The sequence below is a fragment of the Oceanisphaera sediminis genome, assembly GCF_039539745.1.
Classification (GTDB): Bacteria; Pseudomonadota; Gammaproteobacteria; order Enterobacterales; family Aeromonadaceae; genus Oceanimonas; species Oceanimonas sediminis.
This window is the reverse complement of sequence record NZ_BAABDS010000003.1, coordinates 1-57,671: the sequence shown is the minus strand read 5'-3', so window position 1 is coordinate 57,671 and position 57,671 is coordinate 1. Positions and strand designations below refer to the sequence as shown.

Annotated in this window: 47 protein-coding genes, 1 tRNA gene and 2 pseudogenes; 24 read left to right on the top strand and 26 right to left on the bottom strand. The window is 56.9% G+C overall.

The genetic code is table 11. From position 1 onward, the window contains the following. Positions 1–212: 212 nt before the first annotated feature. Complete coding sequence (locus tag ABD827_RS01345; RefSeq protein WP_344961646.1) at positions 213–1,271, bottom strand: AI-2E family transporter; 1,059 nt, start codon at positions 1,269–1,271, stop codon at positions 213–215. A 185-nt stretch (positions 1,272–1,456) separates the two neighbouring features. Beyond that, a complete protein-coding gene (locus tag ABD827_RS01340; protein ID WP_344961644.1) occupies positions 1,457–3,127 on the bottom strand; it encodes a methyl-accepting chemotaxis protein in 1,671 nt (556 codons plus the stop codon). Between the two features lie 194 nt (positions 3,128–3,321). On the opposite strand from ABD827_RS01340, the gene ABD827_RS01335 reads away from it, so the two are divergent. Then, positions 3,322–5,259, top strand: a complete 1,938-nt coding sequence (locus ABD827_RS01335) for an alkaline phosphatase D family protein (RefSeq protein WP_344961642.1) — start codon at positions 3,322–3,324, stop codon at positions 5,257–5,259. Positions 5,260–5,274: 15 nt separating this feature from the next. Here ABD827_RS01335 and ABD827_RS01330 read toward each other — a convergent pair whose 3' ends face one another. From ABD827_RS01330 to ABD827_RS01310, 5 genes are all read right to left on the bottom strand, one after another. Further along, positions 5,275–5,694 carry a VOC family protein gene (locus ABD827_RS01330; RefSeq protein WP_344961640.1) on the bottom strand — a complete coding sequence of 140 codons (420 nt, stop codon included), beginning with the start codon at positions 5,692–5,694 and terminating at the stop codon, positions 5,275–5,277. A 499-nt stretch (positions 5,695–6,193) separates the two neighbouring features. Continuing rightward, positions 6,194–7,759, bottom strand: coding sequence for a BCCT family transporter (locus tag ABD827_RS01325; protein ID WP_344961638.1), 1,566 nt, complete (start codon positions 7,757–7,759; stop codon positions 6,194–6,196). A gap of 29 nt (positions 7,760–7,788) precedes the next feature. Continuing rightward, positions 7,789–8,904 (bottom strand): mandelate racemase/muconate lactonizing enzyme family protein, encoded by a 1,116-nt coding sequence (locus ABD827_RS01320; protein WP_344961637.1) that lies wholly within the window; start codon positions 8,902–8,904, stop codon positions 7,789–7,791. 10 nt (positions 8,905–8,914) lie between these two features. Next, a complete protein-coding gene (locus tag ABD827_RS01315; RefSeq protein WP_344961635.1) occupies positions 8,915–10,093 on the bottom strand; it encodes a UxaA family hydrolase in 1,179 nt (392 codons plus the stop codon). Next, entirely contained in the window at positions 10,090–10,428 is a 339-nt protein-coding gene (locus ABD827_RS01310) for a UxaA family hydrolase (protein ID WP_344961634.1), read from the bottom strand. The genes ABD827_RS01315 and ABD827_RS01310 overlap by 4 nt, the downstream gene beginning before the upstream one ends. A 204-nt stretch (positions 10,429–10,632) precedes the next feature. Here ABD827_RS01310 and ABD827_RS01305 point away from each other — a divergent pair, with 204 nt between their 5' ends. The 3 genes from ABD827_RS01305 (at position 10,633) to aptA (ending at position 13,800) form a co-directional block, all read left to right on the top strand. Further along, the gene (locus tag ABD827_RS01305; RefSeq protein ID WP_344961633.1) at positions 10,633–11,352 is read left to right on the top strand and encodes a GntR family transcriptional regulator; all 720 of its coding nucleotides are present in this window, start codon (positions 10,633–10,635) and stop codon (positions 11,350–11,352) included. Between the two features lie 74 nt (positions 11,353–11,426). Continuing rightward, positions 11,427–12,245 (top strand): DUF2797 domain-containing protein, encoded by an 819-nt coding sequence (locus ABD827_RS01300; RefSeq protein ID WP_344961631.1) that lies wholly within the window; start codon positions 11,427–11,429, stop codon positions 12,243–12,245. A gap of 232 nt (positions 12,246–12,477) precedes the next feature. Continuing rightward, on the top strand, positions 12,478–13,800 hold the full coding sequence (gene aptA / locus ABD827_RS01295; protein WP_344961629.1) for an omega-aminotransferase AptA: 1,323 nt from the start codon (positions 12,478–12,480) through the stop codon (positions 13,798–13,800). Between the two features lie 185 nt (positions 13,801–13,985). Here aptA and lhgO read toward each other — a convergent pair whose 3' ends face one another. Together lhgO and glaH are read right to left on the bottom strand one after the other, a co-directional pair. Next, positions 13,986–15,197 carry an L-2-hydroxyglutarate oxidase gene (gene lhgO / locus ABD827_RS01290; protein ID WP_344961627.1) on the bottom strand — a complete coding sequence of 404 codons (1,212 nt, stop codon included), beginning with the start codon at positions 15,195–15,197 and terminating at the stop codon, positions 13,986–13,988. A 110-nt stretch (positions 15,198–15,307) separates the two neighbouring features. Then, positions 15,308–16,276 carry a glutarate dioxygenase GlaH gene (glaH, locus tag ABD827_RS01285; protein WP_344961625.1) on the bottom strand — a complete coding sequence of 323 codons (969 nt, stop codon included), beginning with the start codon at positions 16,274–16,276 and terminating at the stop codon, positions 15,308–15,310. A 162-nt stretch (positions 16,277–16,438) separates the two neighbouring features. On the opposite strand from glaH, the gene csiR reads away from it, so the two are divergent. Further along, complete coding sequence (gene csiR / locus ABD827_RS01280) at positions 16,439–17,128, top strand: DNA-binding transcriptional regulator CsiR (RefSeq protein WP_344961623.1); 690 nt, start codon at positions 16,439–16,441, stop codon at positions 17,126–17,128. Between the two features lie 1,042 nt (positions 17,129–18,170). Then, a complete protein-coding gene (locus tag ABD827_RS01275; RefSeq protein WP_344961622.1) occupies positions 18,171–19,862 on the top strand; it encodes a cytochrome c peroxidase in 1,692 nt (563 codons plus the stop codon). A 215-nt stretch (positions 19,863–20,077) separates the two neighbouring features. On the opposite strand, the gene ABD827_RS01270 is transcribed toward ABD827_RS01275, so the two are convergent. From ABD827_RS01270 to ABD827_RS01260, 3 genes are all read right to left on the bottom strand, one after another. Further along, a complete protein-coding gene (locus ABD827_RS01270) occupies positions 20,078–21,514 on the bottom strand; it encodes a carbon starvation CstA family protein (protein ID WP_344961620.1) in 1,437 nt (478 codons plus the stop codon). 143 nt (positions 21,515–21,657) lie between these two features. Further along, positions 21,658–22,368, bottom strand: a complete 711-nt coding sequence (gene btsR / locus ABD827_RS01265; protein WP_344961618.1) for a two-component system response regulator BtsR — start codon at positions 22,366–22,368, stop codon at positions 21,658–21,660. Continuing rightward, complete coding sequence (locus tag ABD827_RS01260; RefSeq protein ID WP_344961681.1) at positions 22,365–24,041, bottom strand: LytS/YhcK type 5TM receptor domain-containing protein; 1,677 nt, start codon at positions 24,039–24,041, stop codon at positions 22,365–22,367. The genes btsR and ABD827_RS01260 overlap by 4 nt, the downstream gene beginning before the upstream one ends. A 219-nt stretch (positions 24,042–24,260) precedes the next feature. On the opposite strand from ABD827_RS01260, the pseudogene ABD827_RS01255 reads away from it, so the two are divergent. Beyond that, positions 24,261–24,347: pseudogene (locus ABD827_RS01255) on the top strand (DUF2797 domain-containing protein); the annotation flags it as partial. A gap of 18 nt (positions 24,348–24,365) precedes the next feature. Here ABD827_RS01255 and ABD827_RS01250 read toward each other — a convergent pair. After that, positions 24,366–25,274 (bottom strand): LysR family transcriptional regulator, encoded by a 909-nt coding sequence (locus ABD827_RS01250; protein WP_344961616.1) that lies wholly within the window; start codon positions 25,272–25,274, stop codon positions 24,366–24,368. Positions 25,275–25,430: 156 nt separating this feature from the next. On the opposite strand from ABD827_RS01250, the gene cuyA reads away from it, so the two are divergent. After that, positions 25,431–26,441, top strand: a complete 1,011-nt coding sequence (gene cuyA / locus ABD827_RS01245) for a D-cysteate sulfo-lyase (protein WP_344961614.1) — start codon at positions 25,431–25,433, stop codon at positions 26,439–26,441. Here cuyA and ABD827_RS01240 read toward each other — a convergent pair. Next, positions 26,428–26,796, bottom strand: a complete 369-nt coding sequence (locus ABD827_RS01240; protein ID WP_344961612.1) for a hypothetical protein — start codon at positions 26,794–26,796, stop codon at positions 26,428–26,430. The two genes, cuyA and ABD827_RS01240, sit on opposite strands and share 14 nt — an antisense overlap. A gap of 46 nt (positions 26,797–26,842) precedes the next feature. Between ABD827_RS01240 and ABD827_RS01235 the strand changes: the two genes are divergently transcribed. The 4 genes from ABD827_RS01235 (at position 26,843) to ABD827_RS01220 (ending at position 31,097) form a co-directional block, all read left to right on the top strand. Then, the gene (locus ABD827_RS01235) at positions 26,843–28,105 is read left to right on the top strand and encodes a dicarboxylate/amino acid:cation symporter (protein WP_344961610.1); all 1,263 of its coding nucleotides are present in this window, start codon (positions 26,843–26,845) and stop codon (positions 28,103–28,105) included. 673 nt (positions 28,106–28,778) lie between these two features. Continuing rightward, positions 28,779–30,221 carry a tyrosine-type recombinase/integrase gene (locus tag ABD827_RS01230; protein ID WP_344961608.1) on the top strand — a complete coding sequence of 481 codons (1,443 nt, stop codon included), beginning with the start codon at positions 28,779–28,781 and terminating at the stop codon, positions 30,219–30,221. A gap of 168 nt (positions 30,222–30,389) precedes the next feature. Continuing rightward, positions 30,390–30,635: a helix-turn-helix domain-containing protein gene (locus ABD827_RS01225; RefSeq protein ID WP_344961606.1), complete on the top strand. Its 246-nt coding sequence runs from the start codon at positions 30,390–30,392 to the stop codon at positions 30,633–30,635. 12 nt (positions 30,636–30,647) lie between these two features. Then, the gene (locus tag ABD827_RS01220) at positions 30,648–31,097 is read left to right on the top strand and encodes a hypothetical protein (protein WP_344961604.1); all 450 of its coding nucleotides are present in this window, start codon (positions 30,648–30,650) and stop codon (positions 31,095–31,097) included. Between the two features lie 98 nt (positions 31,098–31,195). Here the strand turns inward: ABD827_RS01220 and ABD827_RS01215 are convergent, their stop codons facing one another. Next, complete coding sequence (locus ABD827_RS01215) at positions 31,196–31,369, bottom strand: hypothetical protein (protein WP_344961602.1); 174 nt, start codon at positions 31,367–31,369, stop codon at positions 31,196–31,198. 136 nt (positions 31,370–31,505) lie between these two features. On the opposite strand from ABD827_RS01215, the gene ABD827_RS01210 reads away from it, so the two are divergent. The 7 genes from ABD827_RS01210 to ABD827_RS01180 all read left to right on the top strand — a co-directional run bounded on the left by ABD827_RS01210 (position 31,506) and on the right by ABD827_RS01180 (position 37,322). Continuing rightward, positions 31,506–31,682, top strand: coding sequence for a hypothetical protein (locus ABD827_RS01210; RefSeq protein ID WP_344961600.1), 177 nt, complete (start codon positions 31,506–31,508; stop codon positions 31,680–31,682). Further along, on the top strand, positions 31,679–31,996 hold the full coding sequence (locus ABD827_RS01205) for a hypothetical protein (RefSeq protein ID WP_344961598.1): 318 nt from the start codon (positions 31,679–31,681) through the stop codon (positions 31,994–31,996). The genes ABD827_RS01210 and ABD827_RS01205 overlap by 4 nt, the downstream gene beginning before the upstream one ends. Continuing rightward, positions 31,993–32,310, top strand: a complete 318-nt coding sequence (locus tag ABD827_RS01200) for a hypothetical protein (RefSeq protein WP_344961596.1) — start codon at positions 31,993–31,995, stop codon at positions 32,308–32,310. Before ABD827_RS01205 ends, ABD827_RS01200 begins: the two co-directional genes overlap by 4 nt. Continuing rightward, complete coding sequence (locus tag ABD827_RS01195) at positions 32,307–32,732, top strand: hypothetical protein (protein WP_344961594.1); 426 nt, start codon at positions 32,307–32,309, stop codon at positions 32,730–32,732. The genes ABD827_RS01200 and ABD827_RS01195 overlap by 4 nt, the downstream gene beginning before the upstream one ends. Beyond that, the gene (locus ABD827_RS01190; protein WP_344961593.1) at positions 32,729–34,549 is read left to right on the top strand and encodes a DNA primase family protein; all 1,821 of its coding nucleotides are present in this window, start codon (positions 32,729–32,731) and stop codon (positions 34,547–34,549) included. The genes ABD827_RS01195 and ABD827_RS01190 overlap by 4 nt, the downstream gene beginning before the upstream one ends. A gap of 626 nt (positions 34,550–35,175) precedes the next feature. Further along, entirely contained in the window at positions 35,176–35,379 is a 204-nt protein-coding gene (locus ABD827_RS01185) for a hypothetical protein (protein WP_344961591.1), read from the top strand. A gap of 11 nt (positions 35,380–35,390) precedes the next feature. After that, complete coding sequence (locus ABD827_RS01180; RefSeq protein WP_344961589.1) at positions 35,391–37,322, top strand: ClpP-like prohead protease/major capsid protein fusion protein; 1,932 nt, start codon at positions 35,391–35,393, stop codon at positions 37,320–37,322. 1,383 nt (positions 37,323–38,705) lie between these two features. Here the strand turns inward: ABD827_RS01180 and ABD827_RS01175 are convergent. From ABD827_RS01175 to rpsU, 5 genes and pseudogenes are all read right to left on the bottom strand, one after another. After that, a tRNA-Ile gene (locus ABD827_RS01175) sits at positions 38,706–38,782 on the bottom strand. Between the two features lie 153 nt (positions 38,783–38,935). After that, positions 38,936–40,783 (bottom strand): annotated as a pseudogene (gene rpoD / locus ABD827_RS01170) (RNA polymerase sigma factor RpoD); the annotation flags it as partial. A gap of 226 nt (positions 40,784–41,009) precedes the next feature. Continuing rightward, on the bottom strand, positions 41,010–42,788 hold the full coding sequence (gene dnaG / locus ABD827_RS01165; RefSeq protein ID WP_344961679.1) for a DNA primase: 1,779 nt from the start codon (positions 42,786–42,788) through the stop codon (positions 41,010–41,012). A 79-nt stretch (positions 42,789–42,867) separates the two neighbouring features. Next, positions 42,868–43,311, bottom strand: a complete 444-nt coding sequence (locus ABD827_RS01160) for a GatB/YqeY domain-containing protein (RefSeq protein ID WP_204795213.1) — start codon at positions 43,309–43,311, stop codon at positions 42,868–42,870. A 15-nt stretch (positions 43,312–43,326) separates the two neighbouring features. Further along, positions 43,327–43,542, bottom strand: coding sequence for a 30S ribosomal protein S21 (rpsU, locus tag ABD827_RS01155; protein ID WP_014293599.1), 216 nt, complete (start codon positions 43,540–43,542; stop codon positions 43,327–43,329). 179 nt (positions 43,543–43,721) lie between these two features. Between rpsU and tsaD the strand changes: the two genes are divergently transcribed. Beyond that, positions 43,722–44,738 carry a tRNA (adenosine(37)-N6)-threonylcarbamoyltransferase complex transferase subunit TsaD gene (gene tsaD / locus ABD827_RS01150; protein ID WP_344961585.1) on the top strand — a complete coding sequence of 339 codons (1,017 nt, stop codon included), beginning with the start codon at positions 43,722–43,724 and terminating at the stop codon, positions 44,736–44,738. A 71-nt stretch (positions 44,739–44,809) separates the two neighbouring features. Here the strand turns inward: tsaD and plsY are convergent, their stop codons facing one another. Next, the gene (gene plsY, locus ABD827_RS01145) at positions 44,810–45,418 is read right to left on the bottom strand and encodes a glycerol-3-phosphate 1-O-acyltransferase PlsY (protein WP_344961583.1); all 609 of its coding nucleotides are present in this window, start codon (positions 45,416–45,418) and stop codon (positions 44,810–44,812) included. A gap of 119 nt (positions 45,419–45,537) precedes the next feature. Between plsY and folB the strand changes: the two genes are divergently transcribed. Then, positions 45,538–45,906 carry a dihydroneopterin aldolase gene (folB, locus tag ABD827_RS01140; protein WP_344961582.1) on the top strand — a complete coding sequence of 123 codons (369 nt, stop codon included), beginning with the start codon at positions 45,538–45,540 and terminating at the stop codon, positions 45,904–45,906. A 65-nt stretch (positions 45,907–45,971) separates the two neighbouring features. Then, on the top strand, positions 45,972–46,775 hold the full coding sequence (locus ABD827_RS01135) for an undecaprenyl-diphosphate phosphatase (protein WP_344961580.1): 804 nt from the start codon (positions 45,972–45,974) through the stop codon (positions 46,773–46,775). On the opposite strand, the gene ABD827_RS01130 is transcribed toward ABD827_RS01135, so the two are convergent. Next, positions 46,772–48,001 carry a multifunctional CCA addition/repair protein gene (locus ABD827_RS01130; protein WP_344961677.1) on the bottom strand — a complete coding sequence of 410 codons (1,230 nt, stop codon included), beginning with the start codon at positions 47,999–48,001 and terminating at the stop codon, positions 46,772–46,774. The two genes, ABD827_RS01135 and ABD827_RS01130, sit on opposite strands and share 4 nt — an antisense overlap. A gap of 106 nt (positions 48,002–48,107) precedes the next feature. Next, positions 48,108–51,275 (bottom strand): bifunctional proline dehydrogenase/L-glutamate gamma-semialdehyde dehydrogenase PutA, encoded by a 3,168-nt coding sequence (putA, locus tag ABD827_RS01125; RefSeq protein ID WP_344961578.1) that lies wholly within the window; start codon positions 51,273–51,275, stop codon positions 48,108–48,110. A 440-nt stretch (positions 51,276–51,715) separates the two neighbouring features. Here putA and ABD827_RS01120 point away from each other — a divergent pair, with 440 nt between their 5' ends. After that, positions 51,716–52,681 carry a hypothetical protein gene (locus tag ABD827_RS01120; protein WP_344961576.1) on the top strand — a complete coding sequence of 322 codons (966 nt, stop codon included), beginning with the start codon at positions 51,716–51,718 and terminating at the stop codon, positions 52,679–52,681. 513 nt (positions 52,682–53,194) lie between these two features. On the opposite strand, the gene ABD827_RS01115 is transcribed toward ABD827_RS01120, so the two are convergent. The 3 genes from ABD827_RS01115 to ABD827_RS01105 all read right to left on the bottom strand — a co-directional run bounded on the left by ABD827_RS01115 (position 53,195) and on the right by ABD827_RS01105 (position 55,890). Further along, positions 53,195–53,812 (bottom strand): TIGR04211 family SH3 domain-containing protein, encoded by a 618-nt coding sequence (locus tag ABD827_RS01115; protein ID WP_344961574.1) that lies wholly within the window; start codon positions 53,810–53,812, stop codon positions 53,195–53,197. A 110-nt stretch (positions 53,813–53,922) separates the two neighbouring features. After that, positions 53,923–55,188, bottom strand: coding sequence for an inorganic phosphate transporter (locus ABD827_RS01110; protein ID WP_344961572.1), 1,266 nt, complete (start codon positions 55,186–55,188; stop codon positions 53,923–53,925). Between the two features lie 21 nt (positions 55,189–55,209). Further along, positions 55,210–55,890: a TIGR00153 family protein gene (locus tag ABD827_RS01105; RefSeq protein WP_298719584.1), complete on the bottom strand. Its 681-nt coding sequence runs from the start codon at positions 55,888–55,890 to the stop codon at positions 55,210–55,212. A gap of 168 nt (positions 55,891–56,058) precedes the next feature. Here ABD827_RS01105 and ABD827_RS01100 point away from each other — a divergent pair, with 168 nt between their 5' ends. Further along, positions 56,059–57,570, top strand: coding sequence for a CYTH and CHAD domain-containing protein (locus ABD827_RS01100; protein WP_344961569.1), 1,512 nt, complete (start codon positions 56,059–56,061; stop codon positions 57,568–57,570). Positions 57,571–57,671: the final 101 nt, after the last annotated feature.

Here is a 57,671-nt window from a genome sequence, read left to right as displayed (position 1 = left end):
AGAGTGGTCGGTGTGCACCGCTGACAGGCCACTCCGCTGCCGACGGGAGGGCAAAGGGTGTCTGCTCAACCGACCATCCGCGCCAGGGATGGCGCGGTTTGAGCCCCCAGGGAGGGGTTTACGGCGTGTCGGCTGAGCAGTGCGCTTTGCCTGATGGCCTCATTAAGTTCAACAAAAACTTGTGACTATGAGACAGCCTCACACCTCACAGCTCACGACTTGTACGGATCCTCGCCGTTGAATTCCTGGGTGAAAATGTCCCAGACCACCAGAAACAGTGCCGCGACCAGCGGGCCTATCACAAAGCCATTGATGCCCATCAGACTCAGCCCGCCGAGAGTGGAAAACAGCACCAGATAATCGGGCAGCTTGGTGTCACGGCCGACCAGCAAGGGGCGCAGTACATTATCGGCCAGGCCAATCACCAGGGCGCCAAAGCCGACCAGCACCGAGCCGGCAATCCAGTCGCCGCTGGCATAGAGGTATAACGCCACCGGCAGCCATACCAGACCGGCTCCCACCGCCGGAATCAACGACAGAAAGGCCATCACCACCCCCCACAGCAGCGGGCCGGGAATGGACAGCGCCCAGAAGATAAAGCCCCCCAGGGCGCCCTGTACCATGGCGACCAGAATGTTGCCCTTGACCGTGGCCCGGGTAACTTCGGAGAACTTGCTGAACAAGCGGCGTTCACGGGCATCACCCAGCGGCAGCGCCTTGACCAGTACCTCGATAAGATGGTGGCCATCGCGCAGCAGAAAGAAGCTCAGGTAGAGCATCAGCGCCACGTTCATCAGGAAGGTGAAGGTACTCTGACCGGCACCAAGCGCCTTCTCTGCCATCAGTTTACTGGTGGCGACGGCACCTTCGGACAGCTTCTGGCGAATGCTGTCGACATCGATACCCAGCCGTTCGAACAGCTCGGGCACCAGCGGAAAGGCGTGGCGCATCTGCTCCAGCCAGCCGGCCGGGTTTATCTCGCCGGTGTCGATGCGCTGATACAATGCCAGTCCTTCCTGAATGAAAGAGGTGGCGATCAGCAGTACTGGCAGCACCACTATGACCATACAGATCAGCAGGGTCAGCAGGGCGGCGCGATTGGGCTTGTGACCAATCAGGCGCAGAATGCGCTCCTGCAGCGGAGAGAAGATGACGCCGATGGCGCAGGCCCAGAAAATGGCGCCCCAGAAGGGCTTGAGCACCAGCCCGAACAGCAGGCTGACCAGCAGCAGCATAAACAGAAAAGAGCGTTGTTCGAGTTTTTCACGCATGGGTAGGTGATTCCTGATAAGACACTGAGCCCATGGTAAAGAAGGGCGGGAGTCTAAGCTACCTATTCATCTGCAAGTCATTCGCAAGTGAGTGGCGCCTCTATAAACGCGTTGCGCCAGTCGGGACTTTCATCCTGACTGGCGCACGTTAACGTTACTCTCCTGTTTGCCGAGTGAGCGGCAGATCAGCTGGTGCGATAGCGACCCACCAGTTGCTGCAGGCTGTTGGCCAGCTCGCCAACCTGGCGGCTGGTCTGGCTGGCGGCGCGGGAGCCGGCGTTGGTCTGCTCGGCAATGGCCACAATCTGATGCACGTTGACGTTGATGCTTTCCGACACCTGGGTCTGTTCTTCGGCGGCGCTGGCAATCTGCTCGTTCATGCAGTTGATGGTGTTGACCGCGGTGCCGATATCGACCAGCGCATCGTCGATGCGACGGGCCTCGGTCACCGTGTGGCTGCTGCGATCACGAATGCTTTCGATAGCCTGTACCGCTTCCTTGGAACCCTGTTGCAACCGATTGATCATGTTGTGAATCTCTTCGGTGCTGCTCTGGGTGCGTCCGGCCAGGGTGCGCACCTCGTCGGCCACCACCGCGAAGCCACGGCCCTGCTCGCCGGCCCGGGCCGCCTCGATGGCGGCGTTGAGTGCCAGCAGATTGGTCTGTTCGGCAATGCCGCGGATCACGTCGAGTACCGAGCCAATCTGCTCCGACTCCAGCCCCAGTCGTTGAATGATCTCCACGCCGCTGGCTACCTGGCTTTCCAGCCCGTCGATGACGGTGATGGCGCCCTGCAGCAGCTGCTGGGCTCCCGAGACCTGATGTTCTGCCTGGCGGGCCGCATCGGCGGCCTGGGCGGCACTGGCCGCGACTTCCTGCGCGGTGGCCGACATCTGGTTCATGGCGGTGGCCAGTTGATCACTTTCGTGATGCTGGCGGCTGATGCCGGTTTCGGTTTCGTCCATAAAGCGCTGCAGCTCGGCACTGGCTTCCTGCAGGGTATCGGCCGACTGGCGGGTGCTTTGCACCAGGGTGCTGATCTGGCCGGCAAAGTGGTTGAACGAGCGGGCCAGCACGCCCAGCTCATGGCCATGACCGGTATCGAGCCGGCGGGTCAGATCGCCTTCACCCCGGGCAATGTCTTCCATGGTGGACACCGCCTGACGGATGGGGGCGTGAATGCTGCGCGCCATCACCAGACCGGCGGCGGCAATCAGCGCCAGCAGCAGGGCGGCAGACAGGGCGGAGTTAATCAGGCCCTGACGTACCGACGCGGAGAGTTCCTGCTCCAGCCCGGCCACGGTGGCCTGCAGATCATCGATGTAGAAGCCGGTGCCCAGCAGCCAGTCGCTACCCGGAATCGGGGTAATGTTGGCCAGTTTGGGTGCGCCCTCGGTCGAATCCGGTCTCGGCCAGCGGTATTCGACGTAGCCGCCGCCCTGGCGACCCAGGGCTACGTATTCCTGCACCAGATGGCGTCCGTCCGGGCTGGTGGAGTTGAGATAGTTGTTACCTTCCCGCGCCGGATTATCGGCACTGACTACCTGTACCCCGTCGCCGTTGTAAACAAAGAAGTAGCCGCTGCCGTCATCGAAGCGCAGCCGGCGCAGCTGGGCCTTGGCGGCGTCGATCCTGCCTTGTTGCAGCAGGGGACTAATGCCACTTACCGCCAGTTCCATGTAATTGGCCAGCTGTTGCTTGCGGGCATCGAACAAAGAGCGATGCAGGCTTTCACCGCTCAACTCCTTGAGCCGCAGCGACTGGTTTACATTCACCCAGGTGCTGACGGCGGCGAGTAGCGTCAGGGGCAGCAGTGCCAGCAGCAGTATTTTTTGCCTGATGGAAAGTCGGTTCATCCTTGATCTCACTGTGTTATCAGTTGTTCACAATCTTGTATCATTTTGCCTTCCATTTGTCATTGAAACTAGTATCGCAAGCTGCAATTTAAGACAATAAAGTGCGCCATTTCGAGCGATGCCAGCGGCAGCGTCGGGCGCAGCGTGGGCGGCTTGTCTTTTCAAGCGATGACCGGCCCCGTTATGATGCGGACATGACTTTATTCATCGAGCACCACATGCGTTCAACCATTCTCGCCGGTCCCATGCTGCGCCGGACCAGTTGCGAACGGCTGGTATTCTGGCTGGCCAGCCGAACCCCACTGCAATTTCGCTTGTTGCTGCCGGAGCGCAGCCCACTGGTATTCAGCGGAGACCGGCAGCGGGAAGTGCAGGTAGGAGAGCGCTGCTTTATTCAGTTACTGGATCTCGAACTCGATACACCGCTGCCGGCCGATACCCTGGTGGCCTACGATCTGCAGTGGCGTGCGTCGGAGCAGGATGAGTGGCACGGCATGGCCGACTGGGCGCCGGATCTGTGCTACCCGGGCGAGCCGCTGCCGCAGTTGGTGATCCGCAGCCGACTGGAAGAAATATTGCACGGCTCCTGTCGCAAGCCTCATCACGCCGCAGACGACGGGCTGGTGGCAGCCGATAGCTGGCTGCAACAATGTCACCAGCAGCCGCTCAAGCGCCCGGCGGTCTTGATGCTGAGCGGCGATCAGATTTATGCGGACGATGTGGCCGGCCCCGTGCTGACCGCCATTCATCAGTTGATTGAAGAGCTGGGCCTGTATCCGGAAACCCTGGAGGGCGCCCTGGTTGCCAATAGTGAAGAGCTGTTTGCCAGCCCGCTCAACTACTACCGCCGCAGCGAACTGCTGCCCAGTAATCAAGGCAACCGGACGCTGCAGCAGCGTTTCTTCGAAGGGGCGCGCAAGCCCATCTTTACCACCAGCAGTGCCGACAACCACCTGATTACCCTGGCCGAGGTACTGGCCATGTATCTGCTGGTCTGGTCGCCGGAGCCCTGGCGTGGGCTGTCGGACTATCAGCCGGAGCTGAGCCCGGAGCGACAGCATCAATACCAGACCGAGCGCACGCGACTGGCGGCCTTCGTTGAAGGGCTACCCGCGGTACGGCGGCTGCTGGCACATCTGCCGACCCTGATGATCTTCGATGATCATGATGTCACCGACGACTGGAATCTGACCGCCGCCTGGGAAGAAAGCGCCTATGGTCATCCTTTCTCGCGCCGAATCATCGGCAATGCGTTGGTGGGCTATTCGATCTGTCAGGGCTGGGGTAACGATCCGGACGCCTTCAAGGGAGAGCCGCTGGCGTTGCTCGACGCCTGGAGTAGAAAGCCGGAAGCACAGCAGCAGGATCGACTGATCGATCACCTGCTGAAATTCGAACGCTGGCACTATCACCTGCCGACCAGCCCCAAGCTGCTGGTGCTGGATACCCGCACCCGCCGCTGGCGTGCCGAGTCCAATTTCGATCGCCCTTCGGGGCTGATGGACTGGGAAGCATTGACCGAGCTGCAGGGGGAGTTGCTGCACCATGACGCCGTGGTGATCGTGTCACCGACCCCGGTGTTCGGGGTCAAGCTTATCGAGGTGATCCAGAAGATCTTCACCTGGTTCGGCAAGCCGTTGCTGGTGGATGCGGAAAACTGGATGGCTCACAAGGGCACCGCCAACGTGATCCTCAACATCTTCCGTCATGCCCGCACCCCGGCCAATTACGTGATCCTGTCGGGAGACGTGCATTACTCCTTCATGTACGACATCAAGTTGCGGCATCGGGGCGGGGAGCCGCATATCTGGCAAATCACCAGCAGCGGCATCAAGAACGAGTTTCCGGCCCGGCTGCTGGATGTACTGGACCGACTCAACCGCTGGCTCTATTCTCCCCGCTCGCCGCTGAATTGGTTTACCCGCCGGCGGCGGCTGGAGATTACCCCGCATCCGCCGGTATCGGCGTCAAAAGGCGAGCGATTGCTGAACCGTTCCGGCATTGGCTATGTGCGCTTCAACGACGCCGGCGAGCCGGTATTGGTGCAGCAGATCACCAATGAGGGCGCGGTGGATTTTGTCGCCGACAAGGCGGCCGAACCGGCAGCGGCCCTGAATCGGGAAGGACGCTGAGCGTTCGGCAGGCGCTTACTCTTCGGGCAGCCCTAATGGCTGGCCATGGCTGAATTCCACGTAGTTACCGTTGTGATCCTTCACGCCGCAGTAATAGCCTACCGGCCAGGGCTCGTCTCTGGGTGGCCAGATCAGGCACCCGGCGGCGTCGGCCCGGCGGGCAATCTCGTCCACCGCCGCCCGACTGGGCAGGGCGAAGCCGAAATGGCGGTAATCGTGCTCGGACAGTTGCAGATCCTCACCGCCGTTCATCAACACGAAGATGAATTCCCGCTCGCGGCCGGGCTCGGCGAGCCAGACGATGGTTTGCGGTGGCTTGTCGCGTCTGTGAGTCTCGACCATGCCGCAGAAGTCGCGGTAGAAATGGATGCAGGCCTCTATGTCCTGCACATGCAGGGCGATGTGGGTGAGGCGGGGGTAGTGAATGTGCGCCATGGGCTGTGCTCCTCGAGTTGATCTCATACCAAAGGGATTAAATAACTGATCTATTTGGTTGCTCTGCAAAGATCGGACAAAGGCCCCGCTCCGCCGACACGCCGTGAATACCTCCATGTAGGCTCCGCCGCGCCATCCTTGGCGCGGAGGGTCGGCGGAGCAGATCCCTTTATCCTCTCTGATGCCAAGGAGTTGCCTGTTAGCGTCGCCTACAGGCAACTCGGTGCTCGAGAAGAGGCAACAGAGATCGACTGCCACGACCATGAAATGCCATGGACGGCATTTCCTGAGCCCTCAGGGATGAGTTTATGGCGTGTCGTGGGAGGCGGCTGCGTTGCCTCTGAGCTCGGGTTTAAAAAATGATCAGATCTTTATTCAAATTGGTATCTCTCGGTGCTGAGTATGGTGGCGAGCCGGGTGTTGTGCCACGGCGGTTCAACATGAAAAAGGGCAGAAGCTTGCGCTTCTGCCCTTTCACATCAGGTGTTCAGCCACGGCCTCAGTCGGCCGGTACCGATATCACGGCTGCTTGCTCCACCGTTTGCTCTTGTTGCTCACTTACGGTTTCCTGGCCATTTATCCAGCGGAAGAAACCGTACAGCATGATGAAGATCACCACCATCAGCGGCAGCGAGGTGACGATGGCCAGTGTTTGCACCGTGCTGAGCGGTGCGTCGATAAACATCATGGCCAGGGGGACTGCGGCCAGGATCAGACACCAGAACAGACGCAACGAGGTGGGCGGGTTGGCATTTTCATCCAGCTGGTTTGCCGCCGTTGCCGCCAGGGTAAAGGAGGCGGAATCGAGCGTGGTGGCCAGAAACAGGACAGACATCACCGCAAACATCACAATAAACAGCGAGCTGAACGGCAATGTCTTCATGACCGCCACCACGGTGGCGGAGCCGCCGGCGGTGTTGAGTGACTCGGTCAGGTTGATCAGTTCATTGAGGTGCGCGCTCATGCTGAAGCTGCCCAGCACACCAAAGAAGATGAAACAGCCGGCACTGCCACCCAGCACCATGCTGGCGATCACTTCTCTCAGGGTACGACCGGCAGACACCTTGGTGACAAACAGCGCCATAAAGGGCACATAGGTCATCCAGTACGCCCAGTAGAATACGGTCCAGGAGGTCGGGAAGGAGCCGCCTTCTACCGGATCGGTCCACAGACTCATGCGAATAAAGTTCTGCAGCATCAGGCCATAACCATTGACCGTTTGATCGATGATAAAGGTGGTGGGGCCAATCAGCAGAATCGACACCACAAACAGGATGGCCAGCTTGGTGTTCATGTCGCTCAGCTTGGCCATGCCCTTTTCGATACCGACATAGGAGCTGATGGTAAACAGGGCGGTGATAAACAGCATCAGCCCCACGTTCATGGCGAAACTGCTTTCGGTGCCCAGCAGAGAGGCGATGCCCTCGGTCACCATGGGGACGCTCAGACCCAGGGTAATACCCATGGCCCCGACGCAACTGAAGATAAAGATGGTATCTATGGTTCTACCCACGGCCGCATTATAGAAACGGCCCATGATGCTTTCGCACACCGCGCTCAGTTTGAGCTTGGGATTCTTGCGAACATGGAAGGAGTAGGCCACGGGCAGCGAGGCGAGACAGTACAGCGACCAGGCCGAAATACCCCAGTGGAACATGTTGTAACCGGTGGCCCACTCGGCCGCCTGAGACGAGTAGGGCTCGATACCGTAAGGGGGATCCATGTAATAGTAGCCCCATTCCAGAAAGGCCCAGTACACGGTGGCCGAGCCCAGTCCGGCACAGATCATCATCGACAGATAGGTGAAAAAACCGTACTGGGGCTTGCTGTCACCCAGGCGAATGGCGCCATGCTTGCTAAGGGCAATCCAGGCCAGAACAATCACGCTGAAAAAGCCGAACAGCAGATAAAGCGAGCCGAAGTGGTCGGTAATCATGCTGAACAACTGCTTGGCAATGGCATTGCCCTGTTCGGGATAGATCGACAGCCCGGCCACGATAAAAAGAATCGTGGAGAGGCTGATCAGCATCAAGGGCTTATCTATGTTTCTCTTTTCGTGTTTCATAACTAATGATTCCATCCATATTGACATGTTTATGCTTTGTAACGCTCGATGATGTCTTCATTGAGCTCTACCCCTAAGCCCGGTTGATTCGGAACAGGGACATAACCGTTTTCAAACGGCAAACCATTCGCCACCAAAGCGGTGGACAGGGGGCTTTGACTCTGTGAGTACTCCATCAGGGTGCCGTGTTCACTGGCCGCGAGAAAATGCACCGATGCGGCCAGCAGAATGCCGGTGCTGAAGCCGTGAGGCACCAGCTGAACGCCGTGCATCTGGGCCAGGTCATAGATCTTTTTCATCTCGGTGATGCCACCGCAGCGGGTGATATCCGGTTGAACGATGTCTACCCGGGAATGCTCGAGAAAGTGTTTGAACTCGTAACGGGTGGTCAGCGACTCGCCGCCGGCGATTTTGGCCCGTACCTTGCCGGCCAGCTTGCTGTAACCGGCCAGATCATCGGCCAGTACCGGTTCTTCTATCCAGTTGAGATTGAAGGGCTCCAGTCTCTCGGCCATGTAGGCGGAATGTCCTGCGGTGCGCCACTTCGAGGCCAGGTCGATCTGCACCTCGATATGCTCGCCGACGGCTTCGCGCACCTGCTTCACTATCTGATAATCCGTTTCCGGATCATCGCCAAACACGCCACCGCCGAACTTGATGCTGGTAAAACCCTGCTGCACCAGACGGGCGGCAATGGCGCGGTTTTCTTCCGGCCGAGGTGCGGGAATGAAGGTGCCGTATGCCTTGATACGGTCGCGATACTTGCCACCGAGCAGGGTATGCAGGGGCACGCCATAAAACTGGCCGGCGATGTCCCACAGGGCAATATCGATGGCGCTGATGGCATGAATACCGGCGCCGCGGCGTCCGAAGTAGTTCGATGCCCAGTACATCTTGTTCCACAGCCGCTCTATTTCCAGCGGGCTTTCACCGATCAGCAGTGACTTGAGGCCGTGGCAATACAGATTGGACTGGGGCGTTTCGATACAGGCTCTGACCACCTCGGGCGAGCTGTCGGCTTCGCCGATGCCGATCAGGCCGGTGTCGGTATGCACGCGGACGATGACCGCATCTTCACCCCACTCGCATTCCTGATCCGGCGCGGGCACCCGCAGGCAGATCACTTCAATATCGGTAATTTTCATGAGTTTCTCTTTATACCGGTTGAGAATGGATCAGCGTTTCCAGGCGCTGGTCTTTCTGATACAGCGAGCAAAAGGCAAAACCGACCTCTTCGATGGCGGTCTGCTCCCCCTGAATCACCTGATTCAGGCAGCTCAGCACCTCGGTGGCCGCCTGCTCGACACTCTGGGTGGCAGACATGATGCCGCTGACATCCACGTCGATATCTTCGGTGATCAGTGACGCATTGCCGCTGACGCGAATGACCGGCACTATCGGGTTGTTAAAGCCGGCGCCGCCGGTGGTCCACAGGATCACCTGGGCGCCCAGCGCGGCAAAGTGCATGCCGGCCGCGCCACACAGATGGGTGGTTTCGGAAAGGTACATGCCCGGTGCGCCCGGTTTTTCGATGCCGGTGGGCGTGATTTGCAGTACATCCTGAATCGGGCGGGTACCGGTCTTGTGCAGTGCGCCCAGGGCCTTTTCTTCCAGCGTGGTCAGGCCGCCGACGCTGTTGCCGATGCTCATGGTTTCTACATCGGTACCCGGCACATGCCAGCGGCGCTCTTCCTCGAAGATCAGGCGTTCTATCTTGTCGGCCACGGTGTCGCTGACCGCGCGCCGACGCAGTATGTCTTCGCAGCCGATAAGCTCGATAAGCTCGCCGGCCACACAGCTGGCGCCCATGTCCACCAGGGTGTCGACCGCCTTGCCCACGGCGGGGTTGGAGGCAATGCCGGAGCTGGTGTCCGAGCCGCCACATTTCACCCCGACCAGCAGCTCGCTGATCGATACGGGTTCAACCGGTACTTCCTTTGCCAGCGCCACCAGCTCCCGGGCCAGGGCGATTCCCTGGCGAATGGTTTGCCGGGTGCCGTTGCTCTTGATCACCGGCAGACTGCGAGCCGGCTTGCCGGCCTGTTCTACCGGTGTGGTCAGAATGCTCGGGTCTATGCTGCCGCAGCCCATGTTGAGCACCAGCACGCCCGCCACATTGGGGTTGAGTGCGGCGCCGATCATCACGTTGACCAGCTCCTCATTACCGCCATACATGCAGGTGTAGTGGTTGGTGACGATGACGCACTCGCTCACGGTCTGACGAATGGCCTGAGCGATGCCCTCGGCACACTCGTCGATAACCAGAATCAGTATGTGGTTGCGAATGCCTACTTGCCCGTTCGGGCGTCGATATCCCCGGAATGTTTGCATCATGGGGTCTCTATCCGCATCTGTTGGATAATTTGTTCGATAATGTTTTGCGGAATATCGACCCGGCTGCTGCGTACATTCTGAACATGCACCAGGTCGCCGACCGGGATGGGTTTCACGGCGATGCCGACCGAATACTCCGCTTTCTGAATGGCCTGCTGTGGCGCGATGGCCGTGAGCGCTATCTTGTTGCCAAAGGGAATGGCCTGCAGCGCCTTGAATTGACCAACAGACTGATTTTTATCATCAATTACCTCCACTACCTGATGCTTGTCGGCATCACTCAGCAGTGTGGCAACATTGTCCTGCTGGGCCAAGCGAATGGCTTTGACTGTCATCTTCACCTCTCCCTGCTATTGATTGTCCTACAATCGGCGGAGGGGATTGTAGGACAATCAATAAGCGAGGAACACCGAAAATTTCACCTGTTCTGGTCGGAGTTGTTTGATTGTCGAACAGTCTGCCGGTGTATTTGGGGCGCTTTTGTGGCCGCAGATGCGTTACAATGCGATGGCATGACTCACCGTAGCGGTTGATAAATAATGAAAAAAATCATCAAAAGTAGCCTGGAAGAGCAAGCCGCCGGGTACCTGCGCGAGCTGATCCTGAGCGGACATTACCGCATGGGAGAAAAACTGGTGGAAAGTGCGCTGGCCAGGGAGCTGGAACTGTCCCGCAGTACCGTGCGCATGGCCCTCAACAACCTGGCGCATGAGGGCATAGTGGTGCAAAAACCCTATGTCGGATGGCAGGTGATCGAGCTGGACGAGCACGATTTATGGGAGATCTTTCACCTCAGGGTCGCCCTGGAAACCCGCTCCGCCTGGCTGGCGGCCGAGCGCCTTACCGATGAGGGACGGCGGCGACTGCAGGGCATGATGGACGCGTTTCTGCAAAAGGCGGCCGAGCCGAATGTCAGCAGTCAGGAAATGAGCAAACAGGAGCTGAACCTGCACAGCCTGATTGTGGAGCTGAGTGGCAACGGCCGACTGTATAGCATCTACCAGAACGTGGCTAACCAGATGCTGATTTACTTCAACATCGACTTGGTCAGCTATCAGCCGCAGGAGATTGCCAGCAGCCATCAGCCGCTGGTGGATGCCATTTGTGCCGGGGATGCCGAGCTGGCCGTCAGGCTGGCGGGAGAAAATATCACCACCTTCACCGAGATCGGCGCCCGGTTCAAGGCGCATGCCCTGTCGGGCCACAAGGCCGACACGGTTGACCAATCCATGCCTGAATTGACCGAAGAAGGGAAGTGAATGCCTGCCGGCAGGACACTCTGCCGGGTGGCTGATAGAATGAGCGGCTTACTCAACAGCAACGACAAGGCAGCATGAGCAACCTTACCGGAACCCTGATCAAGATGCCGGGGCAACTGGCTTCTCCCGTGACCTACCAGCTGGCGCTGGGCGAACATCGCGTCGATCTCAACCCCCTGCTGGGGCAGGTGCTGACCCTGACTCACACCGGCAACATCTACTGCAATGCCTGCGGCCGCAAAACCAGCAAGAGTTATTCCCAGGGGCACTGCTTTCCCTGCATGAAGAAGCTGGCCCGCTGCGACATGTGCGTGATGAAGCCGGAGACCTGCCACTATTTTGAAGGCACCTGCCGCGAGCCCGAATGGGGCGACAGTCACTGCATGGTGGAGCATATCGTCTATCTGGCAAACACCTCGGGCCTGAAGGTGGGCATTACCCGCCATAGCCAGGTGCCGACCCGCTGGATTGATCAGGGCGCAACCCAGGCGCTGCCCATTCTGCGGGTGGCGACCCGTCAGCTCTCCGGTCTGGTGGAAGTGGCGCTGGCCGAAATGGTGGCAGACAAGACCAACTGGCGCGCCATGCTCAAGGGCGGCGAAGCCGATATGGATCTTAAAGCCGAAGCTGCGCGGTTACTGCCGGAAATTCAGGACAAGATCGGCGATCTGCTGCTGAAATATGGTGAAGACGCGGTAACCGTGCTTAACGAAGAGATAGTGGAGCTGAGCTATCCGGTGCTGGAATACCCGACCAAAATCGCCAGCCACAACTTCGACAAGAACCCGGTGGTCTCGGGCACCCTGCTCGGCATCAAGGGCCAGTATCTGATGCTAGACACCGGGGTGATTAACCTGCGCAAATTCACCGGCTACGAAGTCACGCTGGGCTGAGGCTTGCCGGTCAGCGGCAATCCTTGGTCGGGTAATTTAAAATCTGACAGCAAAAAGCCGGTCTCGCTGACCGGCTTTTTTATTGCGCGACCGCAGCTGGCCCGGCTTCATGTTGAATATGGTCAAACTAAGCATTTAAGCACCGTTATTTTTCAAACATTTCATCTTGTTCACACTGTTCCGACTATTAGCTCACACCACATTTGTATCGAGAGTTTGAGGGAGTGCCAAGATGAATACCAATGAATTAGCCGCACACTGGATGCCGTTTACCCCCAACAAGGGCTTCAAAGCCAAGCCGCGCATGCTTACCGGCGCCAAGGGAATGTACTGGACCACGGACGATCAGCGTCAGGTGCTGGATATGACCGCCGGCCTCTGGTGCTGTAACGCCGGTCATGGCCACCCGCATATTGCCGAAGCCATCGCCCGTCAGGCCAGAACGCTGGACTATGCCCCCTGTTTCGGCTTTGGCCATCCATTGTCATTTGAATTATCGGAGCGGCTGGCACAGCTGGCACCGGGTAACCTCAACAAGGTTTTTTATACCAACTCCGGCTCCGAGTCGGTAGAAACCGCCCTGAAAATGGCGCTCGCCTACCATCATGCGCAGGGTAATGGCGGCAAGCAGCTGTTTATCGGCCGGGAACGCGGCTACCACGGCGTTAATTTCGGCGGTATCTCGGTGGGTGGACTGACCAATAACCATAAGGCCTTTGGCCAGTGGATCCCCAATGATCACCTGACGCATACCCAGGATCTGGAGCTCAACGCCTTCTCCCGCGGTTTGCCGCTGCACGGTGGTATCGACAAGGCCAATGAGCTGGAAAAGCTGATCAAACTTCACGATGCCAGCCGCATTGCCGCCGTGATCATCGAGCCCATTACCGGTGCCGGCGGCGTGCTGCCACCCCCGGTCGGCTATCTGAAACGCATTCGTGAAATCTGCGATCAGCACGGCATTCTGCTGATTTTCGACGAGGTGATCTGCGGTTTTGGTCGCACCGGCGATGTCTTTGCCAGCCAGACCTTTGACGTGGTACCCGACATCATGACCACCGCCAAGGGCCTGACCAATGGCGCCGCCCCCATGGGTGCGGTACTGGCCGGGGATCATATCTACGATGCGGTAGTCGAGCACGGCGGTCACGGGGTTGAATTCTTCCACGGCTATACCTATTCCGCCCATCCGCTGGCCTGTGCCGCCGCCATGGCAACCCTGGATGTGTACGAGCAGGAATCGCTGTTCCACCGTGGCGCCGCCGACGGCGATATTGCCCGTTATTTCGAGCAGGGCCTGCATAGCCTGAAAGGGCTGCCGGGAGTGGTGGATATTCGTAACTACTCGCTGATTGCGGCGGTCGAGTTTGAACCTCTGGCCGGCAAGCCCGGTGCCAGCGGCGGCATGATCCAGACCGCCGCCTGGGAGCAGGGCATGATGCTGCGCTCGCTGGGCGATGCCATCGCCATGTCGCCGCCGCTGATCATCGATAAACCGCATGTTGATCAGGCGATTGGCATTCTCGAATCCAGCATTCGGCAGCATCTGGGCTAACTCTGTTGCATGATGAAAAAAGGACTGCATGTGCAGTCCTTTTTTATGGCTGGAAATCTGAATGGATGTAAGGTGCAGTCAGTCAGGTTTCGCCGGTGGGAAGCAAAGGCTCAATATTTGGGGAGCTATCGATAGTAAAAAGGCAGACCCGTGAGTCTGCCTTTTTACGTTATGGCTTAATCGAGTCAGGCGACGGCGGTGCCTTCTTCGACCTGGGCCTTCACCTTGTCGACGATGTAGCCGCCGATGGGAATGGCAGAGGTGGCCGCCGGTGACGGGGCGTTGCAGACGTTGATGGTGCGTTTGGTGTTCACGAACAGGAAGTCGTCCACCAGGTTGCCGTCTTTCGACACCGCCTGGGCGCGAATGCCGGCCGGGTAGGGAGTAAGATCGCCGGCCTCCAGGCGGGGGCAGTATTTGCGCACCAGCTCCAGATAGCCGCTCTTGTTGAGGGAGTTCTTCATCTCGATCAGGCCCGGTTTGAGGTTCTTCATCAACACCTTGAGAATGCCGGGATAGGTAAACATCTCCAGGGTGTCGCGCAGGGAGATATCGCGCTTGTTATAGCCTTCTCGCTTGAACGCCAGCACCGCGTTGGGGCCTACGGTGACGGTGCCGTCGATCATCCGGGTCAGGTGCACGCCAAGGAAGGGCATGTTCGGATCCGGAATCGGATAGATCAGGTGGTTCACTATCTGATTGTGTTCGGGCTTGAGCAGGTAGTATTCGCCGCGGAAGGGGCAAATCTTGAACTCGGGCTCTATACCCAGCATGCGCACCACCCGGTCTGCCATCAGGCCGGAGCAGGACACCAGATACCGACCCTGAAATTCGCCCAGCGCGGTTTGCACCACCACCTGACTGCTTTCTTCCACCAGCCCGGTGACCTCGGCGTGATAACGAATTTCGCCACCCAGACGCTCGAACTCCCGGCCCATGGCCGCGGTCACCTGCTTGTAGTTGACGATGCCACTGGAGGGTACAAAGATGCCGCCCACGCCGGTGATATTGGGTTCCCGTTCTTTCAGCTGGTCGGCATTCAGCCAGTAGCGCTCCAGACCATTGGCCTCGCTGCGATCCCACAGCGTCTTCATCCGTTCCATTTCAAGCTCGCTGGTGGCCACCAGCAGCTTGCCGCATTCGTCGAAGGGAATGTCATGCTCACGACAGAACGCCTTGGTGGCGAGATTGCCTTCCAGGCAGAATCTGGCCTTTAGGCTGCCGGGGGTGTAGTAGACCCCGGCATGAATGACGCCGCTGTTATGACCGGTTTGATGCTGAGCCGGGCCGGACTCTTTTTCCAGCAGCAGTATCTTGTGGTCGGGATAGGCTTTTTTGAGCTGCCAGGCGGTGGACATGCCGACGATGCCGCCACCGATAATAATGAAGTCAAACACTGTAGGTTCACCTGTGAGAGAGAGGCAAAAGCCGGAGACCAGCCCCGGCGTGATGTTAGCTTGTTGTTATTATTCAAAGTGCCGCGTCTGGCGGCACCTTGTCAAAGTCTTTAGCCCTGATTTGGCTGCTTCAGGGTCTTGGCGTGAGTGAAGTAGCCGCGCTGGCGCATCAGCTCGCGACGCAGGCCATCATGGGCAATGAACTTGTCGCGACCGTGCAGCCAGAAATGGTTGTTGATCAGCAGGAAGGATCCGGCAGGAACCGGCACCGACAGCTGCTGTTTACTGGTTTCCAGCGCCTCGGACAAGTCAGCCAGCCACACGCCTTCGTCAAAGTTTTTCGGCTGCACGAACTGATCGATATACGACATGATGGGTTGGCCGCTGCGATCGGTATCGAACACAGCATGATACACGTCCTTGGTGGTGTTCTTGCTGGGCGGCGCGGCCCAGCGCATCACCCGGCGAGCCATGGGATCGGCATAGAAGCGGTTCAGGTGTTCCCAGTCGTCCAGGTGCAGCAACAGTGAATTGCCGCCTTCCATGTTCTGCTCGTCGATCTTCAGCATCAGCACATAGTCGGTGTCCTGCTCGACGTAGGTGCCGTCATTGTGCAGTTCCATCACTCGATGCGCCTGGCGCAGATAGCTGTCCGAGCTGTCCTGATTCTTGACCACGAAACGGGCATAGTACTGGCCGCTCATGGCATCGAAGTTGGAACGACCCATCAGGTGGGCCACGGCGGTGGTGAACTTGACCATGTCTTCTGCCTGCTCTACCTGATTCAATCCTTCCGGGGTGATCAGCAGGGCGCCGGTATGACGGTCGACCAGGGTATTGATCAGCAGCGGCTGCAGCGCCTGACCACAGAGATCATTCAGCAGTTTTGCCACGCGAAAACGCAGAAACGACTTGTATTCCAGTGCCTGAACCGGCCATTCGGCGGTAGCCTCCAGAAACGCGTTAACGGTGTGCTCGTCGAAGCGAAGCTCGAGCAGGCGGGCAGAGTGAGCAGATGGCGCCAGGGTAAACCCCTGATGCTGGTGATGAACGAAATCGGCGGTGGCAACGTTAGACATGGTGGCTTCCTTGTTACTTTATGTGTTGGGTCGAGGCGACATAATGTCGCTGTAACTATAAAATGTCGACATTTTTGTCTTTTGTCAATTTATTGTGGTTGTTTTATGATCGCCGTTACAATTTCGCTATAATCGCGCCATGAAATCATTCAGGAACAGAGCATGAGCAACCTCGATACCCCGCGGGAAAACCTGGCGCGAACGGCCTACCAGCAGTTGAAGCAAGACATCATTCAGAGTCATTTCGGGCCGGGTGAGAAACTGCTGATGAGCAGCCTGAAGAGTCGCTATGGTCTGGGGGTCAGTCCGTTGCGGGAGGCGCTGTCGCAGCTGGTATCCGAACGACTGGTCACGGCCGAAAGCCAGCGCGGTTTTCGGGTCAGCCCCATGTCGGTGGCGGAGCTGAAGGACATTTACGATGCACGCGCCCAGCTGGAAGGGCTGGTGGTGGAGCTGGCGCTGGCCCGGGGCGATGATTTGTGGGAAGCCGGCGTGGTGGCGGCACATCATGCGCTGAGCAAGGTGACCCATCTCGAGTCGGTGGAAGATCAGCTTAACCAGTGGGATCAACGGCATCAGGCCTTTCATCAGGCGGTGGCCGCCGGTTGCTGCTCGCCCCAGTTACTGGTGGTGCGCCGGACGCTGATGGATCAGGCGGCGCGTTATCGTTACCTGTGGCTGAAACGCACCGTGTTCAGCGCACAGGCGCTGGCCGACAAGCAGCAGGAACATCAGGCCTTGTTCGATGCCCTGCTGGCCCGCGCCCCACAGGCCGGTACCATGATGCGCGAGCACCTGATGAGCCCGGTTGCCATCATTACCCAGATGCTGACCGAGCAAGGAGTGGGTTAGCATCCTGCCTAACAGGCTGCGCGGCATTACGGTATGGTCATGATCAGGTGGTCGTTGCCAAGATCAGTACCATGCCGGTAGCAGTACTGCATAACAGGTTTGGTTTTGTCGACATTCCCGCGCGGCCTCTTGTCATTCCCGCGAAGTGGGAGTCCAGAGCTTGTCACGAAGAGCGGGTAGACCACTACACTGTGAGTCGCCTGCAAAGCACTGGACCCCCGCCTTCGCGAAGGTGACGATAAAGGCAAACGAGCTCCATAATCCACACCAGTCATAGGGTATTACTTAGCAGCAATAGTCTGATCATTGCGTACTACTCTTCTTCCCATCCCGGCGTATCATAGGCCGTATGAGTTATTCCCTGTCAAATAGAAATAACTCTATTTATCCATGATGTCGTCCGAGCCAACGAGACCAGTTAAAGATTCAAATGAGGAATTTTGATGTCTCATTAATGAGATAATAAAATATCTTTTTGTTATTAACTTTTTATTTTTAAAGCATTAAAAGAGAATTGGTGGTTTATCCTGAGAAAGTTGCGGGTAAGTGCACTGTAATGATTCTTTATTATTAAGTTTTTGATTTTTTTGCTATTTTTTGTTTTTTTATATTGACTTCAATATCTGCGGTATTGGTTAAGTGTTTGTTTTTTAATGGTTTAAATTTAATGGTTTATCCTTTCTTTGCCTTGCTCTGAAGGTTGGTTTTTTGTGTTTGAACCTTTTTTCTTGTGGCAGTGTACTTTGCAAATCATTTTTTTTCATTAAAGCTTAATGAACTAGTTAGACGCTAAAGGTAGCCGACTTTGCATTGCATTGTTTTTTGATGATGCAGGTGAGTGATACTTATTGGTTTCGTGTCTTATATTTTTGTGTTGTGGTGATGCGATCTTTTTTATTTAGTATTTGTCAGTGCTGCCTTTTGTGATGGTGTAGCTGTTATTTATATTCTGCGTCTGCAAAAGATAAAAATATGTAGGTCTCGTTACATACAGTAGTAACAAGAGGAAGTAGTAGTAATAATTAATTAAGGAGCAACAGTGATGGCCACAACAATATTTCGGATATCTTCGATAGCCAAGGCTGTGACACTCGTGGTGCTTGCGAGTAGTTTAAGTCTGGCTTCCAGCCAGGCAGAAGCCAGAAGAGGATCGGATGACAGGAGGGGATCGCCGGTAAAAAGTGATGAGGAGCGGGTGGCGGCCCTGGTTGAATTTGGTAAAGAGCTGTTCTTTACACCTATTTCACGGCCCAAGCAAAAGCAGTCTTGCGCCAGCTGTCATGACCCCGCTACCGGCTGGACGGGAGCCAGTTCAGACATCAATCTGGTTGAAGTGGCGCAGCCCGGGGCGAACATTCACCGGGATCCTGATGCCAGAGGGCAGTTGAAACCGCCCACCAATGCCTACGCGACCTTTATTCCTCCTTTTGCCTTGAGTGTAAACAATCCATTTGTTCCCGCCTTTGGGGGGGCTTTCTGGAATGGTCGTGCCGAAGGTCGGGATCCCCTTTATCCGGGTGGTGCCACAGAACATATCTCGATTAATGATGTGGTCAAATCAAGCGATTCTTCGAGTTTCAGAGCGGCAATCACGCGTTTTCTGGGGCCGGTAGCCGAACAGGCTCTTAATCCCTTCCCGAACCCGGTTGAACAGCACATCACGGAGGAAGGCGTCTGTAAGCAGCTCAAAAAAATAGGTCGCTTTGGTTCTCTGTATCAAGTGACGTGGGGAGAGCGAATCGCCTGTGATCGAGATAACTTGTCGAGAAGCTTCAAACGGTTTGGGGTGGCGCTTGCCGCTTATCAGGACTCGCCCGAGGTGAACTCTTTCAGCTCCAAACGCGATAATGCCTTGCGCGCCGAACTGGCATGTTTGACCGAAGGGGATATAAAAGCGTTACCCTGGGCCCAGAACCTGACCGATGCGGAGTTTGACGACATAGCATCCCGCTTCGGATTGGTGTCTGACCAGCCGTCTATGTGTGAAGCGGATAACAGTCCGGGCGCCTTTCCATTGGCAGGGCTGACCCCCGAAGAAAACTGGGGCCACGATCTGTTCTATGCAGCAGCGGTTCAGTTTGGCCCGGGCCCAAAACCCATTCAGCCCAATGACATAGCAACCTGTGATGTGGATGGCAATTCCTTTCCTGAGGGGGTGGCATTAACGGAAGAAAGAATGGGTGCTGGCTGTGTTCTTTGTCACAGTAACAATGCCACCGATGACGGTACCGAGCCGCTGCAGACTTATGCCGATCATGGTTACCACAATATTGGTAGCCCGGTGAACTTCGACATTCCCGGTGTTACCGCATCGGATGATGGCCTGGCGGATCATACCGGTGACAGTAACCATGCCGGACTTGTAAAGACTCCTTCTATACGTAATGTGGATCTACGGCCCACACCTGATTTTATCAAGGCCTATACCCGAAATGGCTGGTTCAAGAGTCTGGAGAGTCTGGTGCACTTCTACAATACATCTCTTGTTGATCCGTCCGACTTTATTGCCGGCCCACCGCCAGTGCTTAAGCATAATGTGCAGCGCTGTATGAATGGAGAAACCACAGAGCAGGAAGCATTGGCTAACAATTGCTGGCCGGCACCAGGTCATGAAGCCGGCGCATCTTTTACTTTCGGTCTCACCGGTAACCTGGGGCTAAGCGCGTGTGATGAAGCAGCCATCGTTGCTTACTTGAAAACCTTTAGCGATGAAGCCGCTGTGGATCTGCCCTAGAACAGTGTGATGGCCTTATGGCCGTGGCACAGGTGTAAATAATCAAAGCCGCCGTAAGGCGGCTTTTGTGTGGTGCCGAATAATACCGCCTGCTCGACCAATGACCGCGTGGCATTATTTGTATCACTGTTAGAAACCTTAGACTCAGCGAGCATAAAGCAATAAAAAAGCCGGTCATGATGACCGGCTTTTTGCTGATTGCGAGTAGCGGGGGCTTAGATGTTGTCTGCCTGCAGCTCGACATCCTTGCCTTTGGTTTTGGTGATGACCAGGGCGGTAATGGCCAGGGTCAGCACTATGCCGGCGACGGTAGAGAGGGTCATCGGCAGCCCGGCACCCAGGGTGGCGGAGTTGAGCAGGAAGCTGATCACCACAGTGGTCATGAACATCGCCGGTATGGTCGCAATCCAGTGCAGCTTGTTGTGACGCAGCAGGTAGGCGGCGGCGGTCCACAGCATCATCACGGCGGTCGCCTGGTTGGCCACCCCGAAGTAGCGCCAGATAATACCGAAGTCGACCTGGGTCAGCACGGCCCCGATGATGAACAGCGGTATGGCCAGCAGCAGACGCTTGGGCAGCTGAGTTTGCGGCATGTTGAAATATTCGGCCAGGATCAGACGGGCGGAACGGAAGGCGGTATCACCGGAGGTAATCGGCAGCACTATCACCCCCAGTACCGCCATGAAGCCGCCTACTGCGCCGAGCAGACCGGTAGAAGCGTCGTACACCACGTTGGCCGGGTTACCGGCCATGCCGGTATTGAGACCTTCAACACCACCGAAGAAAGACAGGGCGATGGCACACCAGATCAGGGCGATGATGCCCTCGCCAATCATGGCGCCGTAGAACACGAAGCGGCCATTGCTTTCATTCTCTACACAGCGGGCCATCAAGGGGGACTGGGTGGCATGAAAACCGGAGACGGCCCCGCAGGCGATGGTGATGAACAGTGCAGGCCACAGCGGCATGTCGTTGGGGTTCAGGTTCTGGAAGAAGTCACCTACTTCAAAGCCCGGCAGCATGCTGTGTTCGCTGGAAAGTGCCAGCGCCACGGTCAGACCGACCGACATGAAGATAAGCAGGGCGCCAAAGAAGGGATAGAGACGACCGATGATCTTGTCGACCGGCACTATGGTGGCCAGCAGGTAGTAGACGAAGATCACGCCGACAAAGACCGAGAGGCTGACACCGGTCAGCTTGGCCAGCAGGCCGGCTGGGGCGGAGATGAACACCACGCCAACCAGCAGCAGCAGCACGATGGCAAAGACGTTCATGAAGTTTTTGGCGCCCCGGCCCAGGTATTTACCCGCCAGGTTGGGAACCGACTGGCCGCCATTGCGTACCGACAGCATGCCGGAGAAGTAATCGTGTACGGCACCGGCAAATATACAGCCCAGCACAATCCACAACATGGCAGCCGGACCATAAAGGGCACCGAGAATGGGGCCGAAGATGGGGCCGACACCGGCGATGTTGAGTAACTGGATCAGATAGACTTTACCCTTGGACATGGGCACAAAATCCACCCCGTCGCCCTGGGTAAACGCCGGGGTCTGACGTTCCCTTTTAATACCGAATATCTTTTCAACAAAGGTGCCGTAGATAAAATATCCGCCGAGCAACAGGCCGACACAGAGTAAAAACCAGGTCATAACGTCATCTCCCTTATTAGATGGCCGTCAGTGTAAGGTGCCGGTGCGTCGGGTATAGCGGGAAATGGGTCAGCGGTCGAAAACGAAGGGTAAGCGGTTGCCAGCGGGAGTGAACGATCACTCGCTCACTCCCGTGCATCTCCTTAGTGGAAACCGAATATCTGTTTCAGCGGTTTTAGGTAACGACGGGAGACCGGCACCTTGGCGCCGGAGCGAGTGATGACCTCTCCGCCGGTATCCAGCAGCTCGATTTCGGCAATGGCGGCGGGGGCCACCAGATACTGTCGATGGCAGCGGATGAGCGGGGTTTTTTCTTCCATGACTTTCAGGGTCATGTGGGTATGTACCTTCTCTTTGGCGGTGGCCACATGTACCCCACCGAGATCGCTGAACACATATTCGACCTCCTGAACCGGCACCACTTTAAGGCGCTGGCCAGTGTAACAGGGCAGGTGTTCCAACAGACTCGGTGCCAGGTCGCCAATCGCCTGTGGATGCAGGTCACGGCGTACTTTTTCCAGCGTGCGCTGCAGTCGCTGTTCATCGACCGGTTTTAGCAGGTAGTCGAAGGCATGCCGGTCAAAGGCCTGCACGGCAAATTGGTCGTAGGCGGTCACGAACACCACTCGGGGCATGGTGGCCGGATCCAGCATGGCGATCAGTTCCATGCCGGTAATTCTGGGCATCTGAATATCCAGAAAAATCAGCTGGGGTTTGAGTTTGCTGATGGCCTGCATCGCCTCGATGGCGTTACTGCACTGACCGACAATGTCAATGTCATCGGCCTCGGCAAGCTGGGCCGCCAGTTCATCCCGGGCGAAGGGCTCATCGTCGATAATCAGGCAGGTGATCATGATGCTGTTTCCGTAATGGGTAAACGAATCTCGACCCGAGTATATTCTCCGGGCTCACAGATGACATTCAGGCCGTAGTCTGGCCCGAACAGATTTTGAATGCGCTTGTGTACCAGGTTCATGCCCAGGCCATCCGAGCCTTCCTTGGGCTGATAAAGCCCCGCATTGTCGGTCACCTCGAGTAGCAGAACGTTATCGTTCACGCTGGCGGTGACGTGGATCCGCCCGGTTTCCAGCAGGTGCGATGTACCGTGCTTGACGGCATTTTCGATAATCGGCTGCAGGGTAAAGGCCGGTACCTGAATACCGAGCAGTGACTCTGGAAGCTGAAGATCCACCTGCAGTTTATCGATGAAGCGGGCCTTCTCGATGGTCAGGTAAGCATGAATATGCTCCAGCTCATCACCGAGTGTCACCAGACCGGTGGTGCGTTTGAGGTTGATACGCAGAAACTGACTCAGCTGCTGCAACAGTTGCCGTGCCTTGTTGGGATCCTGCCGGGTAATGGCACCGATGGTACCGAGTGCGTTGAATAAAAAATGCGGATTGACCTGGGCCTGCAACAGCTTGAGCTCGGCCTGGGTCAGCAGGTTTTGCTGCTGCACAAAGCGGCCGAAGAGGATTTGGTTGGACAGCAGTCGGGCGATGCCTTCGCCCAGGGTGCGGTTGATATTGAGGAACAGCTTGTTTTTGGGCTCGTACAGCTTGATGGTGCCGATGACTTCATTGTCGCTTCTGAGCGGGATCACCAGGCTGGATCCCAGCGAACACTGGGATGACATGGAGCAGGCATAGGGCACCTCGACACCGTCGGCAAACATCACCTTGTTGTGGTTGATGGCATCCAGGGTCATGCGCGAGGAAATGGGGGCGCCGGGCAGATGATGGTCGGCACCGATACCGATAAAGGCCAGCAGCTTTTCCCGGTCGGTAATGGCCACGGCGCCGACCTTGGTTTCTTCAATCATGATCCTGGCCACCTGGGCGCTGGTTTCTTCATTGAAGCCCTTGCTGAGCATACCCACGCTGCGTTCGGCAATTTTCAGTGCCTTGGTGGAGAAGGCGGAGGACAGCTTGTCGAACATGGTTTTTTGGTCACGGATCATGCTCATGAACAGGGCGGCGCCGACCGAATTGACCAGCAGCATGGACGGTGCGATCTGCTTGACCAGCGCCAGAGCCTCATCAAAAGGCCGGGCAACCAGCAGTATGATACTCATCTGCATGATTTCGGCGTACAGGGTGATGAGAAACACCACCAGCGGATTGAAAATCAGCTCGCTTCTGCCGCTGCGCCGCAGGTAATGGCTGAGCAGACCGGCAGAGAGTCCTTCGAAGGTGGTGGAAACGGCGCAGGCCATATCGGTAAAACCGCCCAGGCTATAGCGATGCAGACCACCGGTCAGTCCGACCAAAAAGCCGGTGACCGGGCCACCGAGCAAACCGCCGAGCACGGCCCCCATGGCTCTGGTATTGGCGATGGCACCGTGGGTTTGTTCACCGAAGTAGGTCGCCATGACACAGAAGCCGGAAAACACCAGATAGATGAAAATCTTGTGGGGCAGGCGGGTAGAAGCTTCGGTAAACAGCTTGAACAACGGCGTTTTGCTGACCAGATAAACGATCACCAGATACAGGGACATCTGCTGGATCAGTAGCAGGATGAGCGACATCATGACTCCTTGTGTGGTGGACGTATGCTGGTCGCCAATGGGGTCGGCTTTGGTCACCGACTATACCAAGTCCGGTGCCAGCCGGTAATGACCTTTCAGGAGTGGAAAGTACTGATTGAATAATAGCTGGCACCGCTTTTGCCATGATCGCTACGGGAACGCCTGCATAATAAGCGCGAGCTTGCGAGTTCTAATTGACGTGTTTGTTATAACTATCCGGTGCTGGAATACCCGACCAAAATTGCCAGCCACAATTTCGACAAGAACCCGGTGGTTTCGGGCACCCTGCTCGGCATCAAGGGCCGGTATCGGCTGGTCGGCTCTTCACGCATAACCGTGATTGTAGAGCTCGAGCAGGTACTTCCAGAACATATCTACCTCGGGCTTGACCGTATGCCGGAAGCGATACAGCAGTATCTTCAGTTCGACCGCATTCAGCGGAGCGTCCAGTATCACCAGCTGCTTGTTCTGCAATTCGTTCTGGATCAGGCTGGACGGTAGCCATGCGACGCCGTAACCCTGTATCGCCATGGCTTTCAGGCCTTCAGCCAGGGCGTTTTCGCAGACCGTCGTATATTGAATGTCGGGCGGGATCCTGGCGAGACACTGCTCCTTGATGATGCCGCCCAAATAGGAATCATCAGGGTAGGCCAGCAGTTTGAAGGGGGCGTGGTTGTCGATCGAATAGAGCGGAGTGCCATTGGCCTTCACCGCCGATACCGGCACCAGCTTATCGGTACCCACCTGAATACATATTGTGTCGTTACGTGATAGCTGAGAGATATTTTCGCCGGATGAGTAGCTGAGCAGGAAGTCACCCACTCCCGCCATGAAGGATTCCATCACATCATGCAGATTACCGGCATTCAGCTTGACCAGAGTGGTGCCCACCTGGGGCTCTAGAGTTCGGATCCAGTGAGGAAAAAACGAGACCGCAGGGGAATGCTGGGAAAAAAACACCAGACTTTGGCGTGACTCCTGTCCCTGCAGTCGCTCACGTACCCGGTAAGTGTCGTGAATCATCCGTTTGGCTTCTTCAACGAACGCCAGACCGGTTACAGATAGGGTGGTCGGATGTTTGTCTCGGTCGACCAGAGTAATACCCAGCCAGTTTTCCAGCGAACGGATACGTCGGCTAAAGGCCGGTTGAGTGACGAAGCGTGCTTCTGCAGCCTTGGAAAAGCTGCCGTACTCACTCAAGGCGACAAAATCCTTTAACCACTTTAATTCCATTTAAATCAACCCTTTGTGTATGTTTTATTCTGGGTATACCGAAAAGTAATCGTCTACGAAGCCAAGATAGCATTGGTCGGTCAGGGAATCTTATTTCAAGATGGTTGTGTTACCAAATTGTATTAACAATGTTTAAATGAGATAGGAGTGTTACCCATGCTTTTGGCCCGTTACCCGCGTCTTAATTTCGCCCACCTTAATACCCCCCTTGAGCCCATGCCTCAGCTGACCAAGTTACTGGATGGTCCCACCCTGTGGATCAAGCGCGACGACTGTACCGGTCTGGCAGGTGGCGGCAACAAGACCCGCAAGCTGGAATTTCTAATGGCTGATGCCCTGGAGCAAGGTGCCGATACCATTATTACCCAAGGAGCTACCCAATCCAACCACGCTCGCCAGACCGTGGCCATCGCCACCAAGCTGGAAATGGACTGTCATATCCTACTGGAAGATCGCACCGGCTCCGAGGATGTTGATTACGTCTATAACGGCAACGTCATGCTGGACCAGCTGTTTGGTGGTCAACTACGCAAATATCCGGGCGGTACCGACATGAATGCGGCGATGGAAGAACTTGCCACCAAGCTGAAAGCTGAAGGCAAGAAGCCCTATATCATTCCCGGTGGTGGTTCTAATGAAATTGGTGCCCTGGGTTACGTCAACTGTGCGCTGGAGCTGCTGGGCCAGGCCAATGATCGCGGACTGCGCATCGATCACCTGGTACACGCCACCGGTTCAGCTGGTACTCAGGCTGGTCTGGTGACGGGGTTGTACGGCAGCAACAGCCAGATCCCGGTGTTGGGCATCGGTGTGCGGGTACCCCGTGAGCAGCAGGAAGCCAACGTGTTCCGCTTGGCCGAGCGTACTGCCGAGAAACTTGGCATCCCCGGCGCCATCAAGCGCGAAGACGTGGTGGCCAACTGTGATTACGTGGGAGAAGGTTATGGCATTCCTGCCGAAAGCACCCTGGAAGCCATCGAGTTGTTTGCCCGCCATGAAGGCATACTGCTGGATCCGGTCTACTCCGGCAAAGGTGCGGCAGGTCTTATCGATTTGATCCGCAAGGGCCATTTCAAGAAAGGGGAAAATGTTGTCTTCCTGCATACCGGTGGTAGCCAGGCGTTGTTCGGCTATCGCGATGTCTTCAACCTCCCTAAATATTGTTAATATGCGTGCCCGGTTCTTTGTAGGGAGAGCCAGCGTTCCAGGCTGGGATCAAGGAAATACTGACCCGTGAGGGGAAGTTGTTGGTGGGCGAATATGCCAAATAATTTGATGGAAGGAAGACTCTATCTTGTCCAAGCAAAAGAAACTGGCGTTGCTTGCCCATAAACAGACCATAGAACTGCCAATTTATGATGCCTCTCAACTGTTGGCTGGGCATATGTTTACAGGGTGAAAGGGGTGATAAAAGAGTCAGCTTGATGACATTGGCTGTGACACTGAAATTGCTGCTTCTCAGGTTTTGATGTGATGTGAATGGCATTCTGTTTTTCTTTTTCAGGAACATCAGCAATGCCATTTTTTGTGTCTCTAAGGCTATGAATAAAAAGAAAAGGAGTTCGACGATGAGTACCATAACGGCGCAGGTAAAAGTGAAAGATGCCAACTGGTGGAAAAGGCTGCAGATCTGGCAGAAAGTGTTAATTGGATTGATTCTGGGGGCCGCCACCGGCTTTCTGATGGGAGAAGATGCGGCGGTTTTGCATCCCATCGGCAAGGCCTTTATCGCCGCCATCAAGATGTTGGTTGTCCCGCTGATTTTTATCTCTCTGGTCTGTGGTGTCACCGCCATCAAGGACGTGACTCGCATGGGGCGGATAGGAATAAAAACCTTTGTTGCCTATATCGTAACCACCGCCATCGCCATTCCGATTGGCCTGGCACTGGCCGTCTGGCTTGAACCCGGAGTTGGAATGGATCTGGGGAGTGCGACGGCTATTGATGTGAAGTCGGCGCCAAGTATCGTCGATACCCTGCTGAACATTATCCCTACCAATCCCTTTGCCTCCTTTGCCAACGGTGATGTGCTGCAGATCATCCTGTTTGCCATTTTTCTTGGTATTGCCATCAACCTGGTTGGCGAAAAAGCGGATCCGGTGAGAAAGGTATTCGATGCCTTTGCCGACGTGATGTACAAGCTGACCGACCTGGTGATTGCCTTCGCTCCTTACGGTGTTTTTGCACTGATTGCCACGACTACTGGCCAATATGGTCTGGATGTGTTGCTGCCCTTAGGTAAGGTTATTCTTGGCGTCTACCTCGGCTGCATCATTCATGCGATTGTTACCCTGGGTGGCGGCTTGGCTTTATTAGCTCGCCTGAATCCAATTCAGTTTTTCAAGGGGATCTTCGAAGCCCAACTGGTTGCCTTCAGCACGACCACTGCCGCCGGTACACTGCCCGTCACCATGGCTTGTGCGCGTGATAATCTGGGCGTATCCAAGGATGTGTCCAGCTTCGTTCTGCCCGTGGGTACCACGATCAATCTGGATGGCACCGCCCTCTATCAGGCGTTGACCGCCGTATTCATTGCCCAGGCCTACGGTATTGATCTGGGGATGGCCGAATACGGCATGATATTGCTGACCGCCGTCCTGGCTTCTATCGGAACCGCATCAGTACCCGGCGGTGGTCTGATTGTACTTTCTCTCGTGCTGAGTTCGGTCGGCTTGCCACTCGAAGGGATTGCCCTGGTGGCCGGTATCGACCGAATTCTGGACATGGCACGTACCACCATCAACGTCACCGGTGATGCGGCGGTATCCGTGTTGATCGCCCACAGTGAAGGTGAGCTGGACAAGGAAATCTATTACAAGAAACCCGTATAATCCTCACTTCAGTTTCAGTTTTTCAATTCACGGACATAACACCGGTAGGTGCTATGTTCGTGAATCTGCTTGATTAGACGACACATTTAATATTCGTTATTCACCGTGTTTGTAGTGGTACAACTCCATGATCGCCTTGCTGGTATGTGGTAACCAGTAATCGGTTACTGGCGCCGGATCGATGGCAGGAATGGCCAATAGGCAAAAAACAAAAAAGCGCCAACCCAATAGGGTTGGCGCTTTTGAGTCAGGGAGGAGATATGCGGGATAATCTGGATTGTATATGCTGTTAAACAGCTGACAACCGGCCTGGTGGTTGTGGGAGAAGCAGGCAAACAGGCTCTTATTATCTGCGCTGAGGTATCCCCGAAGTATCCCCATAAAAAAGGGTTAGCGGCTGTTAACCTGCTAACCCTTGCTGTATATGGTGGCCCCTCCCAGACTTGAACTGGGGACCTAACGATTATGAGTTACGGCCATAATGAATCCCTGATTGTCACTAATGCCCCTTAATGCTATACATATCATGCCCTTATGGTTCCCTGTTACTCCCTGCTATCAGCCCGAATGACTCCCAAAAAGCGGCACATAGGCGGCACAGCGCGTTGTAAAGCGGCACATAGGCGGCACAGAAGCGGCACAAAACGGCATCGAATGGCACAGGCGGCACACCATGAAACCACATTTCGAGTTCACCAAGACGGGCATTAAAAACCTGCCCACTCCCGAGAAGCGTACCCGGTACGCGGACCCTCAAACCAAGGGGCTGAGCATCGAGGTTATGCCCACCGGTGATAAGTTTTACAGGTTACGCCGCAAGCTGGCGGGCAAGGACGTTACCGTTACCCTTGGGCGCTTTCCTGATTTATCGCCAGCTATGGCGCGAGACAAAGCAGCCGCCACCCGGACGGAGCTGGCGCAAGGCCAAAACCCCAACCAAGCCCGCCGTGCCCACGAACAGGCCAACGTCACCCTATCGGAAGCCCTTGAGGAATACATAGCCAGCCGAGGCGACCGTATCAAGGCGACCACCCGCAACCAATACCGCGCCATTCTGGGCAACTACTCGCAGGAGTGGATGCGCCAGCCCTTGCGCAACATTACCCGCGAACGGGTACAGCAACGCCACAAGGCGATCAGCGAGGGGCGCGTGTCCTGGACGAACGCCGATGGCCGGCGCGTGGAGATGCGCAAGGACAGCAAGGCCCAGGCGGATTTATGGGGGCGATCATTGCGGGCCGTGTACCGCTTTTCTCATGACCACTACCGCGACGAGGAAGGGAAGACCCTGTTACCCGATCCGCCAACTATGGTGCTATCCACTAAACGGCAATGGAACCACGTCCCCCGCAAGACCAGCCGTATCCGTAACCACGACTTGGGCCGCTGGCTGGCCGCCGTTGAACTGGTACGCAGTGAAGCCATTGCCACAAGGGAGGACACCCGCGCCGCTATCTGTGACGGGCTGGATCTGGCGCTGTTTACCGGCTTGCGCCGTTCCGAAGTGTTCGGCCTGACGTGGGAACGGGTAAGCCTTGGGGGCCGTTACTTCTGGATTGAGGAAACCAAGAACGGCGACCCGTTGGAGCTGCCGATCACCGATACCCTGATAACCATCTTTCGCCGCCGCTGGAACGTATGCGGCACCATAAGCCCCTATGTGTTCCCAGGGCCGGACATGAGCAAGCCCGCCCACGACCCCCGCAAGACCATTAAGCGGATTGTGGCGGCCACCGTGCCCAGCCCCAACCCGGACGGGCTTAAGCCGATCACCTTTGCCTGTCACGATGCCCGGCGCACCTTTGGCAGTGTGGCCGAACTGGTGGGCGTGGGAACCTACATTCTCAAACGGCTGATGAACCACAAGAGCAAGCGCGACGATGTGACCGAGGGTTACTTGTCATTCAGTGCCGACGAGTTGAGAGAACCCGCCGAGCGGATAGAGCGGGCCATGCTGGAACATGCTGGGCTGGCGCAAAAGCCCGATGCCGCCCTTGATAGCCAACTGGCCGCCTTGGTGGAAGGGATGCCCGAGAAGGACAAGCGCCGCCTGCTGTTCGAGCTTGCCGCCAAGCTACACGGCACCGACGACGACACCAGCGCCAGCAATGAATAATAAATGGTGACCTTGATCACATAAATGGAAGTTTATACTCCCCGTTATCGAAGGGTAACGGGCATTAATGAAGGGAAACACAAGGGAGCGACAGGTAGACAAGGTGTTGTTATATAAAGAGAAAAAATAGATATTGCTTTCACGTTCACCGAATGAAGGTAGTTATCTATGAATATCACTAATAGCCAATCACATACCCACAACCAACACCTAACTATCGAGCTGGAAGCGAACCCCCGCTATACCCGCAAAGAGGCCGCCGCTTATCTGGGCGTAGCTTACGCCACCTTGGCGAACTGGGCTTACACCGGGCGCAATGGGCTCAAGTATCACCGCTGCGGTAAGAAAGCGATCTACATGAAAGCTGACCTTGACGCCTGGCTTGCTGAGCAAAGCGGCACCCAGACCGCATAAGGAGAGGCCATCATGACCAAAAGCAAAAAGGGCCTGAACCCGGCACAGGTTCAAGCCCCTCAATCAGCACAGCATAACAGCACTGCCGCCGAGTGTAGCACCACCCATCGGCACCAGCCAGCCACCAAGACCGAACGGGCCTACCTGTTGCTGTTGTCTTGGCCTGGTGGCGTGACCGAGGGCGACATTCTCAGGCATTGCCGCCTGTCGTCGGGCCGCAACTACGCCAGCAAGGTAGAGCGCACCTTGGGTATCCGTCTTCACCGTGAAGATGTTCCCAACCCGGACGGCATTGGCAGCCATTACCGCTACCGCATTACCAACCGAACCGATGCCGAACGGGTAGCCGGGCTGATTGGCCTGATGCGCCAGCGCCGTAATGCGCCAGCACTGCCACCGGCAGAGGTTGCGCACCTGATTAACCCATACCCACCAGCTACCGGCACCACCGCAGCGGCTTAACCGGCCCGGAGACACCAACCTATGACACCGTTAATTGATGGGCGACCCGCCCAGGGGATCGGCTTGCCCGCATTCAGGGGCGAGACCGGCAACCGCCGTCACCCTTTGGGGTCGATGCCCCGTGCTTGTAGCTCTTTGCGGAGTACCCGTTTAATCCAAGCGGCCAGCGTAGGATCGCCGTCTGCTTTGGCCTGTTCCTCTAATTGCGCCCTGAAATCCTCAGGTAAGCGCATTTGGTATTGTGGCGAGCGTTTTTCTTGTGGTGTTGACATGGTAATTACCCTTAAACATAATAGCGTACATGGTAATTACCATTGTAATGACAAAGCAACCCGAAAAACAACGAAGCCCGGCAGTGTTGGAGCACTAACCGGGCCTCTAACCACAACCGTTAAAAGGCTAACGACTATGGCTATCAGCAAGTTTACCTTTGTCCTGGCACAGGGCAAGCAACGTATAGCAACAATGCGCCGCATCCGCTTTATCACCGTACTGGCCGGCACCGAACAAGAAGCCCGTTTGATTGCTGACGCTCCCGCCCTGGTATTCGTGAGCCGTTGCCCGGCGCAGGAGGTGGCCGCATGAATTACCCAATCATTGCCAAGGCACCGGGTCACAAGGCCGCCATTACCATTACTCAGATGGTCACTGCCGACGAATTAAAAAGCCAGATTGCACAGTTGAAAACCGACATTTTGCATGATGCCTTTTCTATTGAGGTAATTGGCGAGTTGCTGGCGCAGCATGACGACGATTGCGGTCTGAACGATGACAACAAGCGAAACATCGGAGGGGCGATTAGCCGATTGGGCAGGTCGATTATGGCCGCCCACAACGAGATCGGCAGGCTGGAAGACCGTTTACAACTGGCCCAGTGTAGACAGGAGGTGACAGCATGACCGCCATTGCCGTTACCCGCCCCCTGTGTACTGACCAAGCCAGCGCCAGCACCGCCGCCCCCCTGGTGTTTTTCCTGCACGTTATCGCCCCGGACGGGCGCGACATGATGCCCGGCCCGTTCGCTGCCGGTTATGCCAATCAGGACCAAGCAACCGCCGAAGCAAAAGCCGCCCTGTCCGGCACCGGCTACCAGCCCCGATCCATTCTGTTTAACGTGGCCGTGCCTGTGGACGAGCTGCCGGGCCAGTTGCTGCCCTGGAACGAAGGCGAGGGCTTAAGCCTGTTTGGTATCGAGCAAGGGGGGCGCTCATGAAACCATTCCGCGAGTTTTGCCAACGCTACGAGCTTAACCCGGCCACCGACGAGGCGCGGGAGCAATACGCCGAGTATCAGCGCCAGCTTGAGCTGTTCCGCAATGCTGCCGGGCTGGGCACCGACGACGAACCCCCGGCCCACACCTTCCCCTGTGCCCTTGGAGAGGTGACGGTTTGCCGTGTAAGTGGCGACCGCTTCACCGTGCGGGATCAGCGCATGGGCCTGTATGCCCAGTGCGAGCGGGAACACATTACCGTTGAACGCTGGCCCGGCTTGCCCGAGCTGGGGGAAGCTGCTGGCGCTCACCTGGTGCTTTCGGCCCCTGGTGGTTTGCGTGTGGTGCTGTGTGAACTGAACCCGGACGAAGCGCCCCGCCTGGCGTGGTTCGTGGGCGTAGAGCTGATGGAGGGGGACGAATGAAAAACACAGCGATGAACCAACACGGAACCGGCTGGAAACCGGCCCGGTTTGACGATCTGAGCGATACCGGCACCATTGCCATTTACATTGGCCCCGGTGCCTGGTCTGCCGCCGAGAAGCTAGCCAGCCTTAATGCCGATCCCGTACTACTGGAGGCTATGGGCAAGGGCGACCCCCTGGCGGCCATTGATGGTGGCATGGCCGAGCAGCCGCCGCTGGTGGTGGGCGATAAGCTGTTGGCCGACGCCGCCAAGCTGGGCCGCCTCAAGCTGGCCGATAAGGGCACCCGCTATGTGTACCTTGAATTGTTCGGCCCCGTACCTACCGAGCAGATCCGCGCCCTGGTGGCCGCGATTGTTGCCCAGGCACCGGCCGCCGAAATCTTTCAGGACGGCGCATCCTTGCGCGAGCTGGTCGAGGTGATGAAGCAGGCCGGCCTGATCAAGCGCCCCATCGTGAACGGGGCCGAACTGAAACAAATGGGGGCCAGCGAAAAGGCCGATCTGCTGCTGGCACGATATGGCGGTGAGCTGGCGCTGGATGATGCCTCGGACGAATTCTTTCGGTACAGCGGCGCGATATGGCAACCGATCACCGACAAGTCATTACGTCGTGAGCTGGCGAAACTCTACCGGGAGGCTGAAGCGTCGTATTCTGCCGGTGGCATTGGATCTGTTATCGACACCATGCGGCTATCGGTGCCGGTACTGGAGGCCCCGCGTCGCAGCTTGATCGGCTTTGGTAACGGCGTGTTTAATATGGTAACCCGGGAGTTCAGCCCGCACAGTAAGGCAAACTGGCTGACCCAGGCGTTAGCGGTCGATTACACCGAGGCCGAGCCTGACGAGACCCTGGCCAGCCATGCGCCGAACTTCAGCCGCTGGCTGAACCGGGCCGCCCGGGGAACGGCAAAGTCCGACCGTATCCTGGCCGCCTTGTTTATGGTGCTGGCCAACCGGTACGACTGGCAATTGTTCATGGAGGTAACCGGTCCGGGCGGCAGCGGTAAAAGCATCTTTGCCGAGGTTTGCACCATGCTGGCCGGGGAAGGTAACACCACCTCGGGCACCATCGAGGCGGTAGAGAATGCTCGGGAGCGGTCTGCCCTGGTGGGCTATTCGCTGATCATCCTGCCTGACCAACCCCGTTACATGGGGGACGGCTCCGGGCTTAAGGCAATCACGGGCGGCGATGCGGTCATGGTTGATCCCAAGCACAAGCCGCCCTATTCCGCACGGCTTCCCGCTGTGGTATTGGCGATAAATAACAACCCCATGGCATTCAGCGACCGATCGGGCGGCATCTCACGACGGCGCGTGATCTTTAATTTCAGCGAGGCCGTGCCGGAGCAAGAGCGGGATAACCAACTCAGAGACAAGATAGCGGCAGAGCTACCGGTGATTATTCGCCACCTGCTGATCCGGTTTGCCGCTCCGGAGGACGCCAAGCAGTTATTACTGGAGCAACAGCAATCCGCCGAAGCGCTGGAGATCAAGCGGGAGGCAGATAGCCTGGTGGACTTCTGCAGCTACCTGATGGCTTCTGCTCAACCTGATGGGCTGTTTGTCGGTAACGCCAATATCAGCCCGATGGCCCCGCGCAAGTACCTGTATCACGCCTATCTGACCTTTATGGCTGGCATGGCGCATCAACGACCGTTGAGCCTGACGGCGTTCGGCAAGGCAATGCCCTATGCCATGGGCGAATTCGGCAAGCGGTTTATCAAGGCCCGCACCAAGCATGGCATGAGAACCAATCTCGACCTTAACGAGGATACCGCTGTGGACTGGATACATACACCTGGTGGAGACTCATAAAGTTAGAATTACCTGCAAACTGTTCACCACTGTTCACCACCTTAAAAAGTCATTTAAAAACAGTTAATTAGGTGGTGAACACTTCAATGAATACTGTTCACCTACTATTCACCACTGTTCACCCATCAAGACGAAGTGATCACCCCGGTGAACAGTTGGTGAATAGTTCAAACCAAACTGTTCACCCCTTAACAGTATGAAATTAAACGGGTTTAAGGCCGGGTGAACAGTGTGAACAGTTTTTGGCATATTTAAAATGTAAGGGGGGCTTGCGCCCAGTGACAACCACCGCAAAAGTGCGGGCGTTAACCGTGGCCATGATGACCATGCCTTGCCAACCGCCGAGAACTCAACCGCTCACCACATTAGCCGAATCAGCTAACCATTAGCAGCAATGGCTAACCTTTCCCCGAAACAGGGAAACATTACCCGAAACGGGGAAACAATGGACGTCCTGAATCAAGGCCTCGCTTGCGCTAGGTGTTTTGCAGTGACATTTGCCGGCGGCGGGTGCCTCCCTGGCTAACTGTGGATTTCACGCATCAGATTCTAACAGTCGTTAGGTCTTGCAATAAAAAACAACTGTTATAACATAACTGTATATACATACAGTTAAGGCGTTATTTATGTCATCGAACAAGACCATGAGCGAGCTACAGCAAAAGGGCCTGACCATTCATCTTGATGCGAATACGGTCAGAGAGTTACGGCTCTATCAGGTTCGGCTGCAAGAGGCACAAGGGGAAGGGTTCCCGGCACCAGAGCTGCCAACCTTGGCGCGTCATTGCATCCGTAAATGGATTAGCACTTTCCCCCATCCGCAGAAGTAGGAGCGCGCTCAATGAGCAACAAAAGCCAGCCCATGATCATGGCTTCCATTGCTGGCGCCAACGGCCACCAATCCGGCCCAAGCGCAGCGGCCCCCGGCATTGAAATTGAAGTGTTCGATGTGATCGACGGCAACGCCGCCGCGAACGTAAAACGCGCCTTAACAGCTGCCCAAAGCAAGACCCCGATCACCCTCACCATTAACAGCCCAGGCGGCAGCGTGACCGATGCCGTGGCCATGTATACGCTGCTTAAATCCCACAAGGGGGAAGTAACGGCGCGAGTAGTCGGGCTGGCGGCCAGTGCGGCAACCGTCTTGATGATGGCAGCCGATCGGGTAGTTATGGCCAAACACGCCATGCTGATGATCCACAACCCCTGGCTGGTCATTGCCGGCGATGCCAGTGACCAGCGGGCCGCCGCCGAGCTGCTTGATAAAGCTGGCGCTGAAATGGTGGACATTTACGCAGAAAAGACCGGGCAGACTGCTAAAGCAATTACCGAAATAATGGCAAAAGAGACTTGGTTCAATGCTGATGAAGCGGTGGCGGCCGGATTTGCCGACGCGATCGAAGAAGCCTCAGAAAAGCCCCGCATGAGCGCCGCGGCTGTGGCCTATTTGTCCCGAATCAGTCAGCAAACTTCCGGCAGTATTGCCCAGGCACGAGCCGACCGAGAGAAAACGAGAGTGTCAGAGATAAATAATATCTTTGATATGTTGCCGGCCACTGGCGCCATGGCAGAAATTAAAGATAAGGCTATAAACATGAGCTTCACCACAAAGCAAACCCGTGCGGCAGTTATGGCGTCGATTGGCGCAGAAACCACACCATGCACAATCCCAAACAGTTACCACCGGGGCCATGTTAGCAATGGCGACATTATAAAGGACGGCATCATTAATGCCCTGTCTGCCCGTGTAGGCCAAAAGCACACGGCAGAGCGTACGCCATATGATCACATGAGCCTGTTTGAAATGGCCAAGGCGAGCTTAACCGAGAGTGGCGGCAGCCTTGCTGGTTATGGTTCTAAAATGCAGGTAGTTGGTGCGGCGTTTACCCATACCAATAGTGATTTTGGCAATGCCCTGAGTTACGTTGCCGAGAAGGCCATGCTTAAAGGCTGGGAAGAGTCTGGCGAAACTTGGCAGGAATGGTGTAAGCGCGGTGAGCTGAGCAATTTCCGCACGGCTAACCGTGTTGGACTGAACAGCTTCCCGAGCTTGCCCGAAGTGCGCGAGGGCGCAGAGTATAAGCACATCACCTTAAGCGACACTGGGGCCCCAATTCAACTGGCAACCTATGGCGGCCTGTTCGGCATTACCCGCCAGGCCATCATTAACGATGACTTAAGCCTGTTTACCAGCATTCCACAACTACAAGGCCGAGCAGCTAGCCGCACTATTGGTGATCTGGTGTATTCAGTCCTAACCAAAAACCATAAATTTGTGGATGGTAAGGCCCTGTTCCACGCCGATCATATGAACTTAATAGACGGCTTGGTTGACCTGGTGGGACTGGATGCGGCCCGAAAGCTGATGCGCTTACAGAAAGACCATGAAGGCCAAACCTTGAACATTGCGCCTGCCTTTATGATTGTGCCGGCCGCATTAGAAAGCGCGGCTATTAGTGTTATCGGCTCAACTGCTTTGCCTGGAGCTGACAATAACTCAGGCGTTATGAACCCATTGCACAACTTAGCCAAGATCATCACTGAGCCCCGCTTGGACAAGGCAGACCCTAAAGCGTGGTATATGGCCGCAGCACAAGGCATGGACACGTTAGAGGTAGCATTCCTTGATGGTGTCGATACTCCATACCTGGAGCAGCAACAAGGCTGGTCCGTGGATGGCGTGAGCTTCAAGGTGCGCATTGATGCTGGTGTGGCCCCGCTAGACTATCGCGGCATGTTGAAGAGTACAGGCGACTTTGTAGCCGTACCTTAATAGTTCCTCAGTGCTGGCCTAGTTCCCCAGCATTAGCTTAGAGCGTGGCCGTGCGGGCATGTGCGGCTACGAACTCAGGCATAACCAAAGCCCTTGCTACCTTAGCAGGGGCTTTTTATTGTCAGCCTTCAGCCCAACCATGCAAAGAAAGGTACTCCCGAGGGGGAGGCCCAATACGGGGTCGTAGAGGCGCGATCGTTGGCTATTTATAAAAATTTTCTGATAGGTGGTTGTTGTTTATGTTTGCCCGGTGAAGGGGAGGCACGACCGGCACGGCCACCACTCGGCAGCCCTTGCGGGGCAAGGCTCACAGCGGGTAAGTGGCTCGATGTGCTGCCCCTGGCTGGCGCAGTGAAACAACAACTTAGGCACCTTCAAAGACAGGCACGGCAAGGGCTGGCCCCTGGTGCTGCTGTTGACCCAAAAGCCCCGAAATTTAGCCGGAGTCCGCGACTCTGCGTCCCCGTGGACTGACGAACCGAGCCAGCAAGGACCCGCGAAATGTACAGCCGGGCAGACTCACCCCGCACACCCGACCAAGCAGCCCGACACCGGGCATGGTTGCCCAGGGTAGAGCGCCAGCCGCCAAGCTGATCCCGAAAGGCTGCCGGATAGGTGCGCTTTCTTGTCGGAATCGACAAAGGTTCTTGTCAGAAACGACAAACGGGGCGACGACTTAACGGGTACACGACCGGGCCAGCCAGTGGCCAGACTCCCCGAGGGCTGCCGTTCTGTGGCCAGACAAGACCCCAGCACGGCAACCATCATCACCAGCCAGACCCGGCAACACCAACGGGCGCAACATAGCGCCGACCAAAGCCGGTTTTCCGGCCTTGAGGTATTTACCCAGGGACGAGCGCCAGCACCAGCAAACCGATTAACCAAAGGCGGAAACCCGCCTTTGAGAACCAAGGCCCGTAGGGGGGATCTGATCCTGTGTGCCGTGAGGGCTACCGGGACCGCCGCCCAAGTCTTTCCGTATCGCCGCAGGTTGGAAAACTTTTTTCAGGGCCGAGTAACGGGGAACAGAGAGCCAACGCCGAATAGGGCGCGGATTTTAGAGGCAGGCGGGGTAAGGGCTGTGGCAGGAATTTACACTTTGGGCGCGGGTTTGTGGGTCTGCCGTGGCGGTATTCAAAAGCCGCTAAAGGGGCACCAAGAACGGGAGGGGATAGGCTGCCACTTTGGGCGTTACCATTATGCCGGAATCAGTAAATTGGTTGATTGGTTGGGGCATCGGTGGTGCTGGCGCTGGCCATGATGGAGCGTTTCGCCCTGGTGAATCGGGCTGTTTTGTTTCCCTGGCTATCCCGCTGCAAAGCGGCACATAGGCGGCACAGAAAAAAAGGGTTAGCGGCTCTTAACCTGCTAACCCTTGCTATTTGGTGGCCCCTCCCAGACTTGAACTGGGGACCTAACGATTATGAGTCGTGTGCTCTAACCAACTGAGCTAAGGGGCCAAAAGTGGAGCTGATTATAGGGAAAGCCGCCTTGGCTGTCCAGTCAGGGTAGCTCTATATCAGTTTGATTTTTAAACGGTTGGAACATTAGGCACAAAAAGAGAAAGGGCGCCGAGGCGCCCTTTTATCGTCTTGCTTGTCGCTCACTGCCGCTTACTCGTCGAGGAAGCTGCGCAGTACTTCGGAGCGGCTGGGATGGCGCAGTTTGCGCAATGCCTTGGCTTCGATCTGGCGAATACGCTCGCGGGTAACGTCGAACTGCTTGCCCACCTCTTCCAGAGTGTGGTCGGTGTTCATGTCGATACCAAAGCGCATGCGCAGTACCTTGGCTTCTCGAGCCGTCAGGCCCGAAAGCACGTCTTTGGTAGCATTACGCAGGCTTTCGCTGGTGGCGGAGTCGGCCGGCAAGGACAGGGTGGTGTCCTCGATAAAGTCGCCCAGATGGGAGTCTTCATCGTCGCCGATGGGCGTCTCCATCGAGATCGGCTCTTTGGCGATTTTCAGCACCTTGCGGATCTTGTCTTCCGGCATGGCCATGCGATGCGCCAGCTCTTCCGGGGTCGGTTCACGGCCCATTTCCTGCAGCATCTGGCGGGAAATACGGTTGAGCTTGTTGATGGTCTCGATCATGTGTACCGGAATACGGATGGTACGGGCCTGATCCGCGATGGAGCGGGTAATGGCCTGACGAATCCACCAGGTAGCGTAGGTCGAGAACTTGTAGCCGCGACGGTATTCAAACTTGTCCACGGCCTTCATCAAACCGATGTTACCCTCCTGGATCAGATCCAGGAACTGCAGGCCACGGTTGGTGTACTTCTTGGCGATGGAAATAACCAGACGCAGGTTGGCCTCAACCATTTCTTTCTTGGCGCGGCGGGCCTTGGCTTCACCGATGCTCATGCGACGGTTGATGTCTTTTATCTGCGAGATGGTCAGACCGGTTTCTTCTTCAACCAGCTTGAGCTTACTGATGGAACGCAGCACGTCTTCGGCGACTTCTTCCATCTTCACTGACCAGGCTTTACCGGCGGCCAGCTGCTTCTTGAACCATTCCTGCTCGCTTTCGTGTTGAGCAAAGGCCTGCACGAAGGTCTTCTTCGGCATTTTGCACTGCTCTACACACAGCTTCAGAATGAGGCGTTCCTGAATGCGTACGCGGTCCATGGTGTTACGCATGGCATTGACCAGGCGATCGAACTGCTTGGGCACCAGGCGAAACTCGCGGAAGATGTAGGCGAGCCCGGCGATTTCTGCAGCGGCTTCCGGCGAGGTACGGCCTTTGCTTTCAATCACGCCGCGCATGATGTCGTATTGTTCACGCAAGATGCCGAATTTTTCGCGCGCCAGCTCGGGATCCGGGCCGGTATCGACTTCTTCTTCGTCTTCGTCGTCTTTATCGTCTTCGTCTTCGTCTTCGTCTTCCAGCTCTTTATCGCTCAGTTCCGAGCCGATATGAGTAGCGGTGGGGGCGACGGTGTCGACGGCGTCCGGGTCGAGAAAACCGGAGATGATATCGCTCAGTTTGATGTCACCGGCTTCAAAGCGGTCAAACTGGTACAGCAAAGAGGTGATGGTCTCGGGGTATTCGGACACCGAGCTCTGCACCTGGTTGATGCCTTCTTCGATCCGTTTGGCGATGTCGATTTCGCCTTCACGGGTCAGCAGCTCAACCGTACCCATTTCGCGCATGTACATGCGTACCGGGTCGGTGGTGCGGCCAATTTCCGACTCAACAGAAGCCAGCGCCTGAGCGGCGGCCTCGGCGGCGTCTTCGTCGGCGGTGGTTTCAGACATCATCAGATCATCGGCATCGGGGGCGCTTTCCACCACCTGAATACCCATGTCATTGATCATCTGGATGATATCTTCGATTTGATCGGAATCGACGATATCCTGAGGAAGATGATCGTTTACCTCGGCATAGGTCAGGTAACCCTGTTCTTTACCTTTGGCAACGAGAAGTTTAAGCTGAGACTGCGGGGTTTGCTCCATAGAACTCGTCCGGTTAGATGTTGCAAGAGGGTGTAGGCATTAGGCACTCTTTTATGGCGCGCAAGTAGCCGATTATAACAAAATTTGACCAGCCTCGCTATGCTGGTCTGAGCTTGCCAACACGCCTCGCCTTCAATAATCGGTGAGAGTGCTGCAGCGTTCAATGGTTCATCATTACCCGTTTGCCGGGCCTGCTTTACGATATTGGGGCGTCACGCCCACTTTTCAATGTTCATCCGCTCCCACCCTTGCTTTCGCTGAGCAGCAGCAGTAATTCCTGTTTTTCTGCCGAGGTCAGTCCGTGCTGACTGCTTTTTCGTTGCAGCGATTCGATGCGGCTGGCCAGGTATTCGTTGATCAACACCACAAAGATATCCTGCAGCTCCTGCTCGATATGCTCGCCTGCAAACAGGCCTTCGGCCATTGCGAGGCGAGCCAGCGCCGGCTCGGATTCATGACCGCGCCAGTGTTCGAGCAACTGGGCCGTGGTCATTTCCGGTCGGTGTTGCACCTGACCCAACAGCGCCTGCAGCAGTTCCATGCCGGGTAATGGCAATTCGGCCAGTTCGGGCATGGCCGGTAGTCTGGCAGCGGCAGCCGGATATTGTAGCACAAGGGCAATGGCCCGGCGAATAGGGGTCAGCTTTATCTTTTTACCGGGCTGTCTGGCCGGGGCGGCTGGCTCTGCGCCGCTCTTCTGCAAACGACCGAACAGCTCTCGCACCCTCCGTTCGTTTTCGCCCCAGTTCAGCTGGCGGGAGAGGTGAGTGATCAGGCCTTCGCGGGTAAAGCCTTCCGGCACTCGAATAATGGCTTCCGCCGCCTTGTTGGCCAGCTCGTGCTGGCCGGCATCACCGCTCATGGTGTCCTGGGCCAGGCGCTCGAACAGGAAGTCGCCGAAGTCCTGGGCTTCGCTCAGTTGCTGCTCAAACACGGCGGCGCCCAGTTTGCGTACCAGGGTGTCGGGATCTTCGCCGTCGGGCAGAAACACGAATTTCAGGCTGCGACCATCCTGCATCAATGGCAGGGCATTTTCCAATGCGCGCCAGGCGGCTTCGCGTCCGGCTCGGTCTCCGTCGTAGCAGCAGATCACTTCGCGGGTGGTGCGGAACAGCAACTGCAGGTGATCGGGTGTGGTGGAGGTGCCGAGGCTGGCCACCGCATAGTCGATGCCAAACTGGGCCAGCGCCACTACATCCATGTAGCCTTCCACCACCAGGATACGATCCGGATTGCGGTGTGCCTGCCGTACTTCATAGAGGCCGTAGAGTTCACGCCCCTTGTGAAACACCGGTGTCTCGGGTGAATTCAGGTATTTCGGGGTGCCGTCGCCCAGAACGCGACCGCCAAAGCCGATAACCCGGCCGCGCCGGTCGTGAATGGGGAACATGATGCGATCGCGAAAACGGTCATAGACCCGGCCGTTGTCGCTTTGCAGCAGCATGCCGCCTTCAATCAGCTGGCGTTCGGCCTCCGGATTGCGGGCAAACTGTTTTTTTACACCATCCCACTGATCCGGCACGTAACCGATACGGAACTGTTTGACCACCTCGCCGCTCAGGCCTCGGCCCTTGAGGTAGCTGATGGCATCCTGGGACTGGCGCAGCTGTCCCTGATAGAAACGGCTGATATCGTTGAGCTGACCGTAGAGATCCTGGCGTACCGCCTTTGCCGCCGCCTGTTGTGCCGGAGATAGCGATGAGCCGCCGCTTTCCCGCGGGACCGTGACTCCGTGCATGCCGGCGAGTTCGTCGATGGCATCGAGAAATTCCAGTCCGTCATATTCCATCAGAAAGCCGAGCACGGTGCCGTGGGCGCCACAGCCGAAGCAATGATAGAACTGTTTATCGGCACTGACGGTAAAGGAGGGGGATTTTTCGTTGTGAAAAGGGCAGCAGGCCTGATAGTTCTTGCCGGCTTTTTTCAGTTTTACCCGCTGATCGATGAGATCGACGATGTCGGTTCTGGCCAACAGATCGTCAATAAAAGATTGGGGGATTCTGCCTGTCATCATTCACCGGAAAGCGAAAAAAACAAAGCCGTGCTTCAAGAAGAGGCACGGCCCGTCGGCAGGGAACAGCGTGAGCGCTTTAAGCCAGTCTGGCTTTAATGCTGGCGCTGACCTTGCCCATATCTGCACGTCCCTGGATTTGCGGTTTGAGCACCGCCATCACTTTGCCCATATCCTGCATGCCAGTGGCACCGGTATCGGCGATGGCTTGCGTCAGCAAGGCATCCAGTTCGTCTGCGGTCAGAGGTTGCGGCAGGAATTCCTGCAGCACCACGATTTCCTGGCGTTCACCATCGGCCAGCTCCTGACGTCCGGCCTGCTCAAATTGAGTGGCGGCGTCTTTACGCTGTTTCACCATTTTGGTGACGATGGTGATGATGGCGTCATCATCCAGGGTCTCGCGGCTGTCTATCTCTTTTTGTTTGATCTCTGCCAGCAGCATACGCAAGGTGCCGAGGCGCGCCTTGTTTCTGGCACGCATGGCAATCTTTTGTTGCTCTGACAGCTGGTCTTTTAAAGACATGAGATCAACAACAACTTAGTACAGACGAGTACGACGTGCGTTTTCACGAGCCAGTTTCTTGGCATGACGCTTAACAGCAGCAGCCTTGGCGCGCTTGCGTTCGGTAGTCGGCTTCTCGTAGTGCTCGCGACGACGCACTTCAGACAGGATACCGGCCTTTTCGCAGGAACGCTTGAAACGACGCAGGGCTACGTCGAAGGGCTCGTTTTCACGTACTTTAATTACTGGCATGTGCCTCTCACCTCGGTTAACTGGTCTGTCACCGACCAGTTTGACTAATAAAAATGGTGCGAAATTCTACTCTGAACCGGAACCTAAAGTAAAGTCCGGCAGCCCTTCGCTGGTTAAAAAATCACGGGGAGGGTAACATAGGCCCCTCTTTTCCGACAGCCTTGAATGATTAGACCGACATGCGTGTACTAGGTATAGAAACCTCCTGTGATGAAACCGGCATCGCCATCTACGACGACCAGCTCGGTATCATGGCTCACCAGTTATACAGCCAGGTCGCGCTGCATGCGGACTACGGTGGCGTGGTGCCCGAGCTTGCCAGTCGGGATCATATTCGCAAGACCATTCCGCTGATCGAGGCCGCGCTGGCCGACGCCGGTTGCAGTCGGGATGATATCGACGGTGTGGCCTATACCGCCGGACCCGGACTGATGGGCGCCCTGCTGGTTGGCGCTACCATAGGCCGTAGCCTGGCCTTCGCCTGGAACAAGCCGGCGGTGGCGGTGCATCATATGGAAGGTCACCTGCTGGCCCCCATGCTGGAAGAGCGGGTACCGGCCTTTCCTTTTGTCGCCCTGCTGGTGTCTGGCGGTCATACATTGTTAGTGCGGGTCGATGGCATTGGTCGTTACGAAATATTGGGCGAGTCGGTAGACGATGCCGCCGGTGAGGCGTTCGATAAAACCGCCAAGCTGATGGGATTGGATTACCCCGGTGGCCCGCGTCTGGCGAGGCTTGCCGAGCTGGGGCTGCCCAACCGCTTTAAATTTCCGCGGCCCATGACCGACAGGCCCGGGCTGGATTTCAGCTTTTCCGGCCTGAAAACCGCCACCGCCACCACCATTGCCCGAGAGGGTAACGACGAGCAGACTCGGGCCGACATCGCCCACGCCTTTCAGCAGGCGGTAGTCGATACCCTGGCCATCAAATGCAAACGTGCCCTGCAGCAGACCGGGCTCAATCGCCTGGTGGTAGCCGGTGGTGTGAGCGCTAATGTCTCGTTGCGAAGCCAACTGGAAGCGCTGATGAAGGGGCTGAAGGGCGAGGTATTCTATCCGCGTAACGAATATTGCACCGATAACGGCGCCATGATTGCCTTCGCCGGCCTGCAACGACTGAAAGCCGGTGAAAGCGAGCCGCTGGCGGTACGCGCCCGGCCGCGCTGGCCGCTCGATGAGCTGGAAGCGGTTGATTGACGTGACCCCGTGCGGAGTAAAGAGTGAGGTGTTAGGAAAGAACGTTGCCTTATACCTCACCCTTCACAGTGTTATTCCCCACGATGTCCCCTGAACTTGTCCAGAATCGGTTTTTCTTGCCGGTGATACAGACGGCTGATATTACGGTGATGGCGCAGTATGAGCAGGCAGGAGAGCAGGGCCACCGCCAGGGTATATTCCGGCTTGATGAAATACACATAGAGTGGTGCCACCAGGGCGGTAATGAGTGAGGCCAGCGAGGAATAGCCAAACAATCCCAGGCAGACCAGCCAGGTCAGCAGCATCAGGCCGGTCATGTCCATGCCCAGTGGCAGCAGGGTACCCAGGGCGGTTGCCACGCCCTTGCCACCGCGAAAGTGGAAAAACAGCGGGAACATGTGTCCCAGGCAGGCAGCCATACCGATCAAGGCCAGATACAGAGGGCTGATGTCGAGAAACCAGCCCAGATAAACCGGCAGTGTTCCCTTGAGAATATCGAGCAGCAGCACCCAGACCGCGGCGCTGCGGTTGCCGGTGCGCAGCACATTGGTGGCACCGGGGTTGCCCGAGCCATGCTGTCGTGGGTCCGGCAGACGGTAAAGACGAGAGATCAACACGGCACTGGAGATGGATCCTCCCAGATAGGCAAGCATGATCATAAACAGGGTGAGAGCCGTCATTCTCGGTTTATACCTCGGGGTCAATCCGTTACTATTGCGCGCTTAAAAACCGAGCTGCTGGCTGAGCCAGCAAGGCCCGATCGCCGAAAATAACCACAGCTTAACAGAAGATATAAACGATGGATAAAGTGTTTGTACAAGCCCTGGAAGTGCTCACTACCATTGGCGCTTATGAATGGGAAAAGAGCATAAAACAAAAGATCCGCTTCGATCTGGAGATGATGCATGACAATCGGCCGGCGGCGCTGGGTGACGATCTGACCAAGGCGCTTGATTATGCCGCCCTGTCCCAGAAAGTGACGCAGCACGCCGAACAAAATCATGTAGAGCTGGTCGAAACCATGGCCGAGCAGATAGCCCAGTTGATCCTGGCGGAGTTTCCGGTTCAGTCGGTAAAAGTTCGGCTGACCAAGCCGGGCGCTGTGGCCAATGCCGCTGGCGTGGGCGTAGAAATAGAGCGCTTTGCCGACCATGCCCGCGGTGTCTGAGACACCATAAAAGCGCCATAAGACTCGGCTATCCTATCGATGTAACCGATTAAAGGAATAGCAAGATGGAAGTGCACGTCATACTGCTCGCCCTTATTCAGGGGTTTACCGAATTCCTCCCCATTTCCAGCTCGGCGCACCTGATTCTGCCTTCGGTGTTGCTGGGCTGGCGCGATCAGGGCATGGCCTTCGACGTGGCGGTACATCTGGGCAGCCTGCTGGCGGTGCTGTATTACTTCCGCAAGGAAGTCGTTACCCTGACCCGGGCCTGGTCTCGCTCGTTGCGCGGAAAAGGACATAATGCCGAATCGCGGCTGGCCTGGAGCATAGTGCTGGCAACGGTGCCGGCCTGTGTGATTGGGGCGCTGTTTGGTGGCGTGATCGCCGACTACCTGCGTTCCGGCTGGGTCATTGCGGCGGCCACCGTGGTGTTTGGTTTGTTGCTGTGGCTCGCGGACAAGATGGCGCAGCTGTACAAAGACGAATATCAGACCGGTTGGCGGGGCGCTCTTTTGTTGGGGTGCGCCCAGGCGCTGGCCCTGATCCCGGGTACTTCACGCAGCGGCATCACCCTGACCGCCGGCCTGATGCTGGGCATGACCCGGGCTGCCGCCGCTCGCTTTTCGTTTCTGATGTCCATCCCCATCATCTTTCTGGCCGGCAGCCATCAGGCGAGCGGTTTAATCGGCTCCGGCCTGACCATGCCCTGGTCGGCCATCGGCTTGGGCGTGGTGGTGTCTTTTGCCAGCGCCCTGACCTGCATTCATCTTTTTCTGGCGCTGCTCAACCGTATCGGTGTCATGCCTTTCGTCTTGTATCGATTAGGGCTGGGCGCCGTGTTGTTCTGGGTAATGGCCGGCCAGCTTTAAGCGGCCAGCCATCGTCTTAGCTGCTGCAGGCGGGCGTCAGCAATGGCCTCGCCGATGGCCGGGCCCCTGAGACCCTGAGCCACAAAGGGGGCGGCGGTAATGGCTCTCAGTTCGCACAACCACTGCCATAGTCGCTCCCGCTGCGGGTAAGGACGCTGTTCGAAGCCGGTTCTGCCCTGCAAATCCGCCTGGGCACACAAGAGTAACTGGGCGAAGCGCTCGGGCTTGCGCCAGGCATCGGTATGCTGAAACAGTGCCAGTACCGCCTCGGCCTGCTCCGGCGCCGGGTTGACCAGCCGATGCAGGCAAATATGCCAGCGGCTCATAAGCAGGGCCAGTTCCCTGTGTTCGGTGGGCACCCTGAAGCGGGCGCACAGCGTCGCTATCGGCTCTATGCCCAATTCGCCGTGATCGTGGTGGCTGGGCCATTTATCCGATGGGGTCAGCGCCTTGCCGAAGTCATGGCAGAGGGCGGCAAAGCGACAGGGGATGCCGGCGCCCAGCTCCGCGGCGCGTTTGAGTACCATCATGGTGTGCAGACCGGTGTCGATTTCCGGGTGCCATTCTTTCGGTCCGGGCACGCCGAACAGGGCATCCACTTGTGGAAACAGCACCTTGAGTGCACCGCACCGGCGCAATACCTCGAAAAACACCTGGGGGTTGTCGCTGGCCAGGGCCTTTTCCGTTTCTTTCCACACTCGTTCCGGCGTCAGGGCGCCAAGCTCACCGCCGGCAGCCATCTGTTGCATCAGAGTCTGGGTTTCATCGGCCACGGTAAAACCCTGAGCGTGAAAGCGGGCGGCGAAGCGCGCCACCCGCAAGACCCGCAGCGGATCTTCTCCGAAGGCGTCGGACACATGGCGCAGCACCCGCGCCTCTATGTCGGCCTGGCCACCGTAGGGATCATGCAGTGTGCCTTGCTGATCCCGGGCGATGGCATTGATGGTCAGATCCCGACGCAGCAGGTCTTGTTCCAATGTGACGTCGGGGCCGAATTCGCAGATAAAACCGGTGTAGCCCTTGCCTGACTTGCGCTCGGTACGGGCCAGGGCGTATTCCTCGCGGCTTGTCGGGTGCAGAAACACCGGAAAGTCCTTGCCGACCTGGTTGTAGCCAAGCTTGAGCAATTGCTCGGGAGTCGCCCCCACCACCATGTAGTCGCGTTCCCTGACCTTCAGCCCCAGCAGTTCATCCCGTACCGCGCCCCCCACCAGATAGACTTCCACGAATTCAGGCCCTCTTTCTCTAAAAAAGGTCATTATAACGGCTGAAGATGAAAAAAGACGCCGCAGCGTCTTTTTCATCTTACAGCTTTCGGCTTAGGGCTCCCGATCAACCCTCACCCAACGACAGCAGGGTGGCGTTGCCGCCGATGGCCGTGGTGTTGTTGGTGATGGTCTTCTCGGTGATGAAGCGAGTCAGGTAGTGGGGGCCACCGGCCTTGGGGCCGGTGCCGGACAGGCCCTGGCCACCGAAGGGTTGTACGCCCACCATGGCGCCGATCTGATCCCGGTTGATGTAGGCGTTGCCCGCATCGATACTTTGGGCCACATATTCGGCAAAGGACTCGTTACGGCTGTGAATGCCCAGGGTCAGGCCGTAACCGGTATTATTGATATCCTTGATTACCTGATCGATGTCTTTGGCCTTGAAGCGCACCACGTGCAGTATGGGGCCGAACTGTTCTTTCTCCAGTTCACCGATGGCGCCGATCTCCAGCGCCGTGGGTTGAATATAGAAGCCCTGATCGCAGCCTTTGCCGAGCGACGTCTGGGCGATGATATTCTTGCCTTCGGCCTGCATCCTGCTCAGGTGGGCTTCGAGGCCGGACTGGGCGTCCTGGTCGATCACCGGGCCTACGTCTGTCGACCACAGCGCCGGATCGGCCACGCTCAGCTCGTTCATGGCACCTTTCAGTATGCCCAGTACCCGTTCGGCGATGTCGTCCTGCAGGTAGAGCACCCGCAGGGCGGAACAACGCTGGCCGGCGCTCTGGAAGGCGGCGCGTACCACGTCCCGTACCACCTGCTCGGGCAGGGCGGTGGAGTCGACGATCATGGCGTTCTGGCCTCCGGTTTCGGCAATCAGCGGTATGATGGCGCCTTTCCGCTTGGCCAGGGTCTGGTTGATCAGCATGGCGGTGTCGGTAGAGCCGGTGAAACAGACGCCGGCAATGCGCGGATCCGCGGTCAGCGTCGCGCCAACGGTGGCACCGTCGCCGGGCAGTAGCTGCAGCACATCGGCAGGAATACCGGCCTTGTGAGCCAGGGTAACCGCCAGATGGGCGATCAGGCTGGTCTGCTCGGCGGGCTTGGCCAGCACGGTATTGCCGGTGGCCAGGGCGGCGGAAATTTGACCGAGGAAAATCGCCAGCGGGAAGTTCCAGGGGCTGATGCAGACGAAGGGACCACGGCCCTGGGCGAACAGCAGGTTCAGCTCGCCGGTGTATCCGGGCAGCTTCTTCGGCTCCATCAGCACGCGGGCTTCATTGGCATAGTAGCGGCAGAAGTCCACCGCCTCACGCACCTCGTCGATGCCGTCCTGCAGCAGCTTGCCCGCTTCCCGGGTACAGAGGGAAATAAATTCGTCCTGGTGTTCTTCCAGCAGATCCGCCAGCTTTTCCAGTGCCTGGGCGCGGACGTCCACCGGTGTGTTGCGCCAGCCCCCGAAGGCGGCCTGCGCCTTGCCGACGGCCAGCTCGACGGTGGCTTTATCGGCGAAGTGAACCTGGCCGACCTGATGGCCGTTATTCTGGGGGCTCAGTACTGCGTTGGCGGTGCCCGTGGTCAGGGTTTTGCCGCCGACGATGGGGCCGCCCTGCCAGCTCTTGCCGGCCAGTTTATCCAGCGCCTTGAAGAAGGGGACGCGAATGCCCTCGATATTCATGTTCAGGCCCCGGGAATTGGTCCGGTCGGGGAAGATGGCCAGCGGCAGCGGTATCTTGTCGTTGGCGAGAGTATCGTATTCCGCCAGACTGGTCAGCGGATGGGTGATCAGGGTGTCGATGGGCGTCTTGGGATCCACCAGCTTGTGCACGAAGGAGGTATTGGCGCCGTTTTCCAGCAGGCGACGCACCAGGTAGGGCAGCAGATCCTTGTGCGCGCCAACCGGCGCATAGATGCGGCAATTCAGTCCCGGGTTTTCAGCCAGCACGGCGTTGTACAGTTCTTCGCCCATGCCGTGCAGGCGCTGAAATTCGAAGTTTCGCTCACCGGCCATGGCCATCACCGACACCACCGTATGGGCGTTGTGGGTGGCAAACTGGGGATAAATGGCGCCATTACAGGCTTCGCTCAGCAGGTAGCGGGCACAGGCCAGGTAAGACACATCGGTGCCGGCCTTGCGGGTATAGACCGGATAGCCGTCGATGCCGCTTTGCTGGCAGAGTTTGATTTCACTGTCCCAGTAGGCGCCTTTGACCAGACGTACCGGAATTTCATCGCCCTGTTCGCGCGCCAGGGCGGTCAGCCAGCACAATACCGGCAGGGCGCGCTTGGAATAGGCCTGGATAACCAGCCCCAGGCCGCCCCAGCCCTGGTTGACGTCCGACCGGTACAGCGCCTCGAACAAGTCGAGCGACAGCTCAAGCCGGTCCATTTCTTCCGCGTCTATGGTGATAAATACATCCAGCTTGCGGGCCAGCTCCAGCAGCCCGAGCACGGTGGCGTACAGCTCGGTCAGTACCCGTTCCCGATTCGCTTCTTCGTAGCGGGGATGCAGGGCCGACAGCTTGATGGAAATGGAAGGGCGCGGCACCTTGGGATTGTTGAGTTTCTCGGCCCCGACGGTAGCGATGGCATTGGCGTAGTCGGCGCGGTATTTCTCGGCATCACTGGCGGTCATGGCAGCTTCGCCCAGCATGTCGTAGGAGTGGGTATAGCCGAGCTCGCGAGACTTGCGGCTGGCCTTGAGCGCCTCCTTGATGTCACGGCCCAGCACGAACTGCTTGCCCATGATCTTCATGGCCGCATACATGGCCGAGCGCACCATGGGCTCGCCCATGCGGTTGATCATGCGATTGAGCACATTGGCCGGATTGCCATCGAGCTTCTTGTCCATGCGCACTATCTTGCCGGTCAGCATCAGCCCCCAGGTAGAGGCATTGACCAGGGTGGAGTCGCTCTGGCGGAAATGACTGGCCCAGTCGGCGCCGGACAGTTTGTCTTTTATCAACTCGTCGGCGGTGTGGCTGTCGGGAATGCGCAGCAGGGCTTCGGCCAGACACATCAGGATAATGCCTTCCTGGGTATCCAGGCTGTATTGCTGCAAAAAGGCGTCGATGCCGTCACCGCCGTCGCTTTCTTCTCGTACCCGGGTGACCAGTTGGCGGGCCTGTTCATTTATCTGCGTCAGAGTCTGACCACTGGCGGGCACCTGCTCCAGCAAGGCGGCCAGATAGGTGTTTTCGTCGACGATGTAGTTTTGGGTGATGTCCTGGCGCAGAGACGGCAGATCTCTGGGGGCATAGTCGGGGGCAAAGACGGTGGCGGCAGTAAACATAACGGCACTCCTGATGTCGCGAGGTAACGGCTGCCCGAGCGAGGCGGCTGTTAGGGATATTGATGTATACGATTAATGGGTAATCAAAAGTTTGCACATCGACCTGAACGCTAAAGTGAGGTTTTTATGGCATTTCAATCGGTTTATATCTGATTTAACGTCTGTTTTTGTATACGAAGTCGGGGGCGCCATGCTTTATCTGTCAGGTTTTATCAATATAGCTGAAGCCGTCGCCGGCAGTTGTCGATGGTGATGGTGCGTGCCTTGACGGTGGGGGCGATATGGATGATGTGCCGGTGTGCGATAGTGGGGACGCACCGAATGGAGATTGGCGACAACAGGGAGTCCGGCGTTAATACTCGACCGACCGGTGCCATTGTCTTGTCGGTGGCTCTGGCCCTATAATGCGCGCTCATTTTTGTCTGTGGTAAGCAAGCCAAGTGCACTATCAACGTCTTCCCAAGGGGCCTTTCGCCCTGTCTGTGGTTTATCTGATCACCGGCGCCTCCATTGCCGCTTCCATGGTGTTTTCTCTGTTGTTGTTCCTGTCGCTGGAGCAGGGCCTGCTGATGAAGCTGATGTTTGGCGGCCTGGCGTTGGTGTTCGAGGTCGGCAAGTTTTATATCTGGTATGAAATGGGCGAACGCACCAACCGTGGTGATGCGATGGGGTCGCTGAAGGCGCTCTGTTTCTATGGGGTATTGGCGGGGCTTTCCATTGCCGGCAGTGTCGGCGGCATTAACGCCGCCACCAACACCCTGATGCAGGGGGATGAAGCCAAGGCGGCCGAGGTGCAGAGCTATAACGACAAGATAGTGTCTCTGGATCGGGAAATCGAGATTAACGAGCAGGCGGCCCAGGCTTATATCGACATGAAACGCATTGCCAACGGCATGACCAAGATGCTGGCGCGCAATCAGGAGTTACGGGCCCGACAGGATGAGTTACGGCGTCAGCGGGATAAGGTGGCCATTACCAGCCAGAGTTCGCTGATGGGGCTGATGTCCAGCCTGGCCGATGGCCTGGGCTGGCCATTGGAGCGGGTGCAGTTTGGTGTTGTTGCCGCCCTGTCTGTGCTGCTGGATTTCTTTGCGGCCTTCTTTATTTCGCTGCTGGGGGAAGAAACCCGTTTCCGGCGTAGTCGCAGAAAGAAGGAGCAGCAGCAGGTAGCAGTGACACCAGAAGTACCGGCGGAGCCTGCCATGCCGGCTCGTCCGGATTATTATCATGAACTGGTGGCCCGGTTGCAGGCCGGTGAGCTGCGTTGTGCCAAGGGAGCCGTGTCGCGCATGCTGGAGAAGCCGTTGGAAGAAGTAGAAGATATCTTTCACTGGTTGCTGCAGGACGGCATCGTCTATCGCAAGCCCAACCGGCATTTCGCCCTGAGCCAGCAAGACCAAAGCTAACGAACCGCTCATATCTCGAGTTACGACAAAGGCGCCCCAGGGCGCCTTTGTCGTTGATTAATACCAATTCCAGTAATGATCTGGTCATATTAAGGCCTCAGATCAGAGGCAACAGAGCCGACTCCCTCGACACGCTACGGGATATGACACTCATTGTTTCAACCTACTGCGAACATTCACTGGATGTTCGGTCAGGTTGAAACAATTCGTGCGGCAAGACAAGCTTGCCCCCTCTAAGCTCGGACATGCCATCTGACCGCCAGGGAGGGCGGGAATGCCGGAACGGCAGGAGCATTTTCCGGCGGTCGTGGGAGTCGTTCTCTGTTGCTTCTTCTGGAACACCGAGTTGTCCGCAGGCTGTGCTAACAGGCGATGCCGGAGCATCAAGGAGGGCAAAGGGATCTGCTCCACCGACCATCACATGACAGGGACGTCATGTGCTGAGCGTCACAAGGAGGTGCTTGAGCGAGTCGGTGGAGCGGGCCCTTTGTCCGGGGTTGGTATAACTCGGTCTTAGTTCATCCAGCGGCTCTGATTGCGCTTGCGGCGCAACGGAATCATCGGCAGTAGTATCCCGAACAGAATGCCGGCGCCGGCTACCATGCCGCCGTTCAGCAGCCAGTCCAGACGCATTTTGTGTTCCTTGTCATCCATCAGGCTGCTCAGACGCTGGTTTTCACTTTCCAGCTTGGCGTGTTGCTGACGCAGCTCGTTGAATTGATCGTGCACCAGGTTCAATTCCTGCTCCTGTTGCAACAGCCGGGTAGTTTTGTCCTGCATATCCAGCTCATGACGTTCATCTACCGAGGCGAGCATCTGCTTGGTGTTGGTCAGTTCCTCTTCCAGCAACGGCAGCCGTGAGCGAAAGCTTTCTTCCGTCTGTATAAAGTCGCCATTTACCCAGCCGGTACGACCCTCGGCGTCACGAATTTGTACGTACTCGGTCTTGGCATCATGATCCAGTTGCTCGACCGGCTCGCCGGCATTGACGGTGCCGATGATACGGAACTGGTTGCTGGGACCGGAGTGCAGATAGGTATATACGTTATCTGAAATGTAACGATTGGCGGCTTCGGCCACGCCGAGCCACGGCAGATAGCACAGCAGTACCACAAGAAGTCTCGATTTCACCTGGGGTTCCTTCGTTCTCGATAATTCATTGTCAACAGTGGGAACATGGTAATGGGTGCAAGGGGGGAGAACAAGAACAAGGGGGCGTTTTGCCCCCTTGAAGCCGGTGCTTAGCTGAAGCACCACTGAATGATATAGAAGAAGATGATGGCCAGAATAGCGCCGGCAGGGAGCGTGACTATCCAGGAAACCACTATATTGCGCAATACGTTAAGATTGAGCGCCGCAATACCGCGCGCCAGACCGACGCCCATCACGGCACCGACCAGAGTCTGGGTGGTGGAAATGGGCAGGCCGGTGCCGGATGCGATCACCACTGTCGCAGCGGTGGCCAGCTGGGCGGCAAAGCCACGGCTGGGGGTCAGGTGGGTAATACCGGTACCTACTGTGGCCATTACCTTGTGACCGAGTGAGGCCAGGCCGATGACGATGCCGATGCCGCCCAACGGCAGTATCCACCAGGCGATGCTGGACTTGGCCGCAATTTCGCCGGAGCTTTGCACTATGCTGACCACGGCAGACAGCGGCCCTATGGCATTGGCCACATCGTTGGAGCCGTGGGCAAAAGCCATGGCGCAGGCGGTAACCACCATCAGGATGCCGAACACCTTCTCCACGTTGGAGTAGTGCATGTCCTTGTCATCGTTCGGGTTGTACTGCTGGCGCTTGATATAAAGACTGCAGAGCACGGCGCTGAACAGGGAAACCAGAATCGACAGCCCCCAGCTCTGGGCATCGCTCATGTCCAGACCAACATGCTTGAGACCCTTCTTCAGGGTCACCAGACAGATCACCATCACCGTCATGAAGATGTAAACCGGCACGTACTTCTTGGCGGCCGCCAGCGGATTGTCGGTGTTGAAAATCAACCGCTGTACGCTGATGAAGGTGAAGTAGGCGAGCACACCAGACAGCGCCGGGGTGATAATCCAGGAGCCGACCACGCCGGCCACCTTGTTCCAGTGCACCGCCTCCGAGCCCAGTGATACCAGGGCGAAGCCGATGATGGCGCCGATAATGGAGTGAGTGGTGGACACCGGCCAGCCGAAGTAGGATGCCAGCAGCAGCCAGGTACCGGCGGCCAGCAATGAGGCAATCATGCCAAACACCAACAAATCGGGATGCCCGGCAAAGGCGTTGGAGTCGATAATACCGTTTTTTATGGTTGAGGTGACCTCACCCCCTGCCAGATAGGCGCCGGCAAATTCGAAGACCATGGCGATGAGGATCGCCTGCTTGATGGTCAGTGAGCGGGTGCCCACCGAGGTGCCCATGGCGTTGGCCACATCATTGGCACCGATACCCCAGGCCATAAAAAAGCCGAAGAGCGCCGCCACCAGAATCAGCGTGGTGCCGTAGTTAGCAATGATATCCATTGTAATACCTTGTTATTTCGCTCAGGAACGGGACAGCATCAGCTCTAAACGGGCACCTACCCGTTCGGCCTGATCTGCCAGGTCACCGACCCACTCGAGGATCTTGTACAAAAACATGATATCGATAGGGTTATAGCCGTCTTCGATGGCCTGCAATTGCTTGCGCAGTTTGGCTTGCATCACATCGGTATCATCTTCGATCAGGTCGAGCTGGTGGATCATTTCGGACACCAAATCCATTTCCCGGCCCTTGAAGCCGGTTTCCAGCAGTTCATCGAGCTCGTCAATGGCCTTGGCGGCCTGAGCGGTAGCATCGATACACCGGCTGAGATAATCCATGAAGGCGGGTTTGAGCTGCGGCGGAATACCCATCTGACGACCTATAATACGGCCGGAGATGTCTTTCGCCTTGTTGGCGATCTTGTCTTGCTGAGTGAGCAGTTCCAGCATATCGGTACGCTCAACCGGCATAAACAGGCCGCGAGGGAGTTTGAGACGAATTTCCCGTTTCAGCGTGTCGGCTTCCCGTTCCAGCTGGGAAATGCGGCGTTGAATAATCTCGGCTTGCTCCCAGTCCTGCTCCCACATGGCGTCGAAGAAGGGAACCAATTGCTGTGCAGCTTCATGGACTTTAATCACATGCTTCTGCAGGGGCTTGATTGGGGACTTGGCAAAGAGTCCTAAAATAGTATTTACTGGCATGGCCAACCCTGTGTCGGTGAAAAAACACTCGATACATTAAAGTGGCGCGAATGGTAACTTAACTATAAAGGCAAGAAAACAGCATTTTTCATGATGCCGGGGTCTCGGCTCATCGGTATTTTATTATTGTACTTTTAAATCAAAAGGTTGGAACTCCCGGACACCCTTATGGATACAGAAATCGAACTCAAGTTTCTTGTCTCACCCGAGGTGGGCGCTCAGCTGTCCACACAGTTGCAATCTTACCAAATCCTCCAGCAGGACCAGCAACATCTGGCCAACACCTATTTCGATACCGCCGATCTGGCGTTGCGCAAAATGGATGCCGGTTTGCGTATCCGCAGTCAGAACGGGGAGATGGAGCAAACCATCAAGCTGGCGGGCAATCAGGTGGGGGGGCTGCATCAACGGCCGGAGTATAATGTTCCCCTGACGGTACACTCCCCTGATCTGTCGCTGTTTCCGGCCCGGATCTGGCCCGAAGGGCTGGAGGTGGCGCAGATACAGGCGTCATTGCAGCCGTTGTTCAGCACCGATTTTCTGCGTCGGCGCTGGTTGCTGGCGATCGACGGCACCGAAATAGAGCTGGCACTGGATGAAGGGGAGGTACAGGCGGGAGAACGGCGAGAGCCCATTCACGAGCTGGAGCTGGAGTTGGTAAAAGGCGATGTCTCTCAGTTGTTCGAGCTGGCCGAGGAACTGGTGAAAGCGGGCGGCTTGCGACTGGGGGCCGTTTCCAAGGCCAGGCGCGGCTATCAACTGGCGGGGCTCAGCTCCAGCCCCCGGCTGTGCATGCTGGAACCGCTGGCGCTGCAACCGCAGGATGTGTGTGAGCAGACCATGGTGGCCTTGCTGCACAAGGGGCTGCGTCACTGGCAACATCATGAAGAGGGCTGGCTGGCCAACGCGAGTCTCGAATGGCTGGTACAGCTGAGAGAGGGAGTCTCTCTGGTGCATCAGACCCTGCTGTTGTTTGGCGAACTGGTTTCGCACCGGATCAACAGCGGCTGGATAGATGATTTACTGTGGTTACAGCAGCAACTGTCATGGCTGGATCGGGCCCAGATGCTGGTTCACCTGACCGCCGACAAGGGTCATTACCTGCGTCGACTGGACTGCCGGAAAACCCTGGTCAGTCAATTGTTGGCTCAGCAGGCGCAGTTGCCCGACGCCACCCAGCTGCGCACCCTGTTCTACAGCCCCCGTTATGCACGATTGATGCTGGGACTGACCCACTGGCTGTACCGCCAGGACTGGCGAGCCGGACTGGCTCCGGCGCAGACGGCCCAGTTGGCCGCTCCGGTGGCCGAGCTGGCCCGACAACGACTGGATGACAGTTGGCATACCCTGCGTCACAGCGCACTGGGCAAGCCGGAACTGAATGGCGCGCAATACATACAGCAAAAGGGCAAGCTCAGACGCAACCTGATGGTTGGACTCTGCTTCAGCGACTTGTATCCGGAGACGGAGCGTATGACGTTTCGCATGCCCTGGCTCGACATTCTGCGCGGCATCGAAGATCTGGATATGTTATCGCCGCTGCTGGATCTGCGTGATGAGCTGAACGAGCAAGACAGCGCCGAGCTGGACGAATGGCTGGCGCGCAAGCAGCGATTTTTGCTGGAAGCGCTGGAGCAGTCCCGGGCCCAGGCTTTGCTGCTGCAACCCTACTGGCGCTGAGGCGGCTGTTGCTGAATACCGAATGATTATCGTCATTCCCGCGAAGGCGCTGAGGGCTCCCCAGTTTTTATAGGTCATGCCGAAACACCCGGCGAGAGCAA

Coding starts and splice junctions, on each gene's coding strand:
- ABD827_RS01345 (WP_344961646.1), bottom strand. CDS start 1,271: ATGCGTGAAAAACTCGAACAACGCTCTTTTCTGTTTATGCTGCTGCTG.
- ABD827_RS01340 (WP_344961644.1), bottom strand. CDS start 3,127: ATGAACCGACTTTCCATCAGGCAAAAAATACTGCTGCTGGCACTGCTG.
- ABD827_RS01335 (WP_344961642.1), top strand. CDS start 3,322: ATGACTTTATTCATCGAGCACCACATGCGTTCAACCATTCTCGCCGGT.
- ABD827_RS01330 (WP_344961640.1), bottom strand. CDS start 5,694: ATGGCGCACATTCACTACCCCCGCCTCACCCACATCGCCCTGCATGTG.
- ABD827_RS01325 (WP_344961638.1), bottom strand. CDS start 7,759: ATGAAACACGAAAAGAGAAACATAGATAAGCCCTTGATGCTGATCAGC.
- ABD827_RS01320 (WP_344961637.1), bottom strand. CDS start 8,904: ATGAAAATTACCGATATTGAAGTGATCTGCCTGCGGGTGCCCGCGCCG.
- ABD827_RS01315 (WP_344961635.1), bottom strand. CDS start 10,093: ATGATGCAAACATTCCGGGGATATCGACGCCCGAACGGGCAAGTAGGC.
- ABD827_RS01310 (WP_344961634.1), bottom strand. CDS start 10,428: ATGACAGTCAAAGCCATTCGCTTGGCCCAGCAGGACAATGTTGCCACA.
- ABD827_RS01305 (WP_344961633.1), top strand. CDS start 10,633: ATGAAAAAAATCATCAAAAGTAGCCTGGAAGAGCAAGCCGCCGGGTAC.
- ABD827_RS01300 (WP_344961631.1), top strand. CDS start 11,427: ATGAGCAACCTTACCGGAACCCTGATCAAGATGCCGGGGCAACTGGCT.
- aptA (WP_344961629.1), top strand. CDS start 12,478: ATGAATACCAATGAATTAGCCGCACACTGGATGCCGTTTACCCCCAAC.
- glaH (WP_344961625.1), bottom strand. CDS start 16,276: ATGTCTAACGTTGCCACCGCCGATTTCGTTCATCACCAGCATCAGGGG.
- csiR (WP_344961623.1), top strand. CDS start 16,439: ATGAGCAACCTCGATACCCCGCGGGAAAACCTGGCGCGAACGGCCTAC.
- ABD827_RS01275 (WP_344961622.1), top strand. CDS start 18,171: ATGGCCACAACAATATTTCGGATATCTTCGATAGCCAAGGCTGTGACA.
- ABD827_RS01270 (WP_344961620.1), bottom strand. CDS start 21,514: ATGACCTGGTTTTTACTCTGTGTCGGCCTGTTGCTCGGCGGATATTTT.
- btsR (WP_344961618.1), bottom strand. CDS start 22,368: ATGATCACCTGCCTGATTATCGACGATGAGCCCTTCGCCCGGGATGAA.
- ABD827_RS01260 (WP_344961681.1), bottom strand. CDS start 24,041: ATGTCGCTCATCCTGCTACTGATCCAGCAGATGTCCCTGTATCTGGTG.
- ABD827_RS01250 (WP_344961616.1), bottom strand. CDS start 25,274: ATGGAATTAAAGTGGTTAAAGGATTTTGTCGCCTTGAGTGAGTACGGC.
- cuyA (WP_344961614.1), top strand. CDS start 25,431: ATGCTTTTGGCCCGTTACCCGCGTCTTAATTTCGCCCACCTTAATACC.
- ABD827_RS01240 (WP_344961612.1), bottom strand. CDS start 26,796: ATGGCATTGCTGATGTTCCTGAAAAAGAAAAACAGAATGCCATTCACA.
- ABD827_RS01235 (WP_344961610.1), top strand. CDS start 26,843: ATGAGTACCATAACGGCGCAGGTAAAAGTGAAAGATGCCAACTGGTGG.
- ABD827_RS01230 (WP_344961608.1), top strand. CDS start 28,779: ATGAAACCACATTTCGAGTTCACCAAGACGGGCATTAAAAACCTGCCC.
- ABD827_RS01225 (WP_344961606.1), top strand. CDS start 30,390: ATGAATATCACTAATAGCCAATCACATACCCACAACCAACACCTAACT.
- ABD827_RS01220 (WP_344961604.1), top strand. CDS start 30,648: ATGACCAAAAGCAAAAAGGGCCTGAACCCGGCACAGGTTCAAGCCCCT.
- ABD827_RS01215 (WP_344961602.1), bottom strand. CDS start 31,369: ATGTCAACACCACAAGAAAAACGCTCGCCACAATACCAAATGCGCTTA.
- ABD827_RS01210 (WP_344961600.1), top strand. CDS start 31,506: ATGGCTATCAGCAAGTTTACCTTTGTCCTGGCACAGGGCAAGCAACGT.
- ABD827_RS01205 (WP_344961598.1), top strand. CDS start 31,679: ATGAATTACCCAATCATTGCCAAGGCACCGGGTCACAAGGCCGCCATT.
- ABD827_RS01200 (WP_344961596.1), top strand. CDS start 31,993: ATGACCGCCATTGCCGTTACCCGCCCCCTGTGTACTGACCAAGCCAGC.
- ABD827_RS01195 (WP_344961594.1), top strand. CDS start 32,307: ATGAAACCATTCCGCGAGTTTTGCCAACGCTACGAGCTTAACCCGGCC.
- ABD827_RS01190 (WP_344961593.1), top strand. CDS start 32,729: ATGAAAAACACAGCGATGAACCAACACGGAACCGGCTGGAAACCGGCC.
- ABD827_RS01185 (WP_344961591.1), top strand. CDS start 35,176: ATGTCATCGAACAAGACCATGAGCGAGCTACAGCAAAAGGGCCTGACC.
- ABD827_RS01180 (WP_344961589.1), top strand. CDS start 35,391: ATGAGCAACAAAAGCCAGCCCATGATCATGGCTTCCATTGCTGGCGCC.
- dnaG (WP_344961679.1), bottom strand. CDS start 42,788: ATGACAGGCAGAATCCCCCAATCTTTTATTGACGATCTGTTGGCCAGA.
- ABD827_RS01160 (WP_204795213.1), bottom strand. CDS start 43,311: ATGTCTTTAAAAGACCAGCTGTCAGAGCAACAAAAGATTGCCATGCGT.
- rpsU (WP_014293599.1), bottom strand. CDS start 43,542: ATGCCAGTAATTAAAGTACGTGAAAACGAGCCCTTCGACGTAGCCCTG.
- tsaD (WP_344961585.1), top strand. CDS start 43,722: ATGCGTGTACTAGGTATAGAAACCTCCTGTGATGAAACCGGCATCGCC.
- plsY (WP_344961583.1), bottom strand. CDS start 45,418: ATGACGGCTCTCACCCTGTTTATGATCATGCTTGCCTATCTGGGAGGA.
- folB (WP_344961582.1), top strand. CDS start 45,538: ATGGATAAAGTGTTTGTACAAGCCCTGGAAGTGCTCACTACCATTGGC.
- ABD827_RS01135 (WP_344961580.1), top strand. CDS start 45,972: ATGGAAGTGCACGTCATACTGCTCGCCCTTATTCAGGGGTTTACCGAA.
- putA (WP_344961578.1), bottom strand. CDS start 51,275: ATGTTTACTGCCGCCACCGTCTTTGCCCCCGACTATGCCCCCAGAGAT.
- ABD827_RS01110 (WP_344961572.1), bottom strand. CDS start 55,188: ATGGATATCATTGCTAACTACGGCACCACGCTGATTCTGGTGGCGGCG.
- ABD827_RS01105 (WP_298719584.1), bottom strand. CDS start 55,890: ATGCCAGTAAATACTATTTTAGGACTCTTTGCCAAGTCCCCAATCAAG.
- ABD827_RS01100 (WP_344961569.1), top strand. CDS start 56,059: ATGGATACAGAAATCGAACTCAAGTTTCTTGTCTCACCCGAGGTGGGC.